55 protein-coding genes and 6 tRNA genes (2 of these 61 running past the window's edge) are annotated in these 56,538 nt (G+C 66.4%); 30 read left to right on the plus strand and 31 right to left on the minus strand.

Annotated elements, in window-relative coordinates; genetic code table 11:
• Together VG561_RS09255 and VG561_RS09260 are read right to left on the minus strand one after the other, a co-directional pair.
• Window positions 1-61 carry the beginning of a hypothetical protein gene (locus tag VG561_RS09255; protein WP_032961798.1) on the minus strand. It extends 272 nt beyond the left edge of the window, so only the first 61 of its 333 coding nucleotides appear in the window; the start codon lies at window positions 59-61; the stop codon falls past the left edge of the window.
• A 215-nt stretch (window positions 62-276) separates the two neighbouring features.
• Window positions 277-606, minus strand: a complete 330-nt coding sequence (locus VG561_RS09260; protein ID WP_032961796.1) for a hypothetical protein — start codon at window positions 604-606, stop codon at window positions 277-279.
• 1,075 nt (window positions 607-1,681) lie between these two features.
• Between VG561_RS09260 and VG561_RS09265 the strand changes: the two genes are divergently transcribed.
• From VG561_RS09265 to VG561_RS09315, 11 genes are all read left to right on the plus strand, one after another.
• Window positions 1,682-1,843 (plus strand): hypothetical protein, encoded by a 162-nt coding sequence (locus tag VG561_RS09265; protein WP_154267699.1) that lies wholly within the window; start codon window positions 1,682-1,684, stop codon window positions 1,841-1,843.
• 68 nt (window positions 1,844-1,911) lie between these two features.
• Entirely contained in the window at window positions 1,912-2,082 is a 171-nt protein-coding gene (locus VG561_RS09270) for a hypothetical protein (RefSeq protein ID WP_004154558.1), read from the plus strand.
• Between the two features lie 64 nt (window positions 2,083-2,146).
• Window positions 2,147-2,746, plus strand: coding sequence for a hypothetical protein (locus VG561_RS09275; RefSeq protein ID WP_076739530.1), 600 nt, complete (start codon window positions 2,147-2,149; stop codon window positions 2,744-2,746).
• 52 nt (window positions 2,747-2,798) lie between these two features.
• Complete coding sequence (locus VG561_RS09280) at window positions 2,799-3,122, plus strand: hypothetical protein (protein WP_005412384.1); 324 nt, start codon at window positions 2,799-2,801, stop codon at window positions 3,120-3,122.
• Complete coding sequence (locus tag VG561_RS09285; protein WP_005412383.1) at window positions 3,122-3,562, plus strand: hypothetical protein; 441 nt, start codon at window positions 3,122-3,124, stop codon at window positions 3,560-3,562. Before VG561_RS09280 ends, VG561_RS09285 begins: the two co-directional genes overlap by 1 nt.
• On the plus strand, window positions 3,559-3,741 hold the full coding sequence (locus tag VG561_RS09290; RefSeq protein WP_032961794.1) for a hypothetical protein: 183 nt from the start codon (window positions 3,559-3,561) through the stop codon (window positions 3,739-3,741). The genes VG561_RS09285 and VG561_RS09290 overlap by 4 nt, the downstream gene beginning before the upstream one ends.
• Complete coding sequence (locus VG561_RS09295) at window positions 3,738-3,998, plus strand: hypothetical protein (RefSeq protein ID WP_032961791.1); 261 nt, start codon at window positions 3,738-3,740, stop codon at window positions 3,996-3,998. The genes VG561_RS09290 and VG561_RS09295 overlap by 4 nt, the downstream gene beginning before the upstream one ends.
• 63 nt (window positions 3,999-4,061) lie before the next feature.
• On the plus strand, window positions 4,062-4,682 hold the full coding sequence (locus VG561_RS09300) for an antirestriction protein ArdA (RefSeq protein ID WP_032961789.1): 621 nt from the start codon (window positions 4,062-4,064) through the stop codon (window positions 4,680-4,682).
• Window positions 4,683-4,923: 241 nt separating this feature from the next.
• Window positions 4,924-5,064 carry a hypothetical protein gene (locus VG561_RS09305; RefSeq protein ID WP_005412379.1) on the plus strand — a complete coding sequence of 47 codons (141 nt, stop codon included), beginning with the start codon at window positions 4,924-4,926 and terminating at the stop codon, window positions 5,062-5,064.
• A 739-nt stretch (window positions 5,065-5,803) separates the two neighbouring features.
• Window positions 5,804-6,178 (plus strand): hypothetical protein, encoded by a 375-nt coding sequence (locus VG561_RS09310; RefSeq protein ID WP_005412378.1) that lies wholly within the window; start codon window positions 5,804-5,806, stop codon window positions 6,176-6,178.
• 66 nt (window positions 6,179-6,244) lie between these two features.
• Window positions 6,245-7,489, plus strand: a complete 1,245-nt coding sequence (locus tag VG561_RS09315; RefSeq protein ID WP_049417433.1) for a tyrosine-type recombinase/integrase — start codon at window positions 6,245-6,247, stop codon at window positions 7,487-7,489.
• Between the two features lie 59 nt (window positions 7,490-7,548).
• On the opposite strand, the gene VG561_RS09320 is transcribed toward VG561_RS09315, so the two are convergent.
• The 7 genes from VG561_RS09320 to VG561_RS09350 all read right to left on the minus strand — a co-directional run bounded on the left by VG561_RS09320 (window position 7,549) and on the right by VG561_RS09350 (window position 9,234).
• Window positions 7,549-7,635, minus strand: a tRNA-Leu gene (locus VG561_RS09320).
• A 139-nt stretch (window positions 7,636-7,774) separates the two neighbouring features.
• Window positions 7,775-8,143: a hypothetical protein gene (locus VG561_RS09325; RefSeq protein WP_126411772.1), complete on the minus strand. Its 369-nt coding sequence runs from the start codon at window positions 8,141-8,143 to the stop codon at window positions 7,775-7,777.
• Window positions 8,144-8,363: 220 nt separating this feature from the next.
• Window positions 8,364-8,439: transfer RNA gene (locus VG561_RS09330), tRNA-Lys, on the minus strand.
• A gap of 196 nt (window positions 8,440-8,635) precedes the next feature.
• A tRNA-Lys gene (locus VG561_RS09335) sits at window positions 8,636-8,711 on the minus strand.
• A gap of 79 nt (window positions 8,712-8,790) precedes the next feature.
• Window positions 8,791-8,867: transfer RNA gene (locus VG561_RS09340), tRNA-His, on the minus strand.
• 174 nt (window positions 8,868-9,041) lie between these two features.
• Window positions 9,042-9,118 (minus strand) — tRNA-Arg (locus VG561_RS09345).
• Window positions 9,119-9,157: 39 nt separating this feature from the next.
• Window positions 9,158-9,234 (minus strand) — tRNA-Pro (locus VG561_RS09350).
• A 180-nt stretch (window positions 9,235-9,414) separates the two neighbouring features.
• Between VG561_RS09350 and VG561_RS09355 the strand changes: the two genes are divergently transcribed.
• Window positions 9,415-10,173, plus strand: a complete 759-nt coding sequence (locus VG561_RS09355) for a Bax inhibitor-1/YccA family protein (RefSeq protein WP_014646095.1) — start codon at window positions 9,415-9,417, stop codon at window positions 10,171-10,173.
• Between the two features lie 89 nt (window positions 10,174-10,262).
• On the plus strand, window positions 10,263-10,883 hold the full coding sequence (locus VG561_RS09360) for a flavin reductase family protein (protein ID WP_014646094.1): 621 nt from the start codon (window positions 10,263-10,265) through the stop codon (window positions 10,881-10,883).
• Window positions 10,884-10,894: 11 nt separating this feature from the next.
• Here the strand turns inward: VG561_RS09360 and VG561_RS09365 are convergent, their stop codons facing one another.
• The 6 genes from VG561_RS09365 to grxC form a co-directional block, all read right to left on the minus strand.
• On the minus strand, window positions 10,895-11,647 hold the full coding sequence (locus VG561_RS09365; RefSeq protein WP_423179536.1) for a sulfite exporter TauE/SafE family protein: 753 nt from the start codon (window positions 11,645-11,647) through the stop codon (window positions 10,895-10,897).
• Window positions 11,648-11,672: 25 nt separating this feature from the next.
• A complete protein-coding gene (locus tag VG561_RS09370) occupies window positions 11,673-12,581 on the minus strand; it encodes a LysR family transcriptional regulator (protein WP_032961780.1) in 909 nt (302 codons plus the stop codon).
• Between the two features lie 53 nt (window positions 12,582-12,634).
• Entirely contained in the window at window positions 12,635-13,378 is a 744-nt protein-coding gene (locus VG561_RS09375; protein ID WP_134808549.1) for a cysteine hydrolase family protein, read from the minus strand.
• Between the two features lie 248 nt (window positions 13,379-13,626).
• Complete coding sequence (locus VG561_RS09380) at window positions 13,627-14,631, minus strand: isocitrate dehydrogenase (RefSeq protein WP_014036138.1); 1,005 nt, start codon at window positions 14,629-14,631, stop codon at window positions 13,627-13,629.
• 322 nt (window positions 14,632-14,953) lie between these two features.
• Window positions 14,954-15,346, minus strand: a complete 393-nt coding sequence (locus VG561_RS09385) for a carboxymuconolactone decarboxylase family protein (protein ID WP_004154542.1) — start codon at window positions 15,344-15,346, stop codon at window positions 14,954-14,956.
• Entirely contained in the window at window positions 15,343-15,633 is a 291-nt protein-coding gene (grxC, locus tag VG561_RS09390) for a glutaredoxin 3 (protein ID WP_004154541.1), read from the minus strand. The genes VG561_RS09385 and grxC overlap by 4 nt, the downstream gene beginning before the upstream one ends.
• Window positions 15,634-15,721: 88 nt before the next feature.
• Between grxC and VG561_RS09395 the strand changes: the two genes are divergently transcribed.
• The 9 genes from VG561_RS09395 (at window position 15,722) to lpxH (ending at window position 29,377) form a co-directional block, all read left to right on the plus strand.
• On the plus strand, window positions 15,722-17,422 hold the full coding sequence (locus VG561_RS09395) for a M48 family metalloprotease (RefSeq protein WP_169410554.1): 1,701 nt from the start codon (window positions 15,722-15,724) through the stop codon (window positions 17,420-17,422).
• A gap of 116 nt (window positions 17,423-17,538) precedes the next feature.
• Window positions 17,539-18,228, plus strand: coding sequence for a phosphate regulon transcriptional regulator PhoB (gene phoB / locus VG561_RS09400; RefSeq protein ID WP_005408258.1), 690 nt, complete (start codon window positions 17,539-17,541; stop codon window positions 18,226-18,228).
• Window positions 18,229-18,334: 106 nt separating this feature from the next.
• Complete coding sequence (phoR, locus tag VG561_RS09405; RefSeq protein WP_423179535.1) at window positions 18,335-19,666, plus strand: phosphate regulon sensor histidine kinase PhoR; 1,332 nt, start codon at window positions 18,335-18,337, stop codon at window positions 19,664-19,666.
• 4 nt (window positions 19,667-19,670) lie between these two features.
• Entirely contained in the window at window positions 19,671-21,758 is a 2,088-nt protein-coding gene (ppk1, locus tag VG561_RS09410; protein ID WP_046429123.1) for a polyphosphate kinase 1, read from the plus strand.
• Window positions 21,759-21,933: 175 nt separating this feature from the next.
• A complete protein-coding gene (ppx, locus tag VG561_RS09415) occupies window positions 21,934-23,460 on the plus strand; it encodes an exopolyphosphatase (RefSeq protein WP_032955928.1) in 1,527 nt (508 codons plus the stop codon).
• A gap of 317 nt (window positions 23,461-23,777) precedes the next feature.
• Entirely contained in the window at window positions 23,778-26,702 is a 2,925-nt protein-coding gene (locus VG561_RS09420; protein WP_032955931.1) for a TonB-dependent receptor domain-containing protein, read from the plus strand.
• A 169-nt stretch (window positions 26,703-26,871) separates the two neighbouring features.
• The gene (locus tag VG561_RS09425; RefSeq protein WP_049407510.1) at window positions 26,872-28,017 is read left to right on the plus strand and encodes a glycosyltransferase family 4 protein; all 1,146 of its coding nucleotides are present in this window, start codon (window positions 26,872-26,874) and stop codon (window positions 28,015-28,017) included.
• Window positions 27,998-28,537 (plus strand): phosphatase PAP2 family protein, encoded by a 540-nt coding sequence (locus VG561_RS09430; RefSeq protein WP_032955935.1) that lies wholly within the window; start codon window positions 27,998-28,000, stop codon window positions 28,535-28,537. The genes VG561_RS09425 and VG561_RS09430 overlap by 20 nt, the downstream gene beginning before the upstream one ends.
• A 93-nt stretch (window positions 28,538-28,630) precedes the next feature.
• On the plus strand, window positions 28,631-29,377 hold the full coding sequence (gene lpxH / locus VG561_RS09435) for a UDP-2,3-diacylglucosamine diphosphatase (protein WP_032955937.1): 747 nt from the start codon (window positions 28,631-28,633) through the stop codon (window positions 29,375-29,377).
• A gap of 91 nt (window positions 29,378-29,468) precedes the next feature.
• Here lpxH and VG561_RS09440 read toward each other — a convergent pair whose 3' ends face one another.
• The gene (locus VG561_RS09440) at window positions 29,469-30,722 is read right to left on the minus strand and encodes a M12 family metallo-peptidase (RefSeq protein ID WP_014646083.1); all 1,254 of its coding nucleotides are present in this window, start codon (window positions 30,720-30,722) and stop codon (window positions 29,469-29,471) included.
• 225 nt (window positions 30,723-30,947) lie between these two features.
• Here VG561_RS09440 and VG561_RS09445 point away from each other — a divergent pair, with 225 nt between their 5' ends.
• Complete coding sequence (locus VG561_RS09445; RefSeq protein ID WP_197621745.1) at window positions 30,948-32,405, plus strand: DUF2235 domain-containing protein; 1,458 nt, start codon at window positions 30,948-30,950, stop codon at window positions 32,403-32,405.
• Between the two features lie 67 nt (window positions 32,406-32,472).
• Here the strand turns inward: VG561_RS09445 and VG561_RS09450 are convergent, their stop codons facing one another.
• The 7 genes from VG561_RS09450 to VG561_RS09480 form a co-directional block, all read right to left on the minus strand.
• Complete coding sequence (locus VG561_RS09450) at window positions 32,473-33,297, minus strand: ferritin-like domain-containing protein (protein ID WP_262093777.1); 825 nt, start codon at window positions 33,295-33,297, stop codon at window positions 32,473-32,475.
• A 9-nt stretch (window positions 33,298-33,306) separates the two neighbouring features.
• Entirely contained in the window at window positions 33,307-34,773 is a 1,467-nt protein-coding gene (purF, locus tag VG561_RS09455; protein ID WP_005408246.1) for an amidophosphoribosyltransferase, read from the minus strand.
• Window positions 34,774-34,803: 30 nt separating this feature from the next.
• Window positions 34,804-35,583 (minus strand): CvpA family protein, encoded by a 780-nt coding sequence (locus VG561_RS09460; protein WP_014036126.1) that lies wholly within the window; start codon window positions 35,581-35,583, stop codon window positions 34,804-34,806.
• Between the two features lie 46 nt (window positions 35,584-35,629).
• Complete coding sequence (locus tag VG561_RS09465; RefSeq protein WP_075076711.1) at window positions 35,630-36,658, minus strand: SPOR domain-containing protein; 1,029 nt, start codon at window positions 36,656-36,658, stop codon at window positions 35,630-35,632.
• Between the two features lie 80 nt (window positions 36,659-36,738).
• Window positions 36,739-38,010 carry a bifunctional tetrahydrofolate synthase/dihydrofolate synthase gene (folC, locus tag VG561_RS09470; protein WP_262093778.1) on the minus strand — a complete coding sequence of 424 codons (1,272 nt, stop codon included), beginning with the start codon at window positions 38,008-38,010 and terminating at the stop codon, window positions 36,739-36,741.
• Window positions 38,011-38,051: 41 nt separating this feature from the next.
• Window positions 38,052-38,696, minus strand: a complete 645-nt coding sequence (locus VG561_RS09475) for a histidine phosphatase family protein (protein WP_014646078.1) — start codon at window positions 38,694-38,696, stop codon at window positions 38,052-38,054.
• A gap of 199 nt (window positions 38,697-38,895) precedes the next feature.
• On the minus strand, window positions 38,896-41,061 hold the full coding sequence (locus VG561_RS09480; RefSeq protein ID WP_262093780.1) for a S46 family peptidase: 2,166 nt from the start codon (window positions 41,059-41,061) through the stop codon (window positions 38,896-38,898).
• A 478-nt stretch (window positions 41,062-41,539) separates the two neighbouring features.
• On the opposite strand from VG561_RS09480, the gene tdh reads away from it, so the two are divergent.
• Window positions 41,540-42,562 carry an L-threonine 3-dehydrogenase gene (gene tdh / locus VG561_RS09485; RefSeq protein ID WP_032955954.1) on the plus strand — a complete coding sequence of 341 codons (1,023 nt, stop codon included), beginning with the start codon at window positions 41,540-41,542 and terminating at the stop codon, window positions 42,560-42,562.
• Window positions 42,563-42,747: 185 nt separating this feature from the next.
• On the opposite strand, the gene VG561_RS09490 is transcribed toward tdh, so the two are convergent.
• Entirely contained in the window at window positions 42,748-43,443 is a 696-nt protein-coding gene (locus VG561_RS09490) for a TorF family putative porin (RefSeq protein ID WP_014646076.1), read from the minus strand.
• 201 nt (window positions 43,444-43,644) lie between these two features.
• Between VG561_RS09490 and kbl the strand changes: the two genes are divergently transcribed.
• Complete coding sequence (kbl, locus tag VG561_RS09495; RefSeq protein ID WP_041863091.1) at window positions 43,645-44,853, plus strand: glycine C-acetyltransferase; 1,209 nt, start codon at window positions 43,645-43,647, stop codon at window positions 44,851-44,853.
• 161 nt (window positions 44,854-45,014) lie between these two features.
• On the opposite strand, the gene VG561_RS09500 is transcribed toward kbl, so the two are convergent.
• The 4 genes from VG561_RS09500 to VG561_RS09515 all read right to left on the minus strand — a co-directional run bounded on the left by VG561_RS09500 (window position 45,015) and on the right by VG561_RS09515 (window position 48,079).
• Window positions 45,015-45,350 (minus strand): hypothetical protein, encoded by a 336-nt coding sequence (locus VG561_RS09500; protein WP_005415439.1) that lies wholly within the window; start codon window positions 45,348-45,350, stop codon window positions 45,015-45,017.
• 85 nt (window positions 45,351-45,435) lie between these two features.
• Complete coding sequence (locus tag VG561_RS09505; RefSeq protein ID WP_219633258.1) at window positions 45,436-46,242, minus strand: pseudouridine synthase; 807 nt, start codon at window positions 46,240-46,242, stop codon at window positions 45,436-45,438.
• A 20-nt stretch (window positions 46,243-46,262) separates the two neighbouring features.
• Window positions 46,263-46,769: a hypothetical protein gene (locus VG561_RS09510; RefSeq protein ID WP_014646073.1), complete on the minus strand. Its 507-nt coding sequence runs from the start codon at window positions 46,767-46,769 to the stop codon at window positions 46,263-46,265.
• Window positions 46,770-46,987: 218 nt separating this feature from the next.
• Window positions 46,988-48,079 carry an OmpA family protein gene (locus tag VG561_RS09515; protein ID WP_014646072.1) on the minus strand — a complete coding sequence of 364 codons (1,092 nt, stop codon included), beginning with the start codon at window positions 48,077-48,079 and terminating at the stop codon, window positions 46,988-46,990.
• Window positions 48,080-48,436: 357 nt separating this feature from the next.
• On the opposite strand from VG561_RS09515, the gene VG561_RS09520 reads away from it, so the two are divergent.
• The 5 genes from VG561_RS09520 (at window position 48,437) to VG561_RS09540 (ending at window position 54,037) form a co-directional block, all read left to right on the plus strand.
• A complete protein-coding gene (locus VG561_RS09520) occupies window positions 48,437-49,456 on the plus strand; it encodes a zinc-binding alcohol dehydrogenase family protein (protein ID WP_049408097.1) in 1,020 nt (339 codons plus the stop codon).
• 195 nt (window positions 49,457-49,651) lie between these two features.
• Window positions 49,652-50,281 carry a YczE/YyaS/YitT family protein gene (locus VG561_RS09525; protein ID WP_014646070.1) on the plus strand — a complete coding sequence of 210 codons (630 nt, stop codon included), beginning with the start codon at window positions 49,652-49,654 and terminating at the stop codon, window positions 50,279-50,281.
• Between the two features lie 273 nt (window positions 50,282-50,554).
• On the plus strand, window positions 50,555-52,585 hold the full coding sequence (locus tag VG561_RS09530; RefSeq protein ID WP_032955884.1) for an NADPH-dependent 2,4-dienoyl-CoA reductase: 2,031 nt from the start codon (window positions 50,555-50,557) through the stop codon (window positions 52,583-52,585).
• Between the two features lie 297 nt (window positions 52,586-52,882).
• The gene (locus VG561_RS09535) at window positions 52,883-53,341 is read left to right on the plus strand and encodes a cell wall hydrolase (RefSeq protein ID WP_004154513.1); all 459 of its coding nucleotides are present in this window, start codon (window positions 52,883-52,885) and stop codon (window positions 53,339-53,341) included.
• 84 nt (window positions 53,342-53,425) lie between these two features.
• Window positions 53,426-54,037, plus strand: a complete 612-nt coding sequence (locus VG561_RS09540) for a glutathione S-transferase N-terminal domain-containing protein (protein ID WP_014646068.1) — start codon at window positions 53,426-53,428, stop codon at window positions 54,035-54,037.
• Window positions 54,038-54,156: 119 nt separating this feature from the next.
• On the opposite strand, the gene VG561_RS09545 is transcribed toward VG561_RS09540, so the two are convergent.
• The 3 genes from VG561_RS09545 to prpE form a co-directional block, all read right to left on the minus strand.
• Entirely contained in the window at window positions 54,157-55,212 is a 1,056-nt protein-coding gene (locus VG561_RS09545) for a suppressor of fused domain protein (protein WP_049406569.1), read from the minus strand.
• Window positions 55,213-55,258: 46 nt separating this feature from the next.
• The gene (locus VG561_RS09550; protein ID WP_046429081.1) at window positions 55,259-55,762 is read right to left on the minus strand and encodes a hypothetical protein; all 504 of its coding nucleotides are present in this window, start codon (window positions 55,760-55,762) and stop codon (window positions 55,259-55,261) included.
• A 216-nt stretch (window positions 55,763-55,978) separates the two neighbouring features.
• Window positions 55,979-56,538, minus strand: the end of a protein-coding gene (gene prpE / locus VG561_RS09555) for a propionate--CoA ligase (protein WP_014646065.1). The gene runs 1,321 nt beyond the window's last position; 560 of the gene's 1,881 nt are visible here — the last part of the coding sequence; its start codon lies beyond the right edge, outside the window — the gene reads right to left on this strand; it ends in the stop codon at window positions 55,979-55,981.

Raw genomic sequence — 56,538 nt, forward strand, 5'->3', positions numbered from 1 at the left:
CCAGCGAGAGGACAGTGACCAGCGCCGCCAAGCGAATGAGGAGGGTATTGAGCGATGCCATAGATGCTCGTTGTAATGTCTATGCCAACCGCTAAGTTTATTCGACCACGGAGCACTGGGAGGGCTTGACAAGGGTGCTATCATAGTAAGACCTAAGTATTACTCTAGCAGGACTATAGAGTTCTATTCATTGGTATTCACCATCAAGTAGAGCTACAGTTCTCCTATGCACTCCTGGGGTGTTCCTCTGTCCTCCTTGGGTGCCACTGCGGCGGACTAGACCTCCGTCCCATCCTTGATGACCCATAGCACCACGCCCGCACCAATCCAAGCGAGCGCCGGGATGCCCAAAGCGAGCTGGAGAAACAGGTTGCGGGAATTGCGGTTGCTGATGAGGTCATTCGTCGCGGCGTCAAACGTCCGCACCGCCTCATCAACCAACACCTGCGGCGAGGCGTCGTTCTCGATGATCTGCTCGTTCCAGGAACGCAACTCCTCAGCGCTCCTTACGCCGGTCTGAAAGTACGCGGCAGGGAGTCCTGCGAGCACTAAGGCCAGGACGGTGATCGCGGTAGCGGTTCTTATCGTGTATCGGCGGGCGTACATAACGTCTCCTCGAAGTGACAGAGGTGGTCGAAAGGTTTGCGGCAAATTTCCGAAGGAGTATCCAACTACTTGGAACGGCGCGATCACCCCCCGTAGGGGGTCGCCCCCTGTAGCGTAAGGCACGATGCGCCCCCTTCGCGTCACCTGCGGCGTCACCACCTCGGCTAACCTACTGATTCCAAAGGTGAACCACCGGATTAGGTATCCAGTGCCTAGGCAATCCCATGCGATACCTGGGCAACCTGCGGACATCCGCGCTCAAACGTTCGCGCCCCTGTCTGTCCCTATCTGTCTTTTTGCCCTGACCGCCACGCGCCCACCTCGGCACCACCTCGGCACACCTGCCGACCACCTCGGCACACCCTGCCCGGCCTATGCCCACCTGCCGCCCACCACGGCCAGCCAATGCGCCACCACGGCCCACGCAAGGCCCGCCACGGGCACCCCTACCGCCCCGCCTATAGAAGCTCCCCACGCGCGCGCTAGGCGCTCCCTGCGACCATCCAAAATCGTTGCCATCGGGGTATTGACAGCCATGCGGGGATTGATCTAATCTATACCCGTCGCCAGCAACACGGCGGCAGCGGAAAAGGCGGCGACAGACGTGCGACCGATGGATCGACAGCACCTAGAGCTTATCCCGCCAGCACTGAGGACTAGCCCCAAAGGCCCCTAAGCGCACCGCAGGTAACGTCCGGCTCAACCATCCCCCTACCGGGAGTGATTGACAAACCGGGAGCAAAAGGGCATAATGCCCACCATCGAACAACGGCCGCAGGGTGCGGTCGGGACAGTAGGAAAGGGGCAGGCAGGAGCGCCGCCCACGGCAGAACGCGGGGAGCTGGGAACACTAGCCGCGCCGGGAAGTGTAAGGGCCGATGAAGGCCGCCACGGATACCGGGTCACCGCCAGAAAGAGCGGGGCCATCTGTACGGGATTCCTAGGCGAGCTGGAGGCGCTCCCGGAAGCTGGCGACGGTCAGATTCCATGCCTTACGAGCATGAGTCTGACCGCCAAAGCGCCCCTACCGTTGTGATGGGGCGTTTTGGTGGTCCGATTCACTGGAGAGCAACCCATGACGATGATCCCGTTTGATATGACCGCCCGCGACTACTACGTGGCCGGTTGCATCCGCCGCGGCATCCGCGAGCACCGCGCCCGACTCAACGAGCGGGAGCGCCAGGCACACAAGAACCGCACCCAAGTTGCGCCTTGTCCATCCCCCGTTGTCATCTGATCCCCTTTCGTCAACCCGGTTTTCCACACCCCGCCGACGTGTGACGGCGGGTCTTTTTTGGAGCTACCATGAGCACCAATGGACCACTGGAGGACTTGCAAGTGCGCAAGCTCACCGCTGAGATTCGCAAGATCAACCGCGAGAGCGACAAGCTGATGATGGAGACCCGGTGGTATCCGCTGGTGGTCGCCACGGCCTTTGTGGCTGGCATCGTCACGCTGACCAAGCTGTTCCTCTAACAGCGCCCTACCCCAATCCCCCGAAGCCGCCGCAAGGCGGCTTTTTTGTTGCCCGGAGAAAGCTATGAACAAAATTCCTTCCGCCCTGATCGCCGCCGCTCTGCATGTGGCCCCCAAGAATGACGTTCGCTTCTACTTGAATGGCGTGCTGATTGAGTCGCACGCCGATGGTGCGATCATCGTTGCTACAGACGGCCACCGCATGCTTGTGGTGCGTACCAGCCTGCCGTGGGACATTGGCAAGATCATCGTGCCGCGCAATGCGTGCGAGCTGGTCGCCAAGATGAAGGGCGATGTCTATTTCAGCGCCGTGGACGATGCCAGCCGGTTCAAGGCGGAGCGCGGAGGCCAGGCCATTGAGTTTGCTGCCGTTGATGGAACCTACCCGGACTGGCGTGCTGCGGTGTCCAAGCCGAACGAACTCAAGCTGTCCGGATTCGCGCCTGCCGTCCTCGAAGGCGTAGTGAAGGCGGCCGGTGTAATTTGCAAGGCATTCGGCGGCAAGGCCACTTCACTGATTCCGGTGACTGGCGGCGACGTGGCGGCCATGTTCGGTATTGGCGGCATCACCGATCCGAGCATCAGGTGCGCGTCTTTGATCGTCATGCCAATGCGCGACTCGTCATACCCGGAAGCCCTGTGCAGCGACGCGCTCCGCGCTTAACCCGAACCCATCAGCCGCCGCAAGGCGGCTTTTTTGTTGCCCGGAGAAAGCCATGAACCTCGACAACTACGCCCCCGAGAGCGCGAAGCGCATAGCCGTGGCGCTGGTGGATGCCGCCCTCGCCGCTGGTTACTCGCTCGGCGTCTACGACGGCGAAGAAACCACGGTGCGGCACAGCCGCGACCGGCAAGAAGTGTTGGAGGCCCTCGCCTCTACCGACCACGATCACCTGCGGTTCTACCGCCCGGACGCAACAAAGGCGGGGTTTGTGCTCCTGATTTGGGAGAACGGGGACGACGCCGCGAGCGACTGGAGCGACAACGACGAGACCAACGCGCTGGTGATGCCGGTGCTGCGCGGGCTGGGGGTGCTGTGATGGAACTGCGCACCTACGGAACCCGCAACGTGTTCCTGGCACAGCCGGGGCGCTATCACGAACAACTGGCGGCGACCGCGATGACGCCGCAGCAAGCCGAGGAGTTCGCCACCGTGGTCAACCGCGCAATCAGGGATACCGACTTCGACCCCATCGACCTCGCGCAGCTGGCGAGCGGGTGGACGTGGCCCGAGCCGATGAGCACCGCGCCGCTGGGCATTGAGGACTCCGAATTTCTTGTCGAGGTGGCGCGCATGCTGCACCGCCTCTGGCAGGAGGTCGGCGAGCAGTGGAGCGGCGTTTGGGCCTACGACATCGCCGACCCGCTGGGCGGGTGGCTGTCGAGGAACGGCATCAACCACGAGACCGCCGATGGCGTGGCCCGCGCCGAGCAGCAGGCCCGCGCATGGATCGCCGAGGGCATGGGAGCCGCGCGATGAGCTACCGCGAGGAGGACATCTTGTTCGAGACCGAAAAGGCATGGGTGCTGCGCAAGGGGCCGAACCATTTTGAGGTCTACAAAATCGGCCTCACCCACTCGACACGCCACGGCATTTTTCACAACATCCCCGGCGCACTGGATCGCGCCATCGAACACGCAAAGGGCCTGTCGCAATGAGCAATGACAACGAGCTGGCTGTACCTGCCGGTGACAAGCTGGTCACCCTGGGCGACCGATCGGTCTCCTACGGTCCCCGCCAAGAGTTCGACGGGAGCGTCGAGCCTTGCGCACCGATGGCCGCGCAGTTTTGGGGCGTCTACCGCTGGGCCGGTAAGGACCGCTGGTGGTGGATTGCCGACGTGGCCGACGAGGACACCGCCCGCGCAGTGGCCGCCGCCTACCTGCTGAACGTCAAGCCCGATTGGGCGCACTGACCGATAACCACCCCTGATCCCGAGGCCCGCCTAGTGCGGGCCTTCGCATTTCTGGAGCACACCATGCAAATCTACGTTGCCTGCCTTGCCTCATATAACGCTGGCGTCCTGCACGGCGAGTGGATCGACTTGGAGGGACGCGACGCCGACGACGTGCGCGATGAGATTGCCCGCATCCTGCGCGAGTCGCCGCACCCGAACGTGACCGTTGATTGCCCGGATTGCGGCGGTACTGGAACCACATACGTCCCCCGAGTATTCGGCGGGGCGGAATGCACGGCGTGTGGCGGAAGCGGCAAGGTCGCCAGCGCCGAGGAGTGGGCCGTCCACGACTACGACGACGTGTTCGGGGATACCTGGGGCGAGCACCCCGACCTGGACAAGCTGTGCGCATTGCAAGAGCGGCTGGACGAGTTGCACAACGACACCGAACGCGCTGCCTACACGGCCTTCTGCGACCACGAGGGCCTCGACGATGTGACCGTGGAGCAGTTCCACGAAGCCTACGTGGGCCAGTTCGATAGCTGGGCCGACTTTGCCGAGAACTATGTGGACGAATCGGGGCTTCTCCACGGCGTGCCCGACGCCCTCTCCCGCTACTTCGACTACGAGAGCTATGGCCGCGACATTCGGCTCAACGGTGACGCGTTTGAGGTGAGCGGCTTCTACTTCTGGAGCCGCTAACGCCGCTTCCGCAAGACCCTGCGCCAATACAGGTATGTGCGATGCGCCGGCACCGAGCTAGTCCACACCCATACGACTAGGTGAAGGGCCGTAATGGCGACTTCTACGCGGGGGTCAATCATCGAACGGTCCTTGGGGTCGGGAGTGGCGATCACGCCCTTCAGCCCTAATCATAAGGCCAATCTCGATATTTGGCACTCATTGTTCCATTTGTAGCACTTGCATAACAGGAGACTTACATATGCGTAACGCAGATTTCACCGCAAACTCGACCCTGGTGATCGTCAACGTGGCCCTCCGCGTCCACCAGTTCGGCCCGTTCTTGGTATTCGAGCGGGAGGTTTTGGTCCTGCATGAACGGACCTACGAGGTGCCCGAATGATTCGGACCATCAATTTCGACCATAACGAGAAGCGCGGCGCTCTCCGCGCGATGCTCGGCCTACTCAACGAGCGCGTCCAGTTCTCGGTCGTCCCCGAGGACTGTGGCTGGCGGGTGTCGTATCCGGTCCCACCCGCGGCCCCAACGGAGACCCCGCGGCCATGACTTCACTGCACCAGTCGGGATCAATCTCTCCCGTGGTACTTGATTCCTACGGACGCGCCATCATTGTGGCCTGTAGTCTGCCCGACGGCAGCGTCATGCTGTCGGGCTGCGCATCCGCAGACGACCAGGGGGGCGTTCTCAGTCTATGAGTACGGTGAGACGGACAATAGCCAGCGCGGTAGTCCGCGTAGGGCAAGGACTGTTTTTTGCATCCGTGGTCGGGGCCATTGTGACCCTGGCGGCGATGCTGGCACTACCGTTCTTAAAACACTGAAACGTAAGACCTTTTTGTGGAGCGCAGCCGGGGGTGGCGGCGCATTACAACGCCGTGAGCAGGGGACAGGACGGCCCCTTCGCAGGGCAGAAGTACCTGGACCTGTTCGTGAAAGCCTTTGGATATGAGATCGGAATCGACCCCTCCCCCACGCCTTGGCAGCGTGGTTTCTGGATGGACAAAATTGGCAAGAATGCCATCAACATTGGCTTGGGCCTTGTAATCCTTACATTGCGGCTCCAAGATAGACCCTGATGGTTTCCCAAGGGGGAACCATCCCCTTACGGAAAATGAGCGCACCATGAATCTCTCGCAGAAAGAACTGACGGCCATTCTCACAACCGCACTGTCAGCCTTCCGGGAAGAGATCGACGAGGACATCACCGCCACCCGCATCCTCACCCTACTCGCCGTTGTGGACGAGCCGGGCATTCAGCAGGTGGACCTTGAGCGCGTCCTCGGCGGACTCTCTCCCTCCGCAGTGAGCCGCAATGTGCTCGACCTGTCGTCTATCAAGCGTAACCGCGAGCCGGGGCCTGACTTCCTAGAGCAGCGCCCTGATCCCGCCTACCGCAAGCGCAACCTGATCTTCCCGACGACCAAGGCGCTGCACTGGCTGGCTTCGCTCGCAGAACGTGTCAACCGCAAGGTGACGGCGCGCGTCGCAGCCGCCTAACCCCCAACACCCCGTTGTGCCCCGAGGCCCGCCTAGTGCGGGCCTTTTTCATTTCTGGAGATACACATGGCCCTTCGCCTCAAAGGGACCGCGCCCAAGCCGGGTGCGCCCGATAAGCGCTACTACATGCTCGACGTGCAGGAGGGATACCGGCGCGTGCGCTTGTCCACCGGCACCCGCGACCGCGTGGCAGCCGAGCGCAAGGAGCAGGCGGTCCTCGACGCCCTGCGCGACGACCCCGAGATTGCAGAGGACGCGCTGCGGGAGCTGATTCGGGGCAAGTCCCGGTCGGTGCAGATGGCCGTGGCGAAGGCCAAGGTCCGCCAGCGCACCCTCAAGGACGCGATGGACGACGCGCTGGACGACCGCAACTTTTGGGGCAAGCTCCGGTCCATCGACACCGTGCGTACCAACTGCAAGGTGGTCCAGAGCTACCTGGGCGAGGAAACGCCCATCAACGACATCACGCAGGCCGCGGTCAACGACATGGCGCAGCGCATGCTCGCCGACAAGGCGGCTCCCGCCACCGTGAACCGCAAGATGCAGTGCCTCCTTGCCCTACTGAAACGCGAGAGGAAGGCCGGCCGGTTCTTGGGAGAGCTGCCCGAGTACAGCTTGGCCGACGAGAGGGACAACGCACGCACGTTCGTCCTGAACGTTGAGGACGAGGAATTGATCCTGGCGCGGCTGCTGGAGTGGGACACGCTCCCGAACGGCCCTGCCGGAGGGCACCCACGGGTGCGCGACGGGGCGGACTACCGCGACCTGTTCGTGTGCCTCGCCGACCTGGGCTGCCGCATGAGCCAGGCCATCGGCATCCGGTGGTCCGAAGTAGTCGATCAGGGCGGAAGGCTCCACGTCCGCTTCTGGCGGCACGCTACGCTCAAGAAGGGGCGTCCCCGCACCCTACCCTGCACCGCCCGTGTCGCCGAGGTTCTACAGCGGCGCAAGGACGCCCTGGCGGCCACATCGGACGGCCCCTTCACGATGCTCAATCGCACGCGCGCCGACCGGCTGTGGCAATGGGCCATCAAGGGGACACATCTCGCTTCCGAGAAGGAGTGCGTACCGCATGCGCTCCGCCATACGTGCGCCACTCGGCTGCTGCTGGCGACCGGCAACATCAAGCTCGTGCAGGAGTGGCTCGGACACCGCGACATCCAGACCACCTCAGCGGTCTACGCGAAGGTACTGGCCGAGCAATCGCTCCAAGGCATGTCTGCACTGGAGCAGTTCCGCCTCCCAGCCGCCTCGAACGGAACAGGTGACGTTCCGAGACAGGGATCAATTGCCAAAGCGGGAATCCAATAGGACAACTGACCGTCGCCAGCTTATTTTTCAATCACTTAGGCAATCTGTGCTCGGCCAGATGGTGCGAAAGGCGGGACTCGAACCCGCACGAGGTCACCCTCACTGGAACCTAAATCCAGGGCGTCTACCAATTCCGCCACTTTCGCGTGGCCGGCACAGGTGTTCATTGTCGCAGGCGGCGACTGGAATCGGAAGGCCTGCACAAAGCTGAATCCACTACGCTCCGCGCCATCGCTGCATCGCGGCCAGCCTGGCGGGTGCGCGACCCGCCGGGCTGGCCGCAGCCTACTGCTGCGGTACCGTGCGGGCCGGCGCCGCGCCTGAGCCCGGGTCGACGGCCGCGTCCACCTTCCGGACCTCCACGCCCCCATCGTCGGTGCGACGCAGGGACACCGACGCCGGCGCAGCCCTGCGCACATCCACCGAACCGTCCGCATTGCGCTGTACGTCCACCGCGCCGGGCAGGACCTCCCCCTCCGCGGGCCGGGCCGGCCGCAACTGCATGGCGTCGTCGATCTGGCGCGCCGGAATGCGCTCTGCGCCCGCATCACGCTCGACAGCCTGCGCAGGATCATTGCCCGGCGTGCAGGCCGCCAGTGCCATCAACGCGAAGGGAATCCACACCGTGCCGTGCAATCGAGTGATCTCAGCCATCAACATCTTCCTTCCTGCATGCGCCATCGGCGCGGAAGATCTATTGGGTGCGATGCAGGACGCCATGCGGTGAGAAGCAGTGCACAGCATTGAAAGCACTGATGACGCGTATGCCCCTGATTTCAGCACTGCTTCAGTGGATCCACGCCATGCGTGGATGAAGCGCAACCCGGCGTGCGGGCAAGAAAAAAGCCACCTGGATGACCAAGTGGCTTTCGTCTGGTGGGCTGTCAAGGATTCGAACCTTGGACCTATTGATTAAGAGTCAACTGCTCTACCAACTGAGCTAACAGCCCGAAATCGGGGTGCGAATTATGACCCGATCCGCTCGGTGGGTGCAAGCACTTTCTTCAACATCGTTGAAACCAGCACTGCGATCCCTATGCGTTGCAGATCCACGCCAGGCGGGGCCCTGCAACGTGTGGCCCATTGAAACGAAAGGGTCACACCTATAAGAAAAAAGCCACCTGGCGTACCAGGTGGCTTCCGTCTTGGTGGGCCGTCAAGGATTCGAACCTTGGACCTATTGATTAAGAGTCAACTGCTCTACCAACTGAGCTAACGGCCCGTGAAACTCAGACGCACATTGTAGCGTGCTTTCTGTTTATTGCAATACCGTTTCGGCTGCGCCGATGCGGTTGAATCAGTGGGGTGGCTGAGGGGATTCGAACCCCCGACCACCGGAATCACAATCCGGTACTCTAACCAACTGAGCTACAGCCACCACTGAAACTTTCGCTCCACCGCCGATACCGCCAGCACTGGAACCTTGAAACCTTGCCTGGAGACTGTCACCGAAGTTCCGGTCCGCCGAAGCGAGTCCGATATTCTGGTGGAGTCTTTACGCTTTTGCAAGCACTTCTTCACATCCGCCGATGCGATCCCGCTGTCCCGCCAATGGCGCGCCCGACAGGAATCGAACCTGTAACCGCCGGCTTAGAAGGCCGGTGCTCTATCCAGTTGAGCTACGGGCGCCCGAACCGGAACGGTGTCCAATCCGACGTGACGTGGGATTGGTCGGGGTAGAGGGATTCGAACCCCCGACATCCTGCTCCCAAAGCAGGCGCGCTACCAGACTGCGCTATACCCCGGTCTTGCAATCCCCTCGGGTCAGGCCCGGGGAGTTGGTCATTGTCGCCAAGCGCGTTGGGAACTGTCAACGAAGGATGCGCAGTTCCGCGGCCTGCCACAACGCCGAAAGCAGTCATCGGCTATGCTCACGCCCATCGGCCGGATGGCCGTCCTGACCCTCATTCGCACGGAGAACACGCATGCGCAGCGGCAACCCGGCTCTTTCCGAGTCGACCTTCCTCGACCTCGCCAGCGGTTCGGTGGTGACCAGCCCCGACCAGGCAATGACCCTCAACGGCACCGTCAACAAGACCGGTTTCCTGCTGCTGTTGACCGTGCTGACGGCCGCTTTCGCCTGGAACCAGACCATCGACGACTACGGCCAGGTCATGGCCGGAGCCAGGTTGTATGCCATGGGCGGCGCCATCGGCGGCCTGGTGCTGGCGCTGATCACCATCTTCAAGAAGGAATGGTCGCCGGTCACCGCGCCGATGTATGCGCTGGTGGAAGGCGTGTTCCTCGGCGCCATCTCGGCCCTGTTCAACGCCAAGTTCCCGGGCATCGTGTTCCAGGCCGTGCTGCTGACCTTCGGCACCCTGTTTGCGCTGCTGTTCGCGTACCGCAGCGGCGTGATCAAGGCCACCGAGAACTTCAAGTTGGGCGTGGTCGCCGCCACCGGCGGCATCGCCCTGCTCTACCTGGCCTCGTTCGTGCTGGGCTTCTTCAACATCAACGTGCCGGTGATCCACGACTCCAGCTGGCTGGGCATCGCCTTCAGCCTGTTCGTGGTGGTCGTGGCGGCGCTGAACCTGGTGCTGGATTTCGACTTCATCGAAACCGGCGTGGCCCAGCGCGCGCCGAAGTACATGGAGTGGTATGGCGCATTCGGCCTGATGGTGACCCTGGTCTGGCTGTATGTGGAGTTCCTGCGCCTGCTGTCGAAGATCCAGCAGCGCTGAGTCCAGCCACGCCGAGAGAGACAAGCCGCGATCCGCAAGGGTCGCGGCTTTTTTGTAGAGTCGAGCAAGCCCACACGTCCCCTGCCCCCATGCCCGACACCTTCCACAGCTACCGCCCGGCAGAGGGCCACCGTCTGCCGCATGACCCGTTCAACGCCATCATCGGCCCGCGCCCGATCGGCTGGATTTCCAGCCGCGACGCACAGGGCACGTTGAACCTGGCGCCCTACAGCTTCTTCAACGCCTTCAACTACACCCCGCCGATCATCGGCTTCTCCAGCCAGGGCCGCAAAGACTCGCTGCGCAACATTGAAGCCACCGGTGAATTCGTGTGGAACCTGGCCACCTTCGACCTGGCCGAGGCGATGAACGAAAGCTGCCGTGCGGTCGCGCCGGATGTCGACGAGTTCGTCCTTGCCGGCCTGACGCCACTGGCCTCAACGCAGGTCACACCGCCCCGCGTGGCACAGAGCCCGGTAAGCATGGAATGCCGCTGCACGCAGATCGTCCGCCTGCGCGATGCCGCCGGCCAGGACACCAACGGCTGGCTGGTGCTGGGCGAAGTCGTGACGGTGCATATCGATGAACGGCTGCTGGTCGATGGCATCTACGACACCGCTGCGGCGGCCCCGATCCTGCGCGGCGGCGGGCCTGCCGACTACTTCCGCATCGGTGCCGGACAGCGCTTCCGCATGTTCCGCCCGACCTGACGTTCAACCGGTTACGACCGCGCCAGCAGCGCCGGCATCGACGACGCCAGCAATGCGATGCCCGACGCGGTCAACAGGCTCAGTACGATCTGCCGGAAGCGCGCCTCGCTGATGCCGATGTAGACGCGCGCACCCAGCAGGGTCGGCACCAGCATCGCCGGCGCCACGATGGCGAAGTACGGCAGCATCTGCCGGCTCACCAGGCCGCTGCCGACATAGGTGGCCATGGTCACTGCCAGCATCGCCAGGTTGAAGTTCTGGATGACCGCGCGCTGCTCGTCCCTGCCGAAGCCACGCAGCGTGCTCCACAGCGTCGGCACCGGTCCGGCGAAACCGCCGATGCCGCTGAGCACCCCACCTGCCATGCCGGCGATCGCGTCACCGATACGACCACCCACGCGGATCGGCGGCAATGATCGCGCCATCAGCATCACCGGGCACCACAGCGCAAGGAAGCCGCCCAGCAGCGCCTTGAACCAGTCCATGTCCAGGTGTGGCAGTACCATCACGCCGAGCGGAATGCCCGCCAGGCCGCCCAGCACGAACGGCAGCAGCAGGCGCAGGTTGAAGCCACGCCGCACGGTGAACACGGCCACCAGCTGACCGACCAGCGCGCCGAACACCGACAGCGCAGCGGCCAGTCGCGGCTCCAGCCCCCATGCCCAGAACAACATCGCTACCATCCCGAAGGCGAAACCGGACAGGCCCTGTACGAATCCGGCGACGATCGCGCCAAGCGCGACCAGCAGATACACCGACTCCATCATCACCCCGGCTGCAACCGCGCGACTACCCTGCCGCGCTCACCTGTGCAGCGTAGTGCGCCGCGAGATGCTCGACCAGCGCACGCACCTTGGGCGCCAGTGCACGTGCATGCGGGTACAGCGCGAAGTAGCGTCGCTGGCCCGCATGCCAGGCCGGCAGCACGCGGATCAAACGACCGGCGCGCAGATCCTCCTGCACGGTGAAGGCGGTGAACAGGCTGATGCCCATGCCGGCCAGCGCGGCGGCGTACAGTGCGGGCGTGGCATCCACGCGCAGGCGCTGCCCGGCTTCGATGCTCGCGGTTGCGCCGCGCGGCCCCTGCAACTGCCAGGGCGGCATTGCTGGCGTGGGACTGAAACCCAGCAGCGTGTGATGAGCCAGGTCCGCTGCCTGCCGCGGCAGTCCGTGGTGTGCCAGGTAGGCCGGTGCGGCGACCAGGATGCGCGGGCAGCTGGCCAGCTCGCGCGCGACCAGCTGGCTGTCCGGCAGTGAAGCCGCGATGCGCAGGGCCAGGTCGAAACCACCACCGACCACATCGACCAGCTGGTCATCGGCCGACAGGTCCAGCGTGACCTGGGGGTAACGCTGCAGGAATGACGGCAGCCAGTGCGGCAGCTCCTGGCTGGCCACCACCTGCGGCACGCTGATCCTCACGCTTCCACTGGGCTGCGCCTGCCCGGCACGGGCACGGTCGTCGGCTTCCTGCAGGCGGTCCAGCAGCGTTGCCGCCTCACGGTAGTAGTCGCGCCCGGCCTCGGTCAACGACAGCCGGCGGCTGTTGCGATCGAGCAGGCGCACCTGCAGGTGTTCTTCCAGCTGCCGCAGTTGCCGCGACATCGCCGAGTGGGTGGTACCGAGGCGCTCGGCTGCCGCGGTGAAGCTGCCCGCATCGACGATGGCGCGCAGTGCACGCAGGGCAGCGAAGTGATCCATCGGCGGGCAGCTCCACGTGGCGGAGCCCGCGGCATGCGGGCCCCGCCAGCTTATCAAGCGCCGTCGCCGGCCTTGCGCACCGGCAGTGCCAGGATCGCGTCAGTCGTCATGACATCGCCGAAGGCGTCCTCGATCTGGGCCAGAGCGGCTTCATGCAGCGTGCGATGGCCGATGCGCCGGCCGCCAGCCAGGTCCAGGTCACGGCTGGCGCTGGCATCGGACGAGACGATCACCCGGTAACCACGGGGCGCGGCCGCCGCGTCGCGCGCGGCACCAGCCACGCAGGCATGGGTCTGCAGGCCGGTGACGATCAGGGTGTCGATGCCGGCGTTCTTCAGCAGCGGGTCGAGCACGGTGGAGGACGCGCCGGCGAACACGCTGACATTGTCCTTCTGCACCACGGTCTCGCCCTGGCGCGGCTGCAGGTCGCGATGGAAGGCAGCATTGACGCTGCCCTGTGCGAACAGCGGCGCACCCGCCGGCAGCACGTGCTGCACATGGATCACGCGGATGCCATGAGCATCGGCGAATTCGACCACCCGCTTCGCCTGCCGCAGCGCGGCCACGCCATCGGGAATGACCATGCGGCCACCGGCAAGGCCCGGTGCGGCCGTGGCATCGAAGTACTCATTCTGGAAGTCGATGACCAGCACGGCGGTCTTTGCCGCATCCAGCGAGGTCGCGACCGGCGCGCCAGCCATGTGGCGGATGGTGGGATGGGCCGGCTCGGCGGCGGCGACCGGGGCGGTGGTGGCCATGCCGATCAGGCTGGCCAGGCCGAAGGCGGTGAGGTTCATGTTCGAGCTCCAGTGCGTTGGGAAGTGGGCACAGGATGCGGAGCGCATGACGCACGAACCAGCCGCGTAGCGGCACATGATCTGTGCAATGTACGCACAGACAATTTCCATGTAGAGCCACCCCATGGGTGGCTGCGGACCAAGGCCCCGTCATTCCACGCACGGCGTGGATCTACCGGGCCGGCCCACAACGCAACGGGGCGCCCGAAGGCGCCCCGCTGTGGATCCAACCGAGGTCGGCCGGCCGCTTACAGGCGGCTGGCGATGGCCTGGGCAAAGCTCATGGTGGTGCCGGTGCCGCCCAGGTCGCCGGTCAGCGAATCCTTGGCTTCCATGGTCGCCACGATGGCCTTGCGCAGGCGCTCGGCGTTTTCCGGCTGGCCGACATGGTCCAGCATCTGCGCGGCTGCCAGCAGCAGCGCGCACGGATTGGCCTTGCCCTGGCCGGCGATGTCCGGCGCGGTGCCGTGCACGGCTTCGAAGATCGCCGCGTCCTTGCCGATGTTGGCACCCGGGGCCAGGCCCAGGCCGCCGACGAGACCGGCGCACAGGTCGGAGATGATGTCGCCGAACAGGTTGGTGGTGACGATCACATCGAACTGTTCCGGACGCATCACCAGCTGCATGCAGCAGTTGTCGACGATCATTTCCTGGAACTCGATCTCCGGGTACTGTGCGGCGACTTCACGGGCGACGTTCAGGAACAGGCCCGAGGTCGACTTGATGATGTTGGCCTTGTGCACGGCAGTGACCTTCTTGCGGCCAGTGCTCTTGGCCAGCTCGAAGGCGTAGCGCACGATGCGCTCGGAGCCCTTGCGGGTGATGCGGGTGCCGGAGAAGGCGGTTTCGCCGTCGGCCGACACTTCCTGGCCTTCGGCCAGGTAGGCACCTTCGGTGTTCTCACGGACGGTGATCAGGTCGACGTTGTCGAAACGCGACTTGGTGTTCGGGAAGGTGTGGGCCGGACGCACGTTGGCGTACAGGTCGAAGTGGCGGCGCAGGCTGACGTTGATCGAGGTGAAGCCACCACCGACCGGGGTGGTCAGCGGGCTCTTCAGCGCGACCTTGTTGCGCGCGATCGATTCCAGGGTCACTGCCGGCATCAGGTCGCCATGCTTTTCCAGGGCCACCAGGCCGGCGTCGGCGTCTTCGTACTCCAGGCCAGTCTTGAGCTGGTCGAGCACGAACAGGGTGGCGTCCATGATTTCCGGGCCAATGCCGTCGCCGCGGATGACCGTAATTTTCTGCGTCATTGATCGATGTTCCGAACAGGGGGAAAAACGCCGTCCGGACGTGCCCGGAAACGCCGGCGCAAAGGAAGTTTCACCGGCAATTATGCCTGAGCCGGGGCCGAGGTCCCAAATAGACCATGGTCCCAGTGCCCGGCCCAGGCAGAATTGCCCGCGCATTCCGCCTTATCCCCGCGCCTGTCGGCGCGCCCCCTTGAACAACAAGGGGGCTCCTGGGCTGTTGGATCGTGGGAAGGCCCCTCGCGGGTGCGGTAGTGCCGGCCGCTGGCCGGCAACCCCGGCCATGCCGGATTCAGGGAATACCGGCCAGCGGCCGGCACGCCCCTCAGTGCTCGTGCGCTGCCGGGGCGGCGGCGCCACCTTCAAGCTGGTCGAGGAAGTCGACCGCGCGGCGCAGGTGCGGGATCACGATCGATCCGCCCACCACCAGGCCGACCGAGAAGGTCTCGAAGAACTCCTCGCGGGTCACGCCGGCGTCCTTGCACTGGGCCACGTGATAGCTGATGCAGTCGTCGCAGCGCAGCACCATCGAGGCCACCAGGCCCAGCAGCTCCTTGGTCTTCACGTCCAGCGCGCCGGCCTGGTAGGTCTGCGTGTCCAGCGCGAAGAAGCGGCGCACCACCTGGTTCGGCTCACCCAGGATCCGCTCGTTCATGCGCTTGCGGAACTCGGTGAACTCGGCGATGCGGTCCTTGCTGCCGTCGTCGGCCGCGCTCATGCCTGGCCCTGCCCGGCCAGCAGCGGCTCGAGCTTGCCTTCACGGTGCAGGGCCATCATGTCGTCGTAGCCGCCGACATGGACGTCGCCGACGAAGATCTGCGGCACGCTGGTGCGGCGGGTCAGCGCCATCATCTTCTCGCGCTCGGCCGGGTCCAGGTCGATGCGGACCTCGGTCCACTGCTGGCCCTTGCTCTTCAGGAAGTTCTTGGCGGCCACGCAGTACGGGCAGACGGCGGTGGAATAGATGGTGATGGCGGGGGCACCGCCGGCGGTCTGGGCTGTCACGGGAAACTCCACGATGGATCGACGGTCTACATATGGTACCGGTGCGCTGGAATTTCCACGCCACGGCCGCAACACTGTGGATTAACGAATGGTTGCCCCCCGCCCTGCCACGCTTGGCGCGCCCCGCCCGAGGAACTCCTGCTTGCGAGCCCTGCTGCTGACTACCGCCGTCACCCTGGCCCTGGCCATGCCGCTGGCCCAGGCCCAGGAGAAGCTGCCCGACATCGGCTCCTCGGCCGGCGAGCTGCTGACCCCGGCCCGCCAGGCCGAGTACGGCGCGATGATGCTGCGCGAGCTGCGCAACTACGGCTACCTGCTGGAAGATCCGCTGGTCAACGACTGGCTGCAGACCATGGGCACCCGTCTCGGCTCCAACAGTGACCAGCCACGGCAGCCGTACACCTTCTTCGTGATGAACGACCGCCAGATCAACGCGTTCGCCACGCTGGGCGGCTACATCGGGGTCAATGCCGGCCTGGTGCTGACCGCCGAGCGCGAGGACGAGGTCGCTGCGGTGCTGTCCCACGAAATCGCCCACGTCACCCAGCAGCATGTGCTGCGCGGCGTCGAGCGCGCCCAGCGTGACCAGATCCCGATCCTGCTGGGCATGCTGGCGGCGGTGGTGGCCGCCCAGGCCAGCAACAGCACGTCGTCCGGCAACGCGACGATGGCCGCGATCAGCTCGGGCATGGGCCTGATGCAGCAACGGCAGATCAACTACACCCGCTCCAACGAGTCCGAGGCCGACCGCCTGGGCATCCGCACCCTGTCGCGCAGCGGCTACGACGTGGATGCCATGGCCGGCTTCTTCGAACGGATGTCGGCGGCCATGCGTGGCAACGAAGGGGGCTACAGCGTGCCCGAGTTCCTGCGCACCCACCCGGTCAACATCACCCGCATCAGCGAAGCCAAGGCCCGCGCCGAGCAGATGAAGAAGGATACGGTGCTGCTGACCACCAGCACCCCCACCGGCGAGCGCAAGGAGCGGGTGGACCCGGCCGATCCCAGCCTGGGCGAGCCGCTGCTGCGCGGCAACAACCCGCTGCTGCCCAGCAGTGTGCTGCGCCTCCCGATCGGCCAGCTCAACCGTGGCGCCAGCGGCGACTTCGACTGGGCACGTGAGCGCCTGCGCGTGCTCAGCGCGGATTCCACCCCCGAGCTGGAACGCGAGTATGCCGACCTGGCCAAGCGGCAGAAGGACGGTCTCAACGATGCGCAGCGCTATGGCCAGGCGCTGGCGGTCATGCGCGGTGGCCGTGCCGGCGCCGGCCAGGCCCGGCAGACCCTGGCCGGCCTGCTCCAGACCCATCCCGGCAACCTGTGGCTGGCGCTGGGCCTGGGCGAAGCGGAATCGCGGGCAGGCCAGGCGGCCCAAGCCAACAGCCGCTTCGAGCAGCTGCTGCGCGAACACCCCAACAGCCGCCCGGTGGCACTGACCTATGCCGAGATCCTGAACGAACAGGGCAACCGCGAGGCCGGCCAGCGCGCGCAGGCGATGCTGCGCCCCCTGTTGTCGCAAAGCGGTAACGATCCGGTCTTCCAGCAGCGCTTTGCCCGCGCCAGCGAGCTGGCCGGCGACAGCGTGCGTGCCAGCGAGGCCTATGCCGAGGCCGCCTTCCTCAGCGGTCGGCCGGAACAGGCGCTGCTGCAGCTGCAGGCGCTCAAGCGCAACCCGGCGCTGGATTACATTGGCCGCGCGCGGGTCGATGCCCGCATCGAAGCGATCACCCCGACCGTGCTGGAGCTGCGCCGCCAGGGCGTGCAGGACCCGGACCTGGACCGGCGCTGAGCGCTGCATGACCGGCCGATGGCAATCCAGGCCGGTTCCGGCCGGGCAGTCACAAACATGTCATCAAACCGTAGTCTACTGGCACCACTCCAGTAACCGAGCCCTACGGTGTCCTCGTGCAGAAACGCATCCTGATCGTCGATGACGAGCCCGCGATCCGTGAAATGGTCGCCTTCGCCCTTCGCAAGGGCGATTACGAACCGGTCCACGCCGGCGATGCCCGGGAGGCCCAGACCGCGATCGCCGACCGCGTTCCGGACCTGATCCTGCTGGACTGGATGCTGCCCGGCACCAGCGGCCTGGACCTGGCCCGTCGCTGGCGCAAGGAAACGCTGACCCGCGAAGTGCCGATCATCATGCTGACCGCCCGCGGCGAAGAGAACGACCGCGTCGGTGGCCTGGAAGCCGGCGTCGACGACTACGTGGTCAAGCCGTTCTCGGCGCGCGAACTGCTGGCGCGCATCCGTGCGGTGATGCGCCGTGCCCGCGAGGACGACGAGGACGGCAGCGTGGCAGTCGGCCCGATCCGCATCGACGGCGCCGCCCATCGCGTGTTCGCCAACGACCAGCCGGTGCCGATCGGCCCGACCGAATACCGCCTGCTGCACTTCTTCATGACCCATCCGGAGCGCGTCTACACCCGCGCGCAGCTGCTGGACCATGTATGGGGTGGCAGCGTGTACGTGGAGGAGCGCACCATCGACGTGCATATCCGCCGCCTGCGCAAGACGCTGGAACCGTTCAACGCCGAGAACATGGTGCAGACCGTGCGCGGCGCCGGCTACCGGTTCTCCACTGCCACCTGAGTCTCGTCGTGCCGGCACCGCGCACCTGCGGGTGCCGGTGCCGGCAACTCTGCTATAACCCTTGGTTCACTCCAGTGAACCGCCGCACCTCAACGACGAGACCGCAATGCCCCGCCACATCCGCTCTGCCTGGTTGAAGACCCTGGCCACCGTTGCCGCGGTACTGCTGTTCGCCGGACTGGTGGGGTGGCTCACGGGCCATCTGTGGTTGTGCATCGCACTGGGCGCGCTGGCTACCCTGGCCTGGCATTACTGGCGCCTGCGCAGCGTGCTGCGGCGGCTGACCGCGCGCCAGCGCTGGGACACCGCCGAAGAAGGCACCGGCGTCTGGAACGAACTGGACCGCCTGCTGTATCGCAATCAGGTGGAAATGCGCGTGCGCAAGCGCCGCCTGCTGGACATGCTGCGCAGCTACCGCGCCGCCGCCGCCGCATTGCCCGACGCGGTGGTGGTGCTGGACCGCAACAGCCAGCGCGTGCAGTGGTTCAACGAAGCGGCCACCGCCCTGCTCGGCCTGCACCATCCCGGCGACCTTGGCGAGGCCCTGGTCGAACGCCTGCAGCCGATGCCGCTGGCCCACTGGCTGGCCGGTGGCCGCAATGCCGAACCGATCCTGGACGTGCCCTCGCCGGTCGATCCGGCGATCCGCCTGAACCTGCGCCTGATTCCCTATTCGTCGGATTACTGGCTGCTGATCGCCCGCGACGTCAGCAAGCTGCTGCGCCTGGAACAGGTGCGCCGCGACTTCGTGGCCAATGTTTCACACGAGCTGCGCACGCCGCTCACCGTGGTCCACGGCTACCTGGACATGATGGATCCGGAGGACTTCCCCGGCACCGGCCCGATGCTGGAAGAAATGCGCAAGCAGAGCCAGCGCATGGCCCAGCTGGTGGAAGACCTGCTGACCCTGTCGCGGCTGGAATCGCAGGAGCACAGCGAGGAAGAGACCGTGGCCATGCAGCCGATGCTGGCGACCCTGCGCCGCGAGGCCGAGGCGCACAGCCAGGGCCGCCACCAGATCAGCATCGATGATCTGGCCGGTGTCGACCTGCAGGGTTCGACCAAGGAACTGCACAGTGCCTTCTCCAACCTGGTCACCAACGCGGTGCGCTATACCCCGGCCGGGGGCCGCATTGCGGTGGAGTTCCGCCGCGAAGGCGACGGCGCCGTGCTGGCGGTGCGCGATTCCGGCTACGGCATTCCCGCCACCCACCTGCCGCGCCTGACCGAACGTTTCTACCGTGTGTCCAGCAGCCGCTCGCGCGAGAGCGGCGGCACCGGGCTGGGCCTGTCCATCGTCAAGCACATCCTCGGCCTGCACCACGCACGGCTGGAGATTGAAAGCGAAGTCGGCAAGGGCTCGGTGTTCTCCTGCCATTTCGATGCCGACCACGTGCGCCCGCGCGAGTCCGCCCCCCTGACCTCCATCGAAGAATGACGCCATGAGCAGCCTCGGATCCCTCCCCCTCCCCGTGAGCCCGGACAACGATCCGTTGCGCGACCCGTCGCTGTACATCAACCGCGAGCTGTCGCAGCTGGATTTCAACTTCCGCGTGCTGGCGCAGGCCATGGACCCGCAGGTGCCGCTGCTGGAGCGCCTGCGCTTCATGTGCATCTCCTGCACCAACCTCGACGAGTTCTTCGAGATCCGTGCCGCCGCCGTGCGCCACGCGCAGGAATTCGGCCTGCCGCCGGCGCCGGACGGCATGAGCCCGCAGGCCATCCTCAACGCCATCCATGACCGCGCTGCGGAGCTGGTGGACCAGCAGTACCGCTGCTGGAACGAGACGCTGCGCCCGGCGCTGATGGAGGCCGGCATCGGCGTGCTCGGTCGCCATTCCTGGACCGACCGCCAGAGGCGCTGGCTGCGCGCCTACTTCCGCAACGAGATCATGCCGGTGCTGTCGCCGCTGGGCCTGGACCCGGTGCACCCGTTCCCGAAGATCCTCAACAAGTCGCTGAACATCGTGGTGGTGCTGAAGGGCACCGATGCGTTCGGCCGCGCCGGCCACCTGGCGATCGTGCGTGCGCCGCGCTCGCTGCCGCGCATCATCCAGCTGCCGGAGAAGCTCGGCGGATCGCAGAACTTCGTGTTCCTGTCCTCGGTGCTGTCGACCTTCGTCGATGAGCTGTTCCCGGGCATGGAAGTCCAGGGTGCCTACCAGTTCCGTGTCACCCGCAACTCCGAGCTGGTGGTGGACGAGGAGGAAGTGGAGAACCTGGCGCTGGCGCTGCGCGACGAACTGGTCGACCGCGGCTACCGGCCGGCGGTGCGCCTGGAGATCGCCCACGACATGCCGCGCGAGATCGTGCGCACGCTGCTGCAGAATTTCGGCCTGACCGAGAACGCGGTGTACCGCATCGACGGCCCGGTCAACCTCAACCGCATCATCCAGCTGTACGACCTGATCGCGCAGCCAGACCTGAAGTACCCGCCGATGACCCCGCGCACGCTGCGCGACAGCGACGGCATCTTCGAGACCACGGCGCGCCAGGACCTGCTGCTGCACCACCCGTTCGATGCCTTCACCGCGGTGCTGGACCTGATCCGGCAGGCGGCGATCGATCCCAACGTGCTGGCGATCAAGCAGACGCTGTACCGCACCGGCAAGGATTCGCTGATCGTCGACGCACTGATCCAGGCCGCGCGCAACGGCAAGGATGTGACTGTAGTGGTCGAACTGCGTGCGCGCTTCGACGAAGAGGCCAACCTGGGCCTGGCCGATCGCCTGCAGGAGGCCGGGGTGCAGGTGGTGTACGGCGTGGTCGGCTACAAGACCCACGCCAAGATGCTGCTGATCGTGCGCCGCGAAGGCCGCAAGCTGCGCCGCTACGTGCACCTGGGCACCGGCAACTACCACAGCGGCACTGCCCGCGCGTACACCGACATCAGCCTGATCACCGCCGATCCGGACATCGGCAATGACGTGCACCTGTTGTTCCAGCAGCTGTCCGGGCTGGCCTCGAAGATGAAGCTCAAGCGCCTGCTGCAGTCGCCCTTCACCCTGCACACCGGCATCCTCGGCCGTATCGAGCGCGAGACGCGCATCGCCGCCGCCGGCCGCCCAGCGCGGATCATCGCCAAGATGAACGCGTTGAACGAACCGCAGGTGGTGCGCGCGCTGTACGCCGCGTCGCAGGCCGGCGTGCAGATCGACCTGATCATCCGTGGCGCCTGCACCCTGCGTCCGGGCGTTCCGGGTGTCTCGGACAACATCCGCGTGCGCTCGATCGTCGGCCGCTTCCTGGAGCACAGCCGCGTCTACTGGTTCGGCAACGACGGCGCGCCGGAGATGTACTGCGCCAGCGCCGACTGGCTGGAACGCAACCTGCTGCGCCGGGTCGAGACCTGCTTCCCGATCCTCGATCCGGAACTGGCCAAGCGGGTGTACCGCGAGGTCCTGCAGAACTACCTGGACGACAACCTCAACGCCTGGGAACTGGACGCCGACGGCCTCTACCACAAGCGTGCGCCGGCGCACGACGAAGCCCCGCATTCTGCGCAGATGGCATTGATGCAGGGGCTGTAGTCCTGCCCCGGTGGACCCCGACCGCAGGTCGGGATTCGATCAGCGGTCGCCCGGGGTCAGATCCCTTTCCTGCGGGAAAGGGATCTGACCCCTTGCAATCCTGCTGCACGCCTCCTTCCAAAATGTGAAGGCCGCGCGGTGACGAGCACACCGCCGCTTCGGCTAACATTCGCCCATGCCGCATACCTCCACGACTCCGCCCGCATTGCAGGATGGCGACCTGCTGGCCGCCATCGACCTTGGCTCCAACAGTTTCCACATGGTCATCGCGCGCTACACGCTCGGCCAGCTGCGGGTGATCGACCGCCTGCGCGAGACGGTGCGCATGGCCGACGGGCTGGATGGCAAAGGCGGACTGTCTTCCGCCGCACGGCAGCGCGCGCTGGAATGCCTGGCCCGTTTCGGCCAGCGCATCCGCAATGTGCCGCCGCATCGGGTGCGCGCGCTGGCCACCAACACGGTGCGCCAGCTGCGTTCTCCCCAGTCGTTCCTGGTCCCGGCCGAAACTGCACTGGGACACGCCATCGAAGTGGTCAGCGGCCGCGAAGAAGCCCGCCTGATCTACCTGGGCGTGGCCCACGCGCAACCCCCCAAGCCCGGCCAGCGCCGGCTGGTGATCGACATCGGTGGCGGCTCCACTGAATTCATCATCGGCATGGGCATGCAGACCCTGGAGCGCGAAAGCCTGCAGGCCGGTTGCATCGCCAGCACCCGGCGCTTCTTCCCCGGCGGCAAGCTCAGCAAGAAGCGCTGGAAGGACGCGCTGGCCGAGATCGGCCGCGAGTTCCAGCCCTTCGCCAGCAAGTATCGCGCGCTGGGCTGGCAGGAAGCGCTGGGCTCTTCGGGCACGCACAAGGCGATCAGCGAGATCTGCGCGACGATGAAGCTGAGCAAGGGCGCGATCACCGCCGAGGCCCTGCCGCAACTGCGCGATGAGCTGCTGAAGGCCAAGAAGATCGACGACATCCAGTTGCCGGGCCTGTCCAGCGACCGCCGCCCGATCATCGCCGGCGGCATCCTGGTGCTGGAAGCGGCGTTCCAGGCACTTGGCCTGCAGAAGCTGCTGGTCAGCAAGGCCGCGATGCGCGAGGGCATCCTCTACGACATCGTCGGCCGTGCCGGCGAGAACGACCTGCGTGATGAATCGGTAGCTGCGCTCAGCCAGCGCTACGGTATCGATACGGTACAGGCCGACCGCGTGCAGGACACTGCTCTGTCACTGCTGGAGCAGGTGCAGGAACGCTGGAAGCTCGATGCCGATGATGCGCGCATGCTCGGCTGGGCCGCACGCCTGCACGAACTGGGCCTGATGATTGCCCACAGCGGCTACCACGTGCATGGCAGCTACGTGCTGGAGCACTCGGACATCGCCGGCTTCTCCCGCCAGGAACAGCAGATGCTGGCCGCGCTGGTGCGCAGCCATCGCCGCAGCGTGACCAAGACCGCCTTCGACGCCCTGCCCGAGCGACTGCTGCTGACCGCGCGCCGGTTGGCGGCCCTGCTGCGGCTGGCGGTGCTGCTCAACCGCGCGCATGAGGACGACCCGCTGCCGGCGCTGGAACTGACCGCCGACGACAACCGGCTGTCGCTGATCGTGCCGCAGGCGTTCATCGATGCCCGTCCGCTGCTGCGCGCCGACCTGATCGGCGAGACCGACGGGATCGCCGGGCTGGGCATCCAGTTCCGTCCGTTCGTAGCCTGAATACGCCGTCGCCTGTTGTCCACAGGACAGCAGGAGTGACGCACTTCGCACCCCCACTTTGCGCAGTCTGGCGGTTTTTTGTGCTGCTTCGCATCACGACGGCACCGTATCGCGTATCGCACCTCTCACGTAAGCGCCTGCTTTTGTTCACGTTTTGTGAAGGATGGGGGTGTCCCGTGACATAAATCGATACGAACTCTTTACAGAGCATTAACTAACGAGACTACTATCGGGTCACCGGCTCGGTCATCAACCCAGCTGGCTCCTTCGACGCCCACTTTGGCGTCTTGTGCACGACCTGAGAGAGAGAGCTCGCCATGACTTCACGCACCACCGCACTGGGGCAGGCCATCCGCTATGCCCTGGCTACCACCGCAACGTTGGCCGCCCTGCCCGCGTTTGCCCAGGACGGCAGCAACGCAACGCCCACCAACCTCGACCGCATCGAGATCACCGGCTCGCGCATCCGCCAGGTGGACGTGGAAACCGCCCAGCCGGTGTTCGCGATCAGCCGCAACGACATCGAAAAGCAGGGCTTCAGCTCGGTTGCCGACATCCTGCAGAACGTCACCGCGATGGGCAGCCCGACCATCAGCCGCGCCAATGCGCTGACCGCGGGTGAGAACGCTGGTGGCACCTACATCGACATGCGCAACCTGGGCACCCAGCGCACGCTGGTGCTGGTCAACGGCAAGCGCATGGGCATCAGCACGTCCGGCTACCAGGACATCTCCACGCTGCCGGTGTCCGCCGTGGAGCGCATCGAGGTGCTGAAGGACGGCGCCTCTGCGATCTATGGCTCCGACGCCATGGCCGGCGTGGTGAACATCATCACCCGCTCCAATGTCACCGGTGTGACCGCCAACGTCTATCACGGCCAGTACAGCCAGGGCGACGGCGCACGTGACCGCTTCGACGTGGTCGCCGGCTGGAGCAACGATCGCGTGTCGTTGACCTTGTCCGCCGAGCATGCCGAAGAGAAGGGCGTGTGGGCGCGCGATCGCGGCTTCAGCAAGTACGGCATGACCGATCGCCATCCGTACGACAGCAGCAACTGGACCACGATCAGCCAGTACGGCCAGTTCACCGGTCTGCGCGGCCCGGGCTGTACCGCCACTGCGGGCTGCGGCTATTCCCTCAACCGCGGCGCGGATCCCACCAACCCGGCCAATTACCACCTCACCGATAGCACGCCGTTCACCGGTGACGTGAGCAACGCCAACGACCAGATGCACGTGATGTATCCGGTCAAGCGCGACTCGGTCTATTTCGACGGCCGCTTCAAGATCACCGACAACGTCAACTTCCGCACCGAGCTGGGCTACAACCAGCGTGAGTCCACCCGCCAGATCGCGGGCTATCCGCTGCAGTCGAGCACCGCCGGTGTCGGCTCGATGTCGATCAACAGCTACTTCAATCCGTTCGGTCGCCAGCACGGGTATGCCACCCCGACCGCCGTGGCATGGAACCGCCGCACCTGGGAAGTGCCGCGCGTGACCACCAGCGAGCTGAAGACCTACCGCGCGGTGGCGTCGTTCGACGGTTCGTTCGAGATCGGCAGCCGCTACTTCGACTGGGAAGTGGGTTACCAGTACAACCGCAATGAACTGGAATCGGTGGCGACCGGCAACCTGCACAAGGGTCGCGTCGCCGGCGGCGTCGGCCCGTCGTTCTACAACGCCGCCACCGGCAAGGTGCAGTGCGGCACCGCCGCTGCACCGATCTCCTATGACGTGTGCAAGCCGTGGAACCCGCTGGTGCCGTACGGCACGACGGCTGCCGATGGCCTGTACGGCAACGAAGAACTGCAGGCGTGGCTGTTCCCGGAAGAGATCACCAAGGGCCGTACCACCTCCAAGAACTTCTTTGCCAACATCGCTGGCAGCATCGTGACCCTGCCGGCTGGCGACCTGGGCTTCGCGTTCGGCGTGGAAAGCCGCAAGGAAGAAGGCAAGTACACCCCGGATGCCCTGGCCCAGACGGGCGCGACCACCAACCTGGCCGCGGGCCCGACCGGCGGTGACTACACCGTCAACGAGGCCTACCTGGAAGTGAACGTTCCGGTGCTGGCCGACCTGCCGGGCGCGAAGGAACTGACCTTTAATGGCGCAACCCGCTTCTCGGACTACAACACCTTCGGCAACACGCTCAACAGCAAGTTCGGCTTCAAGTGGAAGCCGATCGACTCGCTGATGGTGCGTGGCACCTGGGCCGAGGGCTTCCGTGCACCGACCATCAGCGACCTGTTCGGTGGTGGTTCGGAGACCTTCGCGCAGTTCAGCGATCCGTGCGACACCCGCTTCGGTTCCTCGGCCTCCAGCGCGGAAGTCCGTGCACGTTGCGCACGCGACATCGCCAATGCGAATACCTTCCGCCAGCTGCGCCAGGGTGGCACCCCGGTGAACACGTCGACGGACGCGACCCCGGTGCCGTTCACCTCCGGGTCGAACCCGCTGCTGACGCCGGAAACCTCGACCAGCAAGACGCTGGGCCTGGTCTGGAGCCCGAGCTTCATCCAGGGCTTCAACGCCTCGCTGGACTGGTGGAAGATCCGCATCGACAACACGATCATCGCCGACACGCCGACCCAGATCCTGCAGGACTGCTACGAATCGGGTATCGACGCGCGCTGCTCGCGCTTCCAGCGTGACCCGGTGACCGGCATCGTGACCAACCTGAAGTTCGGCAACCGCAACGCGGGCTTCATGGAAACCGAAGGCTACGATCTGGACGTGAGCTACCGTCTGGACACCCGGTTCGGCAAGTTCAACGTGAACTCGGCCACCACCTACGTGTCCAGTGCGACCTACCGCACCTCCAACGACAGCTCGATCGTCCCGATCGTCACCAACGGCATCGGCAGCGCTTTCCGCGTCCGTTCCAACCTGGTGCTGGGCTACGAGCGGGGCAACTTCGGCGCGAGCTGGACCGCGCGTTACTATTCGGGCGTGAAGGAAACCTGCTCGAACATCGCGCTGTACCCGGACGAGTGCTCGGATCCGGGTGTGTACGCACCGTGGTACAAGGGCGCACGCAACTACAACGAGCGCGGCGCGGTCACCTTCCACGACGTGCAGGTGCGTTACTCGCTGCCGTGGGACGCCACCGTGTCGGTCGGTGCCAACAACGTGTTCGAGAAGACCGGCCCGGTCATGTACAGCAAGCCGAACTCGGCCTTCTCGTACTACGGTGGTTACGATATCGGCCGCTTCATCTACATGAAGTACCAGCAGCGCTTCTGATCCATCGCGCTGTGACGGAAGCATGACGACCACGGCCCTTCGGGGCCGTGGTTTTTTATTGGCCGCCGCGCCCAGGCGCTGGCCGGCGCCACCGTCATCTGATGGTCGCAAAGCGGTCATGTCGGCTACATCGCCAGGCCCGAGCATGCCGGAAACCCGGAGGCCCGCCATGCGCTATGCCATCGTCACCGAGACCTATCCACCGGAAGTGAACGGCGTCGCCCTCACCGTGCAGGGGCTGGAACAAGGTCTGCGCGCAGCCGGGCACGAGATCGACCTGGTCCGCCCCCGCCAGTCCAGCGAAGCGCTGGATTCGGCACCCGGCACCTTGCTGGTTCCCGGCGCCGCCCTGCCCCGCTACCCCGGCCTGCGTTTCGGACTGCCGGCGCCGATCCGGCTGGGCCGCCATTGGCAGAAACAACGCCCGGATGCGGTCTACATCGCCACCGAAGGTCCGCTCGGCTGGTCGGCACTGCGCACTGCGCGCCGCCTCGGCATTCCGGTCGCCAGCGGCTTCCACACCCGCTTCGACGAGTACCTGCCCGACTACGGCGTGGCGTGGCTGCAGGCCGCAGCCATGCGCTGGATGCGCCGTTTCCACAACCAGGCCGATGCCACCCTGGTGCCGACCCGCGAGCTGCAGCAGTTCCTCGGCGAACAGGGCTTCGAGCGCGTGCGCCTGCTGGCCCGCGCGGTGGACAGCCAGCAGTTCGATCCGGGACGGCGCGATCCCGCGCTGCGCGAGGAATGGGGCGTGGATGGCAACGGCCTGGTGGCGATCTATGTCGGCCGCATCGCTGCCGAAAAGAACCTCGGCCTGGCAGTGAAGGCATTCCGCCGGCTGCAGCAGATCCGGCCCAAGGCACGCTTCGTGTGGGTCGGTGATGGCCCGGCCCGCGAGAAGCTGGCACATGAAAACCCCGACTTCATCTTCTGTGGCATCCAGCGCGGCGATGCGCTGGCCCGGCACTTCGCCAGCGGCGATCTGTTCCTGTTCCCAAGCCGCAGCGAGACGTTCGGCAACGTGACCCTGGAAAGCATGGCCAGCGGTGTGGCCACCGTGGCCTTCGACTACGGCGCCGCGCGCGAGTACCTGCGCAATGGCGAGAACGGCGCAGCCGTGGACAGCGACGATCAGTTCATCGAGGCCGCCGTGCGACTGGCCGCCGATGACGCGCAGCGCCGCGAACTGGGCGGCAATGCCGCACGCGCGATGAAGCGCCTGCATCCACAACAGGTGGTGGCCGAGTTCGATGCCCTGCTGGCCGAACTGGCACAGTCGCGGAGGAACGGCCATGCGCACTACGCCGCTTGAGCTGCTGGCCGGGCGCGAAGCACGCTGGTGCCGGCGCGCAAACCACTACTGCCGGCGGCGCCGCGTGCGTCGCCTGTTCGCGGTCATCAGCCGGCTCGGCGATGGCGTGTTCTGGTACGTACTGATGGCCGCGCTGGTGGTGCTGGACGGCTTCGACGGCCTGCGCGCCTCGGTGCACATGGCCGCCACGGGCCTGGCCGCGCTGCTGCTGTACAAGGTCCTCAAGCGCTGGACCCGGCGCCCGCGGCCCTACGCGGCCGACCTGCGCATCCGCGCTTGGGTGGCGCCGCTGGACGAGTTCAGTTTCCCCTCCGGACACACCCTGCATGCGGTGTCGTTCACCATCGTGGCACTGGCCTACTACCCGTGGCTGGCGCCGCTGCTGGTGCCGTTCACCTGTGGCGTTGCACTGTCGCGGGTGGTCCTGGGCCTGCACTATCCTTCCGATGTGCTGGCAGCCACCGCCATCGCCATCGTGCTGGCTTCGGCCAGCCTGACCTGGCTGCCGCTGCCGGTGTAACCCCGGGGTCAGATCCTTTTCCTTCGGAAAAGAGATCTGACCCCCACAATACCGGCGGCGCCACCATCATCATTGATGGCCTAGAATGCGGGCATGACCACGCTGTTCATTTCCGACCTGCACCTGGACCCCAGCCGTCCGGAGATCACCGACCTGTTCCTGCGCTTCCTGCGCGAGCAGGCGCCCGGCGCCGATGCGCTGTACATCCTCGGCGACCTGTTCGAGGCCTGGATCGGCGACGACACGCCCTCGCCCGCCGCCGACACTGTGGCCGATGCGTTGAAGGTGCTGTCCGACAGCGGCGTGCCGGTGTACTTCATCCGCGGCAACCGCGACTTCCTGCTCGGTGAGGACTACGCGCGCCGTGCCGGCCTGCGCATCCTGCCCGACCCGTGCATGATCGAACTGTACGGCCGCGCGGTGCTGCTGCAGCACGGTGACCTGCTGTGCACCGATGACATTCCCTACCAGCAGTTCCGTGCACAGACGCGCGACCCGGTATTCCAGGCGCAGTTCCTGTCGCAGCCGCTGGCCGCACGCATCGCGTTCGCGCAGAAGGCGCGCGAAGCCAGCCAGGCGCGCCAGTCCGAGATGAAGCAGGACGATCGTGCGCAGTTCGAGTCGGTGACCGACGTGGCCCCTGCCGAAGTCGATGCCACCTTCGTGCGCCATGGCGTGGACACCATGATCCATGGCCATACCCATCGGCCGGCGATCCACACGCTGCAGGCCGGTGGTCGCGAGCGCACCCGCATCGTGCTGGGTGACTGGTACGAACAGGGTTCGGTTCTGCGCGTGGATGCCAGCGGCTGGACGCTGGATACGCTCGCGCGCGAATAACGGATCGCAAGGTGCCAACCAAGGTTGGCATCTACCAGAGCAGGTGCATGCGCCCGGGTAGACGCCGGCCTTGGTCGGCGCCTGGACAGTGTCAGCGGAAGGCCGCGATGGTGGCCTTGGTGTTGACCAGCACGCGCTGGTTGTCGGCGGTGCTGGCGTTGCCCATCGGGATGCCGTTGTAGCTGATGTTGGGGTTGGACCAGTAGTTCAGGCGCGGGCAGCTGCGGGTGCAGTTGTAGGCCATGATCGTGCGCCAGCCGGTGCCGGTGGCCGGCTCGTAGCGATAGCCGTGGCCATAGGCATAGGGCGAGGTGCTCGAGTCGGTGGCGATGTCATGCCGCGCACTCTGCAGATGGCCGATCTCGTGCGCGAACGAGTAATAGCCGGTCGCGCAATCCCAGTACACGGCCGCGAACGCGGTCGACGCCGTCGAGCCGATGCCCGAGGCCAGGCCGCAGTAGGCGGTGTTGTTGATCAGCAGCACGCCCACATCAGCCGTGTAGGTATTCCGGCTGGTGTGGATGCTGTCCATGTAGCCATCGCTGGTGCCACGGAAACGCGCCAGGTCGGTATCGAAGCTGCCCGATTCGGTGTAACTGGTGGTTTCGTAGCGGGCCAGTTCCATGGTGATGCCGACGTTGCTGTTGACATAGCCCTGGTTCGATTCGGCCACGGCCAGCTGCACCAGTGACTGCATGTTGCCGCCATAGGCGGCGACGGCGGCATTGGTCGCCACCACCAGCACGCGGATGGTGGCCGGCGTGCCGGACGACGCCTGCGCGATGCCGAGGCGATCGTTGTTGCCCATCGGGATCTTCGGCAGCTGGTTGTAATCGGCCGGATGGTCGGCCGGCATCCGCGACTCGTCCACTTCCACAAGCACGTGGCGGTTGCCCAGCGGGCGCAGGCGGTACAGCTTTCCATCCTTGCGGATCGAGCCGGTGATGGTATCGCCCGAGCGCACCAGGATCAGCGAATTGCCGGGGTCGTCCTGGCCGTTGGAGGTGGCCGCGGTCAGCTTGTCCGAGGGCGAACGGAACTGGCCATACCAGATGCTGCCGCCATCGGGCAGCGCTTCAACCTTGCTGCGCACGGCCTGCACGCGCTGGCCGAGCAGTTCGAATTCCAGCTGCGGCTGTGCAGTCGCGGCTGCATCAACGCGCACTTCCTGTACCGTCGCGGTGGACGGGGTGGCCAGCAGCTTGCCCAGCGCGGGCTCACTGTTTGCCGATGCGCGGCTGATGACCGTCACCGGCTCGAACAACGGTGCCGCATGCGCGGCCGCCGCCACCGACAAACCCAACACCAGGCCACCTGCCGCTTTGCCAATCGATCTGGACAACATTGCGTCGCTCCTTGAATGATGTGAACAGCGTGGATGCAGCACGACCCGGTTTGCCGGGTTTGGCCATATGGCCTGCGCGGCTCGTGTGAATTCAATAGGCGAGTGGAATGAAAGTCAGGATTTGTGATCGACCGCATCTGCGTTCAGTCAGGTCAAAAGCGTCACTACACTTCGCCAACACACCACTTTCGCGCTACCGTGACGCAGCCACGACGGGGAATGCACATGGCACCATCGCAGGACACGGACGAAGATGTCGGCTTGCTGCGGATCGGCCTGTTCTTCGATGGCACCCGCAACAACGCGCACAACCTCGCGCGTGGTCGACCACAGCAGCCGCGACCGCGCCCGGCGCAGCTGCGTGCGGATGATGATTCGACCTACCAGAGCCGGCTGACCAGCAGCTACGACAACGGCCTGACCAATATCGCACGCCTGCAGCAGCTGTACCCGGACAGCCGCCGCGATGCGATGGCCACGCCTTCGCTGTCGATCTACGTGGAAGGTGTCGGTACCCGCGATGACGCCGACGACGACCTGATCGGACTGGCGTTCGGTATCGGCGCCAGCGGCGTCCGCGCAAAGGTGCAGCGCGCGCTGCAGGTGGTGCTGCCGGCTGCGCTTGCAGAACTGTCCACGCGTTGGCGGCAACCGCTGCGTCGCGTGCAGCTGGATCTGTTCGGGTTCTCTCGAGGCGCTGCCGCCGCACGTGATATCGCCAACCAGCTGCAGGGCTGGGATACCACGCGCTGGCGGCAACTGCTGCAGTCGTCCGGCCTGGTCTGTACGCCGGACTTCGCCCCTGCCCTTCCGGTGCTGCGATTCATCGGCCTGTTCGATACCGTGGCTGCGGTCAGTGGTGGCCGCGCCGACGAACAACCGCAGCTTGCCCTGTCCAGTGGCATCGCTGCACGCGTGGTGCAGTTGACCGCGCGCGACGAGCATCGCCAGCACTATCCGCTGACCACGGTGGCACCGCCGTTCACCGAGATCGCTTTGCCCGGCGTGCACGCCAACATCGGCGGAGGCTACAACCAGCTGGAGGAAGGCCCCAAGCTGCTCAGCCGCCCACGTCGCCAGCAGCTGCGCCGCCCCGCCGTTGCCGACTACCAGATTCCCCCGCTGGCGATGCTGCAGGCCACCACGGCTTACGCTGAAACGCAGGCCGATGCCGAACGCTGGCGGCAGCAGCTGGGCGTGGACGAAAAGGAAGTGTGGGTGGATGTCTGGCACCAGTGGCAGCAGCAGCGCCGCGCCGGCAGCCGCAGCGTGCTGCTGTCCCCGGTGCTGTACGTGACTGCCGCCGTGGTACTGCGGCGGCGCATCGACTGGCGCTACCAGTTGATCGCGCTGCAGGTGATGCAGCAGCATGCCATCGATGCCGGCGTCACCTGGCGCGCCAGCGCTGCCGAGGTTCCCGGCTGGGAACTGCCGTCGGCCCTGCAACCGATCGCACGGCGGCTGGTGGCAGGGCAGGCGTTGACCCAGACCCAGGAGGCGCTGCTGCGCCGCCGCTACCTGATGCAGTCGGCGCACTGGAATTTCGACGCGCTGGGCGACACCGCCCTGACCTATGCCGCCGATGCCGGCGTCAGCGAACTGCCCTACCGGCCCGGTCCCGGCCTGTTCTACATCAACCGGCCCACCGTTGATGGCAAGCGCGTGGTGCTGCCCAACGCATGAAAAAGGGGACGGAGGGGATTAAGTCGTTTGTGCCACAAACGACTTAATCCCCTCCGTCCCCTTTTGTTCAACCGGCCTGTTCGACCAGGTTGCCGAGCTCGTCGGCGTCGAAGCCGGCCAGCAGGCGCGCTTCGATGTTGAACGGCCCGTGCAGGTAGCCGCCGGCGTATTCCACCAGCAGCGCCTTGAAGCGCGCACGCGGCTCGACGCGGGCGCGATCGCAGTACCAGCGGTACCAGCGCGAACCGGCGGCAACGTGCGCCACTTCCTCGCGCAGGATCACTTCCAGTACGTCGGCGGTTTCACCATCACCGACATTGCGCAGCTTCTCGATCATGCCCGGTGTCACGTCCAGGCCGCGCGCTTCCAGCACGCGCGGTACCAGGGCCATGCGCGCCAGGCCGTCATGCGCGGTCTTTTCGCACATTTCCCACAGGCCGTTGTGCGCGGGGAAATCGGCGTAGTCGTGGCCATGCGCCTGCAGGCGCTCGCGCAGCAGCATGAAGTGCCGCGATTCGTCGTCGGCACAACTGACCCAGTCGGCATGGAACGCTGGCGGCAGGCCGCGGAAGCGGTACACCGCATCCCAGGCCAGGTCGATCGCGTTGAGTTCGATGTGGGCGATGGCGTGGATGAAGGCGGCGCGTCCTTCCACGCCGCCCAGCCCGCGCCGGGGCACTTCGCGCGGATGCACCAGCACCAGCCGTGCCGGCCGGCCAGGCATGCGGATCGGTTCCGGCGGCGGCGCATCGGCAGCCACCTTCAGGCGGCCGGCACGGAACGCGGCGGCATACGCCTGGGTCAACGCGACCTTGCGCAGCGGGTCGGCTTCGGCCAGGCACTGCTGCGCTGCGCGCAGCAGGTCGCCACCAACGTCGGGTACATCGACCACGCCTGGACCTCAGGCGCGGCGCTTGTGCTTGGCGTCGTCCGAACGCAGCTGCTGGATGCGCTCGAAGTAGCCCGGCTCGATACCCGTCGGGTAGTGGCCGTTGAAGCAGGACGAATCGAAGTTGCGCAGCGCCGGGTTGCCCTCGCTCACCGCCGCTTCCATGTCCTCCAGATCCTGGTAGATCAGCCAGTCGCAGCCCAGGTGGGCCTCGATCTCTTCCACGGTGCGGTTGTGCGCGACCAGCTCTTCGGCCGCCGGCATGTCGATGCCGTAGATGTTCGGGTAGCGCACCGGCGGTGCCGCGCTGGCAAGGTAGACCTTGCGCGCGCCCGCATCACGGGCCATCTGCACGATCTGCTGGCTGGTGGTGCCACGCACGATCGAGTCGTCCACCAGCAGCACCACGCGATTGCGGAACTCCAGGTGGATCGGGTTGAGCTTGCGGCGCACCGACTTCACGCGTTCGCCCTGGCCCGGCATGATGAAGGTGCGGCCGATGTAGCGGTTCTTGATGAAGCCTTCGCGATACTTCACCCCGAGCACGTTGGAGATCTCCAGCGCGGCATCACGCGAGGTATCCGGGATCGGGATGATGGTGTCGATATCGTGGTCCGGGCGCAGGCGCAGGATCTTCTCGCCCAGCTTGATGCCCATGCGCATGCGCGCCTTGTGCACCGAGACGTTGTCGATCATCGAGTCCGGACGCGCGAAGTACACGTACTCGAAGATGCACGGGGTGTGCTCAGCCGGCTCGGCGCAGATTTCCGAGAACAGCTCGCCGCGGGCGGTGATCACCAGGGCTTCGCCCGGCTGCACATCGCGCACGCGCTGGAAGCCCAGCACGTCCAGCGCGGCCGACTCGGAGGCCACGATGTACTCGTCGCCCTCGGCATGGCTGCGCTTGCCCAGCACCAGCGGACGGATGCCGTGCGGGTCGCGGAAGGCCACCAGGCCCAGGCCCAGCACCACGCTGACCACCGCGTAGCCGCCCTTGCAGCGGCGGTGCACGCCAGCCACCGCGCGGATCGCGGCTTCCGGGCTCAGCTGGCGCTGCTGCTCCAGCTCATAGGCGAACACGTTCAACAGCACTTCGCTGTCCGAATCGGTGTTGACGTTGCGGCGGTCCTGCTCGAACACCTGCTGGCGCAGCGCCTCGGTGTTGATCAGGTTGCCGTTGTGGGCCAGCGCGATGCCGTACGGCGAGTTGACGTAGAACGGCTGCGCCTCGTCCATGCCTTCCGAGCCGGCCGTCGGGTAGCGCACATGGGCGATGCCGACGCTGCCTTCCAGGGTGGACATGGTGCGTGCATCGAACACATCGCGGACCAGGCCGGTGGCCTTCTGCACCCGCAGGCGGCTGCCATTGGCCGTGGCGATGCCCGCGGCATCCTGGCCGCGATGCTGGAGAACGGTCAAGCCGTCATACAACTGCCCGGCGACGTTCTGGTTGCCGACGATTCCGACGATGCCACACATGGTGCGAAGTCTCCGCTGGGCTGTGCCCAGTTACAAGGAAGGTGGCCGTACCTGGCCGCGGTGGTCGCCGCGCCTGCGGTCGACATTGGCCGGATCGCCCGGCTCGATACTGTCTGGCAGTGCTGGGGCGTCCGGGCGCACTTCGGCCGGATCGTATGCGTCGCCCTGTTCCGCTTTCGCGGGCCGCAGCCATCCGCTGCCCGCCACTACCTGGTTGAGGATGCCATTATCGCCTGCCGCGCCCGGCTTTCCCAGATCGGCGCCTGCGCTCTTCCCCAGCTCCATCAATGCAGATGGGGACAGCATGTCGGTCGGCAAGGTCTTGGGCAGCAGATCGGCGCCGGGCACCTGCCAGTGCGGCAGCTTCCCGTTCATCCAGGCCACGGCCGGGTTCAGCACCGGGCGGACCGCCGAGCGCTTCCAGGACGGTTCGGCGGTCAGCGGGGTGAAGCCGGCCAGCAGCACCAGGATCGCCGCGATCAGGCCGCCACGCACGGCGCCCAGCACGCCGCCCAGCAACCGGTCCAGGCTGGTCAGCATGCTGCGATGGATCATCGCCTTGATGACCATGCCGATCACCGCGACCACGATCATCACGCCAATGCCCACGCCCAGGTAGCCGCCAACGAAATGCTCGCCGCCGGGTGCGGCCGGGGCCGCCCACCAGCGTGCCGCATCGTTGCCGAAGGCGAAGGCCGCCCACGCGGCCAGCAGCCACGACAGCGTGCCGATGACGATTCCAACAAAGCCACGCAGCATCCCGAGCAGGGTCGAGGCGGCGATCACGATCAGCAGCACCACGTCGATCATGGCGCCCCGCTCCTTCGGCGGCGCTGGCAACGGGCCTGCGCGTGGATCATGGGTGCGGTCGGACCATGCCGGCCACGCCGACCTTGGCGGCGACCTGCGCCTTCAGCTGCTCGGCGTCAGCGCGGTTGGCCACCGGTCCGACGCGGACGCGATGCAGCGTGCCCTTTTCAGTGCGTACCTGCTCGACGAAAGCACTGAAGCCGGCGGCGCGGACCTTGTCGCGCAGCGCGTTGGCATCGTTGGCCTGGCCGAACGCGCCCAACTGCACGGCGAAGCCGACGCCACTGGCCGCCGGTGCTGTCGGCGTGGCAGGCGCCGGCTTGCTGGCGGCGGCCTCCGGCTTCGGCTCGGGCTTGGCGTCCGGCTTCGGAGCCTCGGGCTTCGGTGCCGGCTTGGGCGGCTCTGGTTTGGTGGTCGCCGTCGGCGTGCTTGGCGGCAGGCTTTCGCTGCGCACCGGGTTGCTGGTGGCCGACGGCGTGGTGGCCGCGGCCGGGGTGCTGGTGGTCGGCGCCGGCGTGGCGGCAACCGTCGCACTGCTGCCTGCCGCCGCATCCAGGGTGATGACTTCTGCCTTCACATCGGCGCGGATCTTGACCGCCTGCAGGCGCGCGGCTTCGGCCTGGGCACGGTCGGCATACGGCCCGACACGCACACGCCACGCCTGGCGCCCGCTGATGGTGGTGGTTTCGGCGAAGCCTGGCAGCTGCGAGCGCTGCAGGTAGGCGATCACCGCATCGGCGTCGGCCTTGCTGCCGTAGGCGCCAAACGTGACGGCGAAGTTGCCGGCGGCAACCGCCGGAGACGTGTCCACGGTCGGCGGCGTAGCCGGCGCGGCCGTCTCCTGCAGCGGCTTGGCCTGCCCGGTCTGCAGGCCGGTGGCTCCACCGGCCGGAGCAACCAGCGGCAGCTCACGGGTTTCGAACTGGCCATCGGCCGGTGCGTCCGGCGCGGCGATCGGCACCGAGGCCACACCGCTGTCCGGCGCCGGTCCCTTGACCAGCATCGGCAGGAAAATCACGGCCAGCGCCACCAGCACGATGGCACCAATCAGACGCTGTTTCAGAGGCGTATCCACGTGAGGCGGCAACTGTCCGGAGGTTGCGGTCGATTATACGGGTGCCGGACCGGACGGCGTCGGCATTGGCTGAACGCGGATCAGGCGGCGCCCTGCAACCATTGCAGCGCGGCAGCGGCGGTATGGAAGGAGCCGAACACCAGTACGCGGTCACCGCGCCCGGCCTGGGCCAGTACCTGTGCCAGCGCCTGCTCGACAGTATCAGCGCGCTGGGCCTTGGCCGCCGCCGTACCGGCCAGGCGGGCCTGCAACTGGGCAGCACTCTGCCCGCGCGGGCCGTCCAGTCCGGCCAGGGTCCACTCGCCGACCACGTCCTGCAGCGCCTGCACAACGCCCACCGCGTCCTTGTCCTGCAGCGCGGCGTACACCGCCAGGGTGCGCCCGGCCGACGCTTCGGCCTTCAGCGCGCGCGCCAGCTGGCCCGCCGCCTGCGGGTTGTGCCCGACATCGACACGGACCTGCACGCCGTCACGCTCGAACGCCTGCAGGCGGCCAGAGATGCGCGCCGCCGCGACACCAGCAGCCCATGCCGCACGCGGCACCGGCTTGTCCAGCGCGCGCAGCGCAGCGATGGCGGCACCCGCGTTGGCCAGCTGGATCGGGCCGGCCAGCGCCGGGGTCGGCAGTTCCATGCGCAGGCCGACATCGCGCCAGCGCCAGCGCTGGGCATCGATTGGTTCGTAGAAATAATCGCTGCCGCCGCGGATCGCGTTGGCGCCGACCAGGTAGGCACGTGCGAGCACGCTCGACGGCGGGTCGGTCTCGCCCAGGATCACCGGCTTCCAGCCACGGATGATGCCGGCCTTCTCGGTGCCGATCGCTTCGCGGTCCCCGCCCAGCCATTCGGCATGGTCGATGTCCACGGTGGTGATCACCGCCACGTCAGCGTCGACGATGTTGACCGCATCCAGGCGACCGCCCAGGCCCACTTCCAGCACCGCCAGGTCCAGCCCGGCGTCGGCGAACAGCTGCAGCGCGGCCAGCGTGCCGTACTCGAAATAGGTCAGCGTGATATCGCCACGCGCGGCCTCGATGGTGTTGAAGGCGGCGACCAGCGCCGCATCCTCCACATCGTGGCCGTCGATGCGCACGCGCTCGTTGTAGCGCAGCAGGTGCGGCGAGGTGTACGCGCCGACCTTCCAGCCGGCAGCACGCGCGATGGCTTCGATGAAGGCCACGGTGGAGCCCTTGCCGTTGGTGCCACCGACCACGATGGTGCGCTGGGCCGGCGCCCCCAGGCCCATCGACGTAGCCACGGCGCGCACGCGCTCCAGGCCCATGTCGATGGTCGCCGGGTGCTGGCGTTCAATGTAGTCCAGCCAGTCGGCCAGGGTGGTCGGGGTGTTCGTCACGGCAGCGGTTCCAGCAGAAGCAGTTGATGCGAGGGGATGGATCAGAGTGCGCGGTGCTTGGCTTCGCCGAAGAACGGCGTGTGGTGGGCACAGTCGTTCAGGCGCACCACTTCCAGGCTGTCCAGGTCGGCGCCTTCGAGCAGGTTGAGCGTGGTCGGCGCCTGGCGGAAGGTCCACAGGCGGGAGATCGGCAGGCCCAGCACCTTGCACAGGATCACGCGGTTGACCGCATCATGGGCGACCACCAGCAGGGTGTCGTGCTCGCCGAGGCCTTCGGTGGCGCGGGCCAGGCCGCGCCAACTGCGCTCCAGCACCAGGCGCAGCGATTCACCGCCGGGCATCAGCACGGTGTCCGGCTCCTCGCGCCACGCCTTCAGGCGCGACGGGTCCTTTTCGTTGATTTCGCTGGCCAGCAGGCCTTCCCACTCGCCGTGGGCGATTTCCTGCAGCTCCGGCTCGGTCAGCAACATGTCGGCACGGGCGGCACCGAGTGCCAGCTGCGCGGTGCGCTGCGCGCGTGACAGCGGCGAGGCGACGGCACGGGTGATGTCCACCGAGGCCAAGCGGGCGCCCAAGGCCTGGGCCTGGGCTTCACCGATCGGCGAAAGCGGGATGTCGATCTGGCCCTGGTAGCGGCCTTCGGCGTTCCACGGCGTTTCGCCGTGGCGGGCAAGCAGGATGCGCATGCGTGCAAGGGGTCCTGGGGGGAGGAGGTTCCGCGTTTCGTTCACATCCTGTGAAGTGCGCGGAACAGGGATGATACCCGTTCGGCGCACCGGGCCGTGCCGGGCATGAAAAAACCCCGCGACGTGGATCGCGGGGTTTTGGAAACTCCGGCTATCTGGTCGGGGTTGCCGGCCAGCGGCCGGCACTACCGCAACGGGTTTATTTCGCCAGGTTCAGTTCCTTCAGCAGCGCCGGCGCCGGCGCCACTTCCTGCATGATCCACTGCATGTAGCGGCTGTCGACCGCGATCATGCGGGTCATCACCGGGTCGAACACCCAGTTGGAGCTGACCGATTCCCAGTTGCCGTCGAAGGCCAGGCCGACCAGCTTGCCGTTGGCGTCCAGCACCGGTGAACCCGAGTTGCCACCGGTGATGTCCAGGTTGGACAGGAAGTTCACCGGCACCGAGCCCACGCGCTTGTCTTCCAGGCCGCCGTAGCGCTTGGCCTTGACCGCGTCGAGCAGGGCCTTGGGCGCATCGAACGGATCGACGCCGGTGTCCTTGGCGACGATGCCCTCCAGCGTGGTGAACGGGGTGTAGGCCACGCCGTCCCTGGGCTCATAGCCCATCACGTTGCCGAAGGTGATGCGCAGCGACAGGTTGGCATCCGGGTACACGAACTCGCCCTGGCTCTTCTTGTAGTCAGCCAGTGCCTGCAGGTACAGCGGACGTGCGGTCAGCGACTCGCCTTCGCGGATCTTCTTCTGCTCTTCCTGCTTCAGCAGCGACGGCATGATCGCCACCGCGTACTGGATGGCCGGATCGGTGCTGGCTTCGAACGCGGCGCGGTCGGCCTTGAACCACTTCAGGCGTGCATCCAGGCTGCCCAGCTCAGTGCCCGACAGCTTGCTCACCAGTGCCTTGACCGCGCTGGCATCGCTGCCGCCCAGCCAGGTGTTCAGCACGTCGTTGTTGCGCTGCGCGGCCGGCAGGGCGACGTACTGGTCCAGCCAGTAGGTCTGCAGCTGCTGGTCCATCTTCGCCACATAGCGGCGATCCATCTGCTTCAGGCCGCCTTCCAGGGTCGGCAGGTCGCGCTGCTGGTAGCCGACCTCGCGCTCGGCGTCCGGCTTGGTGCGCTCGATCGACAGGCGGTACAGGCCGATGGCGGCGTTGACCGCCGAGGTGTTGTTGAACTGGCCGACGAACAGATCGCGCTCGCGGGTCGCCTTGCTGGTATCCAGGTGCTTGACCAGCTGCGCGTGCGCTGCCAGGGCCGGCTTGCCGGCGGCGCCCCGCTTCTTCAGCCAGGCCAGCACGGCGGCTTCTTCAGCCTGCTTCTGGCCAGCAGCGTCGATGCGCTTGAAGCCTTCCAGCTGGCCGGCGTAGTTCTTGGCCACGTTGTTCATGCTGGCCGCGGTGGCGGCGTACTTCACCTTGACGTCGGCGTCGGCCTTGCCCGCCTCATCGATCATCTTCAACACTGCGTTGTAGTGCCTGGCGATGGTCGGGTAGGTCCAGCTGGCGGTTTCGTTGAACTCACCGGCCAGCGCGTAGCGGTTGGTGCGGCCCGGATAGCCCGCCACCATCACGAAGTCACCGGCGCCCAGCGGCTGGTCGGTGAACTTCAGGAAGTGCTTGGGCTGGTACGGCACGTTGTCGGCCGAGAATGAGGCCGGCTTGCCGTCCTTGCCGACGTAGGCGCGGTAGAACGAGAAGTCGCCGGTGTGGCGCGGCCACATCCAGTTGTCGACGTCGCCGCCGTACTTGCCGACGCTGCCCGGGGGCGCGTAGACCAGGCGCACGTCCTTGATTTCCATGTTGCGGAACAGTCGGTAGGTGTTGCCGCCGGAGAAGGTGTACAGGCGGCAGCGGAAGCCGTCCTCGGCTTCACACGCGGCGACCTGGGCCTTGTCGAAGGCGTCCAGCGCACGGCTGCGGGCCAGCGGGTCGTTGCCGGCGGCGGCAATGGCGGCCTTGGCCTGGGCGGTGACGTCGGTGATCTGGTCGAGCACGTAGACGCGGGCGTTCGGGCCGGCGCTCAGTTCATCGCTGTGCTTCGGCGCGTTGAAGCCGTCCTTGATCAGGTTCTTCTCGGCGGTCGAATTCAGCTGGATCGCACCGTAGGCGCAGTGGTGGTTGGTGACCACCAGGCCCTGCGGCGACACGAAGCTGGCGGTGCAGCCGCCGAGGGCGACGACCGCGCCCATCGGGTCGCCGGTAAGGTTGGACAGCTGCTCCGGGGACAGCTTCAGGCCGGCCTTCTGCAACGGACCGGCGATTTCCGGCAGCTGCTGCGGCACCCACATGCCTTCAGCGGCATGGGCGACCTGGGCCAGCCCAAGGCTGGCGACGATGGAGAATGCAAGCAGGTTCGAGCGCATGGAGCAGCCCCTGGTAGTGGAACCCTCGATTGTAGCCCGCCGCCCTGCCCCGGCCCGAACCCCGGAAGTCATGGGCCTACTTCTTGCTCTGCCATGCGCACATCGGCCGCGCACATGGAATCGTCCAGAGCGGGCGTGGTCACCCTGGCCGGGACCGTTGGCGCCATGGGCCGGGCGCATGCGACTGGCGGGTTGGGCAGGACGCCCAACCCCGGTCTTGCCGTGTGCGCAGGATAGCGCGCACGAGCAAGGCGCCATCGAGCACCATGGATGGGCTTTTGCGTGTCCCGGCCAGGGTGACCGCGCGCCCTCCCCAGGAATCAAGGAGGCGCTGCTGTTTGCAGCACGTTCGAAACGCCCGTCGGCGCACGCCTTTCGTTCCGCCATTGCACCCGCAGCGCAACATGGGAAATCCGCGCGGCACCCTATAATCCGCGCTTTCCCCCTGATGAGTTCCACCCCGATGGCGCAGCAAACGATGAAGGCCCTGGTCAAGCGCGAAGCGGCCAAGGGCATCTGGCTGGAAGAAGTTCCGGTTCCGACCCCGGGCCCGAACGAGGTCCTGATCAAGCTGGAAAAGACCGCGATCTGCGGCACCGACCTGCACATCTACCTGTGGGACGAGTGGAGCCAGCGCACCATCAAGCCGGGCCTGACCATCGGCCATGAGTTCGTCGGCCGCATTGCCGCGCTCGGTTCGGCGGTGACCGGCTATGAGATCGGCCAGCGCGTCTCGGCCGAAGGTCACATCGTCTGCGGCCATTGCCGCAACTGCCGTGGCGGCCGCCCGCACCTGTGCCCGAACACCGTCGGCATCGGCGTCAACGTCAACGGCGCCTTCGCCGAATACATGGTGATGCCGGCCAGCAACCTGTGGCCGATTCCGGACCAGATCCCGTCGGAACTGGCCGCGTTCTTCGACCCGTACGGCAATGCCGCACACTGCGCGCTGGAATTCGACGTGATCGGCGAAGACGTGCTGATCACCGGCGCCGGTCCGATCGGCATCATCGCCGCCGGCATCTGCAAGCACATCGGTGCGCGCAACGTGGTGGTGACCGACGTCAACGACTTCCGCCTGAAGCTGGCCGCCGACATGGGCGCCACCCGCGTGGTCAACGTCGCCAACCAGTCGCTGAAGGACGTGATGAAGGAGCTGCACATGGAGGGCTTCGACGTGGGCCTGGAAATGAGCGGCAACCCGCGCGCGTTCAACGACATGCTCGACTGCATGTACCACGGCGGCAAGATCGCCATGCTCGGCATCATGCCCAAGGGCGCCGGCTGCGACTGGGACAAGATCATCTTCAAGGGCCTGACCGTGCAGGGCATCTACGGCCGCAAGATGTACGAGACCTGGTACAAGATGACCCAGCTGGTGCTGTCCGGCTTCCCGCTCGGCAAGGTGATGACCCACCAGCTGCCGATCGACGAGTTCCAGAAGGGCTTCGACCTGATGGAAGAAGGCAAGGCCGGCAAGGTCGTGCTCAGCTGGAACTGACCCGAAGGGTCAATTCCCCCGCATGTTTCCTTATCCCCGCGCCTTTGGCGCGCCCCCTTGAACAACAAGGGGGCTCTTCCCCAGATGGGATCAAGAACACCGCGGAACTGAAAAAGGCGCCCGATGGGCGCCTTTTTCGCAATGCGTGCCAGGCAAGCTTGGCACCTACCGTAACGCCTGCGGCGTTACTTGCCCACGGCCACGGTCAGCAGCACCCGGCTGTGGGCCAGCTTGCCCGAGTTCTCGCGTCCATTGCCGTCGGTGCCGTAGTAGCCCAGGCCGACGTTGAACAGGCCGAACTGGCGGCTGACGCCGACGTTCCAGTCGGTATAGTCCTTGGCGATGCCGTCCTCGAAGGTGCTGCGACCGACGTTGGCATTCAGCGTGAAGTCCTTCGGCAGGCCCCAGCTGCCGCCCAAGCCGTAGTACCAGCCATCGGTGCCGCTGTTCCACTGGTCGTTGGTGTAGGCCACGGTCAGCTTGTAGGTGTCGTCAAGCGTGGTGGTGGTCACCAGCTCGTTGTAGTTCTGGTGGCTGGCACCGAGGTAGGTGTAGCGGTTCAGCAGCACGTCGAAGTTGACGCGCGAAGTGACGTCCACGCCGTAGCCGATCTGGTAGTCGATCTCGGTGTTCGGATCGCCCGGACCGAAGTCCACGCCCGAACCCCAGACACCGGCATACAGGCCCACCGGCGAGGTGTAGGTGAAGCCCGCCTGCAGGGTCGGCTTCTCGTCGGTCTGCGACACGCCACGGAACAGGTAGTCGGAAACGGCGGTGACATTCCAGCTGTACGGCGATTCGTTCTCCTGCGCGCTGGCGGCGAACGGGGCGGCCAGGGTCAGGGCAGCGGCAATGGCGAGGCAGGCACGGGCGTGCTTCATGAGCGTCTCCGGTGGGGGCGGTGGCGTGGCGTGGAAGGCGGGAGCGGCCGGAGCGCGACAGCTCCGGTTCACGAATTCTTAACCACTTTGCTATTGCGATGCAACATGCACTGCCCATGGCGATGCCCCATCCAGCCCGGTTGATGACCGGCGATGCCCGGTAGAATCAGCGGTTTCCCCGTTCAGAGCCGTGCCCACGCCATGACCGACGTCTCCTCCGCCCTGACCCGCCACTACGCCGAGGAACTGGACGCCATCCGCGCCCAGGGCCTGTTCAAGTCCGAGCGGATCATCACCAGCCCGCAATCGGCCGAGATCACCCTCGACGACGGCCGCAAGGTGCTGAACTTCTGTGCCAACAACTACCTGGGCCTGGCCGACCATCCGGACCTGATCCAGGCCGCCAAGGACGCACTGGATACCCACGGCTTCGGCATGGCCTCGGTGCGCTTCATCTGCGGCACCCAGGACCTGCACAAGCAGCTGGAGAAGCAGATCGCCGATTTCTTCGGCAAGCAGGACACCATCCTGTACGCGGCCTGCTTCGATGCCAACGGTGGCCTGTTCGAGCCGCTGCTCGGCGAGAACGACGCGATCATTTCCGACGCGCTGAACCATGCTTCGATCATCGACGGCGTGCGCCTGTGCAAGGCCAAGCGCTTCCGCTACGCCAACTGCGACATGGCCGATCTGGAAGCGCAGCTGCAGGCCGCCGATGCCGCAGGCTGCAAGACCAAGCTGATCACCACCGATGGCGTATTCTCGATGGACGGCTTCATCGCGCCGCTGGACGAGATCACCGCGCTGGCGAAGAAGTACAACGCGCTGGTACACATCGACGAATGCCACGCCACCGGCTTCCTTGGCGCTACCGGCCGTGGTTCGGCCGAGGTCAAGGGCGTGCTGGAGAAGATCGACATCATCACCGGCACTCTGGGCAAGGCCATGGGCGGCGCGCTGGGCGGCTTCACCTGCGCCAGCGCCGAGGTGATCGAACTGCTGCGCCAGCGCTCGCGCCCGTACCTGTTCTCCAACTCGCTGCCGCCGCATGTGGTGGCCGCCGGCATCAAGGCGTTCGAAATGCTGGCTGCCGCTGACGACCTTCGCAGCACGCTGGCCGAGAACACCGCCTACTTCCGCGAGAAGATGACCGCCGCCGGTTTCGACGTGAAGCCGGGCGTGCATCCGATCAGCCCGGTAATGCTGTATGACGCACCGTTGGCGCAGAAATTCGCCGAGCGCCTGCTGGAAGAAGGCATCTACGCGATCGGCTTCTTCTTCCCGGTGGTGCCCAAGGGCCAGGCCCGCATCCGGACCCAGATCAGCGCCGCGCACAGCCGCGAGCACCTGGATCGCGCGATCGATGCGTTCACCCGCATTGGTGTCGAACTGGGCGTGGTCAAGGGCTGATCATGCCGGGGTCGGATCCCTTTCCTGCGGAAAAGGCCCTGACCCCGCTGGTCAAAGCGTGCCGACCAAGGTCGGCACCTACCGGGCTGGATGGCTGCCGACCACGGTCGGCACCCGCCGTGGCCTGAGGGCGTGCCGGCCAGGGTCGGCACCGCCAGGCGTCACTTCTTTTTCTTCTTGCCCTTCGGCTCTTCCTTGCTGGCCACCACTACCGGCTTGGCGGCGGCGTCCTGGCCGTTGCCCTTGGCAACGCGGATGCCGTTGGCCTTCATCCAGGCATCGAACTCATCGGCGGTCATCTTCTTGTCGCCGTTGCTCATCAGGAAGCGGTAACTGCCGCGACCATCCAGCTCCGGGGTCTTCACTTCCACCACCGGGGTCTCGGCAGGCGTTTCCGCCTTGGCCACCTTCTTGTGGCCGCCACAGGCGGCCAGCAGCACCATCGGCAGCAGCAGGCCTGCGCAGCGCAGGGTTTGGTTGAGGGTCGGGTGGTACATGGGCAGGCTCCGTTCGGGAAATTCAGCAACCAGGCGCCCCCTACGCCTGGAACGGTGGCCGGCAACTGCCGGCCGCGGGCGATGATCAGCCCGGTGCAGCGGCCCCCAGCCGCTGCTGGTCGCTGACCTCCAGCACCCGCCATTGCCCCTTGCCGAGATCGCCGAGCAGCAGCCCACCGATCGCGACCCGGACCAGGCGCAGTACCTGCAGGTCGAAGGCCGCCAACAGGCGGCGGATATGGCGGTTGCGTCCCTCGTCGAGGACCACCTCCAGCCATGCGGTCTTGTCGCCACTGCGCAGTACGCGCACGGCCTGGGCGACGAGGAACTCGCCCTCATCCTCGACACCGGCGCGCAGCGCGGCCAGGGTGTCCTCATCGGGAAGACGATCCACCTGCACGTGATAGGTCTTCTGCGGGCCGGTCTCCGGATCGGTCAGGCGCGCCGCCCACTGCGGATCGTTGCTGAACAACAACAGCCCTTCGCTGGCCTTGTCCAGGCGCCCGACCGGCGCGATCCACGGCAGGCCGGCACCATCGAAGCAGCGATACACCGTGTCGCGACCACGCTCGTCCTGCGCCGTGGTCACCACGCCGCGCGGCTTGTTGAGCACCAGGTACAGCCGCTGCGGCGCATCCATCGGCCGGCCATCGACTTCGATCGGCGGGTGCGGACTGGCAATCGGGAACTCGGGATCACGGATGATGCGGCCGGACACGCGCACGCGGCCCTCGGCAATCCAGCGCGCGGCCTCGCTGCGTGAGCACACGCCGGCCTTGGACAGCACGCGCGCCAAGCCATGGCGCACGCCATTGGAGACATCCGGAACCGCACGCCCACGCGGTGCGTGGGAGCGGGCAGCGGGGGCAGCAGGTGGGCGGCGCGTGCGCAAGCCTCTGCTCCCCGCCGCGCTTACTTCTTGTCGACCGGCTTGGTCTCAGCCGGTGCTTCGGCCGCAGCCGGAGTGGCGGCCGGAGCCGGACGCGCCTTGACCACACGCACGCCACGCGCCTTCATCCAGGCGTCGAACTCTTCGGCGGTCATGCGCTTGCCGTTCTGGCTCATGTCGAAGCGCCAGGGCGTGTTGTCGAATTCGGTCTGCGGCTTGTAGGCCGCCGGATCGTTCGGCTTCACCGCCGGTGCGCTCGGAATGGCCTTGGCGATGTTCTGGCACCCATCGATGCGCAGGCGCTGCAGCACCTGGTCCAGCGACTGCGACGGATCGTAGTTGCTGCTCAGCACGCCGGCCGGCATGCCCAGCTGGTTGCCACGGATGTAGAGCTCGTCGGCCACCGGCGCGATGGTCGTGGCCGGCAACGGCAGCGGCGAGGCGCTGGTGTTGACCGAGCAATCGACCGCAGCGTGGGCGGCGGGAACCAGGGCCAGCGCCAGGAAGGCGGCCGATGCAGAGCGCAGCATGAAGGGCATCCAGGAAAGGAAGTGACGCGGCGAGTTTAGCAATGCCGCGACAGCTTTCAAGCGCCACTTTCAATGAATACGGCAACTCATTGGTTTTATGGGCAAAATCCCGACGAACGGTTACTCCCGCGCCTGAAACGCCGGGTTCCGGACCGCAGAAACAACAAGACCCGGCCGAAGCCGGGTCCTGCTGTGTCCTACTGGCAGAGCGTCAGAACTTAGTTCTGGACGTTCAGCTCGGTACGACGGTTCTTGGCGCGACCTTCCGGGTTGTCCGAACCATCCGGGTTGGTGTTCGGAGCAATCGGACGGCTCTCGCCGTAGCCGATCGGGCCGACCAGGCGACCGGCGTCGACGCCGTTCTTGGTCAGGTAGTTGTACACGGCGGTGGCGCGACGCTCCGACAGCTTCTGGTTGTAAGCGTCGGTACCCTTCGAGTCGGTGTGACCGGCAACTTCAACGCGCAGATCCGGGTAACGCTTCAGGATCTCGGTGGCTTCGCTCAGGATCGCCACGGCGTCCGGACGCAGGTTCGACTTGTCGAAGTCGAAGTTGACGCCCTTCAGGTCGATGGAGACCGGAACCGGGCAACCGTCCGGACCGATGGTCTGACCCGGCTGCGAGTTCGGGCACTTGTCGTCGCAGTTGTTGACGCCGTCACCGTCGTCATCCAGGTCGGCGCAGCTCGGGGCAACCGGAGCCGGAGCCGGAGCAGCCGCGACCGGAGCCGGGCCCAGCGGGATCACGACGCCGACCGAAGCCAGCACGTCGCCGAACCAGCTCTCGTCCTTGGCGGCGATGCTCTGGTCGTCGAAGTCAGCGCGGTAGGCCACTTCGGCGCGGACAGCAACACGCTTCTCGAAGGTGGTCTGCAGGCCGACGCCCAGCTTGGCGGCAACGTTGCCGTCCTTACGCTGGCGCGGACCGTTGTTGTCGATTGCAGCGTACTCTTCTTCCGACTTCTGGTAGCCCAGGCCACCGACGATGTACGGGTTCCAGCCGCGGCCTTCCTTGATGAAGTGGCGACGCAGGTCCAGCGAGACGCCGTACTGCGACCAGTTCAGGTCCTGGTTGCTGTCGAAGTTCGGGTTCTGGTAGTTCAGTTCACCGTCCAGCGACCAGTTCGGGCTGATGAACTTACCCAGGCCCAGGGTCACGAACGGAGCGTCATTGGTCAGACGGTCGCTGTCCTGGAAGTTGAAGCCGGCCGAACCGGTCAGGTACCAGCGGTCATCGAACTCCTGCGCCGAAGCTGCCTGGGCGAAAGCCAGGCCGCCCAGCAGCGCGGCAGTAAGGATCTTCTTGTTCATTGAGTACAGCTCCTATTTCGGGGGTATGAAACCGGTAGAGGCATGGGCCAGCACTAGTGCGTCGATGTACGACAGCCGATTCAGCACGCCACCGCCGCGAACATTATGCTCAGGCGGGTGAAGGCCATGTTAACAGTCCCGTAACATGTGAAGTGTTGCGCCCGACCGTCGACCGGTCCGACGTTGAAACCCTATACAGGATGATGAAAATCCGCAAGACCCACACGCTGCAAGGGTTTGACGGGGTTTAAGCGCGAAAACCGACATACTGCGCAGCACATTGCATCGCACGGTTCAGCAGGTTTGCGGAAACGTGAGGAACCTTATGATGGGATCACGAACCCAGCCGGAGCCGTGATGAAAGCCGTCGCCCTGAGTCGTGAATACGCACCTGCCCTGCGTGATGTCCTGCTGCCGCCGCCGCTGCCTCCTCGCGGCCGCGATCTGCTGGTGCGGATCGAAGCGGTATCGGTCAACCCCGTCGATGGCAAGCAGCGGGCCGCTACCGATCCGGCCACCCTTGAGGTTCCCCGGGTGCTCGGCTGGGACGCCGCCGGTGTGGTCGAAGCCATCGGTGACGAGGCCAGCCTGTTCGCCTCTGGTGACGAGGTCTACTTCGCCGGTGACGTTACCCGGCCGGGCTGCAACGCCCAGTACCAGTGGGTGGACGAGCGCCTGGTCGCCCGCAAGCCGACCACGCTCGATTTCGCCGAAGCCGCCGCACTACCCCTGACCACGCTGACCGCCTGGGAGCTGTTGTTCCAGCGCATGCCGCTGCATCTGGATGATCGCCGCCATGGCGGCCAGCACCTGCTGGTGATCGGCGGTGCGGGAGGCGTGGGCTCGATGGCGATCCAGCTGGCCCGCCATGCCGGCTTCGAGGTGATCGCCACCGCCTCGCGCGAGGCCTCGATCGACTGGTGCCGGCAGATGGGGGCTACGCATGTGATCGACCATCGGCAGCCGCTGCAGCCCCAGCTGCAGGCACTGGGCATCGACGCAGTGCAGGTGGCGCTCAACCTGGCCGACACCGATCACTACTGGGACGAACTGGGCCAGCTGCTGGCACCACAGGGCCATGTCGGCCTGATCGTGGAGCCGCGTGGCGCACTGCGCATCGGCGATCCGTACAAGGCCAAATGCATCGGCATCCATTGGGAGTTCATGTTCGCGCGCTCGCGCTTCGCCACCGCCGACTGCATCGAACAGCATCGCATCCTCAGCCGCGCCGCCAGCATGATCGATGCCGGCCAGCTGCGTGGCACGCTCAGTGAAACGCTGGGCACGATCAATGCGGCCAACCTGGACATCGCGCATCAGCGCCTGGCCAGCGGGCACACGGTGGGCAAGCTGGCGCTGGTGGGCTGGGACAACTGACGCCGTGATGTAGGCCGAGCCCACGCCAGGCTGCTACGCCTGCCGCCACCAGCAGAGCACGGGCGCGGCCCTGCTCAACCGCCCGCCTGCAGGATCGGCGCTGCCTGTACCAGCGGATTGGCTGGGATCTGTATCTATGGGCTCAAGGAAATCAGGGATACGGTGGAAACAGATCTCCCCTCCCCCGAGCCCACCATGCCTACCGCCCTGCCCCTGCGCCTGCTGCAACTGATCACCGGCCTGTTCCTGTATGGCTTCGGTGCCTCGCTGATGATCCGTGCCGCCATCGGCGTGGCGCCCTGGGACGTGCTGTCGCAGGGCATCGCCGCACAGACGCCGCTGTCCTTCGGGCTGGCGACCAATGTCATCGGCGCACTGGTGCTGTTGCTGTGGTGGCCACTGCGCCAGAAGCCGGGCGTCGGCACGGTGCTCAACGTGATGCTGATCGGTCCCTCCGCACAGTTCGGGTTGTGGCTGCTGCCACCGGCCATCGGCGTGGGCTGGCAGCTGGCGATGTTCTGTGCAGGCATGCTGCTGGTCGCGCTGGCCACCGGCCTGTACATCGGCGCCCGCCTCGGCCCGGGACCGCGCGATGGCTTGATGACTGGCCTGCATGCCCGCACCGGTTGGCCGATCTGGAAGGTGCGCAGCCTGATCGAAGGCAGCGTATTGCTGCTGGGCTGGTGGCTGGGCGGCAATGTCGGCCTCGGCACCCTCGCCTTCGCCCTGCTGATCGGCCCGCTGTGCGGCGTCACGCTGGGCTGGTTCGGGATCGGCCGCCCCCCGGTCGTACCCGCCGCTGCCCGGCAGCCGCAATCACCCTGAGCTGCCCCGAATGCCGGCCAGCGGCCGGCACTACCGCCCCCGGAGTTCGGGGGCAGCGCCGCAGGCGCGGGGGGGGTGGAGGCCGGTAAGTGGGGCCCGCGATTCGCGCAGCGAAACGCGGGAGCGACAGCACGCATGTGCCGAGCGTACCCGGCCAGCGGCCCGCACTATCGCCCCCGGAGTTCGGGGGCAGCGCCGGCGCCATCCAGCGGCCCTTGCCCCGGCCGCCGTTTCGCGGCACGCTTCGCGCTTCCGTACGCAAGCGTATCGATCATGTCGCCAGCCAACGAAAGCGCCTATCCCCATCTGTTCGCCCCGCTGGACCTGGGCTTCACCCAACTGCGCAACCGCGTATTGATGGGCTCGATGCACACCGGCCTGGAGGATCGCGCCCGCGACTTCCCGCGGCTGGCGGCCTACTTCGCCGAGCGCGCCGAGGGCGGCGTCGGCCTGATCGTCACCGGCGGCTTCGCACCGAATGTGGTCGGCTGGCTGAAGCCGTTCGGCGGCAAGCTGTCCTGGCCCTGGGAAGTGCGGCCGCACCGCCAGCTCACCGCCGCCGCGCACCAGCACGGCGCGAAGATCTGCCTGCAGCTGCTGCATGCAGGCCGTTACGCCTATCACCCGTTGTCGGTGGCACCGTCGAAGCTGAAGGCACCGATCAACCCGTTCACCCCGCGCGCGTTGTCGGCCAGCGGCGTCGACCGGCATATCGCCGATTACGCACGCAGCGCCAAGCTGGCCCGCGAGGCCGGCTACGACGGCGTGGAAGTGATGGGTTCGGAGGGCTACCTCATCAACGAATTCATCGCCCCGCGCACCAACAAGCGCACCGATGCCTGGGGCGGCGACGCGCGCCAACGCATGCGCTTCGCGGTCGAGATCGTACGCCGCATCCGCGAGGCCTGCGGCCCGGACTTCATCATCATCTATCGCCTGTCGCTGGTGGATCTGGTCGACGACGGCAGCAGCTGGGAAGAAATCGTGCAGCAGGCGCAGGCCATCGAGGCGGCCGGCGCAACGATCATCAATTCCGGCATCGGCTGGCACGAAGCGCGCATTCCGACCATCGCCACCTCGGTGCCGCGTGCCGCCTTCGCCGGGGTCACCGCCAAGCTCAAGCCGCATGTGAAGGTGCCGCTGGTGGCGACCAACCGCATCAACATGCCCGACGTCGCCGAGCGCATCCTCGCCAATGGCGGCGCCGACATGGTGTCGCTGGCACGCCCGCTGCTGGCCGACCCGCAGTGGCCGAACAAGGCCCGTGCCGGCCGCGCCGAGGCGATCAACACCTGCATCGCCTGCAACCAGGCCTGCCTGGACCACGTGTTCGAGAACAAGCTGGCCAGCTGCCTGGTCAATCCGCGCGCCGCGCACGAGACCGAGCTGGTCTATCGCCCCACCGCTGCGCCGAAGAAGGTTGCGGTGGTCGGTGCCGGCCCCGCCGGCCTGGCCTGTGCCACCGTCGCTGCCCAGCGTGGCCACCAGGTCACCCTGTTCGACGCCAATGATGAGATCGGCGGCCAGTTCAACGTGGCCAAGCGCATCCCCGGCAAGGAAGAGTTCCACGAGACCCTGCGCTACTTCCGCCACAAACTGGCCGAAACCGGTGTGCAGCTGCGCCTCGGCACCCGCGCCGATGCCGCCCAGCTGACCGGCTTCGACGAGGTGGTGCTGGCCACCGGCATCACCCCGCGCAAGGTCGATTTCCCCGGTGCCGATCACGCCAAGGTGGTCAGCTACCTGGACGTGCTGCTGGGCCGGGTCGAAGTGGGCGCCAGTGCGGCGATCATCGGCGCCGGCGGCATCGGCTTCGATGTCGGCGAATTCCTCAGTCACGCCGGCGAGTCCCCCTCCCTCGACCCGCAGCGCTGGATGGCCGAATGGGGCGTGGACAGCACCTTCGAGGCCCGCGGCTCACTGGCCAGGCCGGAGGTTGAAACCTCGCCGCGCCGGCTGTGGCTGCTGCAGCGCAGCCCGGGCAAGCCCGGCGCGCGCCTGGGCAAGACCACCGGCTGGATCCATCGCGCCACGCTGAAGGCCAAGGGCGTGCGCATGCTCGGTGGCGTCGAGTACCTCGGCGTGGACGACGCGGGCCTGCGCATCCGCGTGGACGGCAGCGAACAGCTGCTGCCGGTCGACCATGTGGTGATCTGCGCCGGGCAGGAACCCAACCGCGCGCTGCAGGCCGAACTGCAGGCGGCCGGCATCAACGCGCAGCTGATCGGCGGTGCCGACGTGGCCGCAGAACTCGACGCCAAGCGCGCCATCGACCAGGGCAGCCGGGTTGCCGCCGGGCTCTGATGAGCGCCTGAATGGGGGGCGGAATGTGATTTCCGTCACCCTCATTGAACCTGAATGTCAAGCCGAGCGGTTCACGATGCGTTCGGCTACGCCCCCCTACCTTGCGCCATCTTTCCGCTCACCAGCCAGTTTCCGGTGAGCCGGCGCAGCCCCACGATCGGTACTGGTCGTTTCTTTTGGGGCTGCCCAACGGGGCGGCCCCGATGGCCGCCTCCCCATGACGCCAAGTCGTACCCCGCCTCCTGTCGCCCTGCGCACGGAACCGGAGGGTGCGGCCCATACGGAGCAAGGAGTTATATGAAACTGGCCTGGATTCTCTGGCTGTCGCAGTTGTTGCCGCAGCCGGCCGCTGATTCACTGTGTTTGAGCACCACCGTTTACCTGGAAGCCCGCGACCAGACCCTGCGCGGCCAGCAGGCCGTCGCCGAGGTCGCACTGCGCCGTCTCGACAGTGGCCTGTGGGGCGACTCGATGTGCCAGGTGGTCACCGCGCGCAAGCAGTTCGCACCGACCATCGTCTCCCCCGGCACCCAGTTGGGCAACGACGCGGCCTGGAGCGAGGCAATGAACGTGGCCTTCGACGCCGAGCGCAACTGGGCGCTGCCGGCCGGCGAGCGCCGCGAGATCGTGCCCGGTGCCAGCCACTTCGCCGCGCTGTCCATTGCCAGCCCGAACTGGCGCAATGCCTACCAGGTGGCCACCATCGGCGATCACACCTTCTATAAGGTGCAGAACCTCAAGCCGCGGCAGTCGTAACGATCCGTGCCGGCGGCAGCGTTGCCGCCTGCCGGCAGGCTCTGGGATAGTGGGCGTTTCCCGCCCGCATCGCCTGGAGTTCCCATGAAGCTGTACAGCAAGCCCGGTGCCTGTTCCACCGCCGACCACATCGCCCTGCAGTGGACCGGCCAGCCGTTCGAGGTTGAACTGCTGAACAAGGACACCCTGAAGGGTCCGGAATTCCTCAAGATCAATCCGGCCGGTGCGGTGCCCGCGCTGGTCGACGGCGACTTCGTGCTGCTGCAGAACGCCGCGATCATGGGCTATATCGCCGACAGCTTCCCGCAGGCCGGCCTCGGCGGTGACGGCAGCCCGCGCCAGCGCGCCGAAGCCACCCGCTGGCTGGCGTTCGTCAATTCCGACGTGCACCCGGCCTTCTCGCCGCTGTTCGCGCCGGGCAAGTTCATTGCCGACGAAGGCCAGTACGACGCGATCCGCGCCGCCGCGCACAAGCGCCTGCGTGGCCTGTTCGAGACCGCTGACAGGCAGCTGGCCGACAAGCCCTGGCTGGCCGGCTTCCGCAGCTTCGCCGACCCGTACTTCTACATCACCCTGCGCTGGGCCGCCGGCACCAAGGTCGACCTGTCGGGCCTGGACAATCTGGCCGCCTACAAGGCACGCATGGATGCCGATGCCGGCGTGCAGGCCGCGCTGAAGGCCGAAGGCCTGGCCTGACCTTGGTCAGGGGTCAGAGCCGTTCGCGTGGCGGACGGATCTGACCCCACCGGCCACCAGACGGGGTCGGATCCGCCTGCGCAGCAGGCGGCTCCGACCCCTCGATATCATTCGCGCGATCAGCCGATCTGGCGGATCACTTCCCCCTTGGCATCGCGCAGGTAGGTCGGCACCACTTCGATGCGCAGCGCCCCCGCCACCGGGTAAACCCCGCGCTCGGCGCGCACCCCTGCCAGGGCCTGCAGGCCCGCCTCGTCCAGTGACCAGCGCGCGCTGTCGGCGGATACGTCCGCCGCTTCACCGCCCCCATGCGCGATGAACTCCCACTGCCGCTCGCGGCTGGCCAGTTCCAGCGATTTGCCGTGGCGCAGGCGCAGCGGCAACAGTTCGCACACGCTGGCGACCTGACCGGCGCCGAGCACCAGCGTGGTGACGCCCGCCTCCTGCCGCCAGTCCAGGGTCTCGATGAACAGCATGCCGGTGCTGGAACCCTCGCGTTCGCTGCCGGCCTGCACCCGCTGTGCCAGCGCAGGGTCCTCCAGCAGGTTGTCGCGATGCAGATCGCTGATCCACAGCGGCATCGCCGGCAGCAGCGCCTGCAGCACGCCACGCGTCGACCAGCGCTTGACTGCCTCCATCTCCTCATCGGTCAATCCGACCAGCTGCAGGAACTGCAGATGGCCGTTGGCCGTGTCCCGCGCCGGCAACTGCGGGTCCGCAATGAAGGCCAGATGGCACAGCCGCGTGCCGGTCTCCAGCGCGATCGGACCGTTAGCGTTGAGGTGATGGCCATCCTCGAACACGTTGCCACTGCCGAACACGTAACGCGCCAGGTTCTGCAGCAGGTTCATCGGCCACACCGGCGGGGTGCTGCCGGCGTTCTCACCGGCCTCGGCAGCCAGACGGAAGGTCAGCTCGAAGCCATAACCGCTGGCATCTGCATCACTGCTCTCCTTGGCGTACAGCTCGGAGAAGCCGTAGGTGATGTAATGCCAGTGCGGTACCGGCGCATCCGCCCAGTACACGCTGATGCCATCCAGTGGATCCTGGCCACCGAGCGTGTACGGAAGCGCGGTGCCGAAGTGACGCGGCTCCTGGCCGGCATACAGCGGCGCCAGCGCCGCATTGATCGCGTCCCAGCCTGGGGTGTCGGTGTCGTCGTGGTCGTCCTGCACGCGGGACTCCTTGTAGGGAAGTGAACCGATCACTTTACGCGGTGGCTCAGGCCTGCACGACCTCACTGCCAGCGTTCAGCACCGCCGACTGGGTTTCCTGCCACCAGCGCTGCGCCAATGCCGGGCTGCGCGCCTTGCCCACCGCCGCCAGCAACTCCGGGCACAAGCGCTCCAGCGCCAGCGCATCGGTGCAGCGTTCGATCTTCAACTGCATGAAGTAGCCCTTCAGGCCCAGGTGGCGGCGCACCGCCTCGCTCATCGCGTCGTACAACTGCTGGTACAGCGCCGGGTCCTGTTCGCGCCCGGTGCTGATGCCGCGCGCCGGCGCCACCTCTGCGCTTCCGCCGATCACTTCGATCAGGCCCTGTGCTGACAATTGCTCCAGTGCGTCCGGTGGTGCCCGCAGGCCTTCGAACAGGCCACGCAGTTCGGTGTCGTTGCGATGGCCATCGACCATCAGCAGGATCGAACGCAGTGCCGCCGGCAGGCGCCGGCTACGGTCTTCGATTTCCTGACGGCCAGCAGCCGTCTTGGCGTGCAGCAATGCCATTGCCTCCCCCTCGCTCGATGCGCAATGCCGGCGCGCCCTCGCGGGCACGCCCCCCTGTGTTGCCATCTCCGGACGGCACGCGCGTTCCCCGGCGCGAGCCGCGTATTGCAGGTCGATGACAGGCCGAGCTTAGCGCAAGTACTGCGGGTAGTGCCGGCCGCTGGCCGGCAACCTCGGGGTGGATGGGGGTGCCGGCCAGTGGGCGGCACGTCCGGATCAACGGCCCAGCGCCCGGCGGATCTCCTCCAGCGCGCCGGGGTCGTCCAGCGTCGACAGGTCACCCGGGTCGCGCTGCTCGGCCAGCGCCTGCAACGAGCGCCGCAGCAGCTTGCCCGAACGGGTCTTGGGCAGCGCATTGACCACGTGCACGTGCGCCGGGCGGGCCACTGCGCCGAGCGAGGTGGTCACCGTGGCCATCATCTCGGCCACCACTTGCGCCGGATCCTCGCCATCCAGGCCCTGCTTGAGGGTGACGAACACCAGCGGCACCTGCCCCTTCAATTCGTCCTTGACCCCGATCACGGCAGCCTCGGCCACGCGCGGGTGGCTCGAAATGGCCTCTTCGATCTCGCGCGTGCCCAGCCGGTGCCCGGCCACGTTGATCACATCATCGGTACGGCCGAGGATGAAGGTGTAGCCATCGTCGTCGCGGATTGCCCAGTCCAGCGAGCTGTACAGCAGTTCCTTGAAGTGGCTGAAGTAGCTCTGCAGGAAACGGTTGTCGTCGTTCCACACCGTGCTCATGCAGCCCGGCGGCAACGGTGGCGACACCACCA

The organism is Stenotrophomonas sp. CASM110, assembly GCF_049384345.1.
Taxonomy (GTDB): Bacteria; Pseudomonadota; Gammaproteobacteria; order Xanthomonadales; family Xanthomonadaceae; genus Stenotrophomonas; species Stenotrophomonas muris.

Coding starts and splice junctions, on each gene's coding strand:
- VG561_RS09375 (WP_134808549.1), bottom strand. CDS start 13,378: ATGAACCTCACCGCCTTCGGCCTGGCCAGCCTGATCGGCATGGCCACC.
- VG561_RS09385 (WP_004154542.1), bottom strand. CDS start 15,346: ATGAGCGCGGCCGACGACGGCAGCAAGGACCGCATCGCCGAGTTCACC.
- ppk1 (WP_046429123.1), top strand. CDS start 19,671: ATGAGCAGCCTCGGATCCCTCCCCCTCCCCGTGAGCCCGGACAACGAT.
- lpxH (WP_032955937.1), top strand. CDS start 28,631: ATGACCACGCTGTTCATTTCCGACCTGCACCTGGACCCCAGCCGTCCG.
- VG561_RS09530 (WP_032955884.1), top strand. CDS start 50,555: ATGTCGCCAGCCAACGAAAGCGCCTATCCCCATCTGTTCGCCCCGCTG.
- tdh (WP_032955954.1), top strand. CDS start 41,540: ATGAAGGCCCTGGTCAAGCGCGAAGCGGCCAAGGGCATCTGGCTGGAA.
- VG561_RS09440 (WP_014646083.1), bottom strand. CDS start 30,722: ATGTTGTCCAGATCGATTGGCAAAGCGGCAGGTGGCCTGGTGTTGGGT.
- VG561_RS09480 (WP_262093780.1), bottom strand. CDS start 41,061: ATGCGCTCGAACCTGCTTGCATTCTCCATCGTCGCCAGCCTTGGGCTG.
- VG561_RS09510 (WP_014646073.1), bottom strand. CDS start 46,769: ATGCTGCGCTCTGCATCGGCCGCCTTCCTGGCGCTGGCCCTGGTTCCC.
- VG561_RS09490 (WP_014646076.1), bottom strand. CDS start 43,443: ATGAAGCACGCCCGTGCCTGCCTCGCCATTGCCGCTGCCCTGACCCTG.
- VG561_RS09515 (WP_014646072.1), bottom strand. CDS start 48,079: ATGAACAAGAAGATCCTTACTGCCGCGCTGCTGGGCGGCCTGGCTTTC.
- kbl (WP_041863091.1), top strand. CDS start 43,645: ATGACCGACGTCTCCTCCGCCCTGACCCGCCACTACGCCGAGGAACTG.
- ppx (WP_032955928.1), top strand. CDS start 21,934: ATGCCGCATACCTCCACGACTCCGCCCGCATTGCAGGATGGCGACCTG.
- VG561_RS09365 (WP_423179536.1), bottom strand. CDS start 11,647: ATGGAGTCGGTGTATCTGCTGGTCGCGCTTGGCGCGATCGTCGCCGGA.
- VG561_RS09355 (WP_014646095.1), top strand. CDS start 9,415: ATGCGCAGCGGCAACCCGGCTCTTTCCGAGTCGACCTTCCTCGACCTC.
- VG561_RS09265 (WP_154267699.1), top strand. CDS start 1,682: ATGACGATGATCCCGTTTGATATGACCGCCCGCGACTACTACGTGGCC.
- VG561_RS09395 (WP_169410554.1), top strand. CDS start 15,722: ATGGTTGCCCCCCGCCCTGCCACGCTTGGCGCGCCCCGCCCGAGGAAC.
- VG561_RS09360 (WP_014646094.1), top strand. CDS start 10,263: ATGCCCGACACCTTCCACAGCTACCGCCCGGCAGAGGGCCACCGTCTG.
- VG561_RS09315 (WP_049417433.1), top strand. CDS start 6,245: ATGGCCCTTCGCCTCAAAGGGACCGCGCCCAAGCCGGGTGCGCCCGAT.
- VG561_RS09550 (WP_046429081.1), bottom strand. CDS start 55,762: ATGGCATTGCTGCACGCCAAGACGGCTGCTGGCCGTCAGGAAATCGAA.
- VG561_RS09275 (WP_076739530.1), top strand. CDS start 2,147: ATGAACAAAATTCCTTCCGCCCTGATCGCCGCCGCTCTGCATGTGGCC.
- VG561_RS09305 (WP_005412379.1), top strand. CDS start 4,924: ATGCGTAACGCAGATTTCACCGCAAACTCGACCCTGGTGATCGTCAAC.
- phoR (WP_423179535.1), top strand. CDS start 18,335: ATGCCCCGCCACATCCGCTCTGCCTGGTTGAAGACCCTGGCCACCGTT.
- purF (WP_005408246.1), bottom strand. CDS start 34,773: ATGTGTGGCATCGTCGGAATCGTCGGCAACCAGAACGTCGCCGGGCAG.
- VG561_RS09445 (WP_197621745.1), top strand. CDS start 30,948: ATGGCACCATCGCAGGACACGGACGAAGATGTCGGCTTGCTGCGGATC.
- VG561_RS09295 (WP_032961791.1), top strand. CDS start 3,738: ATGAGCAATGACAACGAGCTGGCTGTACCTGCCGGTGACAAGCTGGTC.
- VG561_RS09370 (WP_032961780.1), bottom strand. CDS start 12,581: ATGGATCACTTCGCTGCCCTGCGTGCACTGCGCGCCATCGTCGATGCG.
- VG561_RS09520 (WP_049408097.1), top strand. CDS start 48,437: ATGAAAGCCGTCGCCCTGAGTCGTGAATACGCACCTGCCCTGCGTGAT.
- VG561_RS09460 (WP_014036126.1), bottom strand. CDS start 35,583: ATGATCGACGTGGTGCTGCTGATCGTGATCGCCGCCTCGACCCTGCTC.
- VG561_RS09525 (WP_014646070.1), top strand. CDS start 49,652: ATGCCTACCGCCCTGCCCCTGCGCCTGCTGCAACTGATCACCGGCCTG.
- VG561_RS09290 (WP_032961794.1), top strand. CDS start 3,559: ATGAGCTACCGCGAGGAGGACATCTTGTTCGAGACCGAAAAGGCATGG.
- VG561_RS09475 (WP_014646078.1), bottom strand. CDS start 38,696: ATGCGCATCCTGCTTGCCCGCCACGGCGAAACGCCGTGGAACGCCGAA.
- VG561_RS09540 (WP_014646068.1), top strand. CDS start 53,426: ATGAAGCTGTACAGCAAGCCCGGTGCCTGTTCCACCGCCGACCACATC.
- VG561_RS09325 (WP_126411772.1), bottom strand. CDS start 8,143: ATGGCTGAGATCACTCGATTGCACGGCACGGTGTGGATTCCCTTCGCG.
- VG561_RS09300 (WP_032961789.1), top strand. CDS start 4,062: ATGCAAATCTACGTTGCCTGCCTTGCCTCATATAACGCTGGCGTCCTG.
- VG561_RS09285 (WP_005412383.1), top strand. CDS start 3,122: ATGGAACTGCGCACCTACGGAACCCGCAACGTGTTCCTGGCACAGCCG.
- VG561_RS09535 (WP_004154513.1), top strand. CDS start 52,883: ATGAAACTGGCCTGGATTCTCTGGCTGTCGCAGTTGTTGCCGCAGCCG.
- VG561_RS09380 (WP_014036138.1), bottom strand. CDS start 14,631: ATGACGCAGAAAATTACGGTCATCCGCGGCGACGGCATTGGCCCGGAA.
- VG561_RS09310 (WP_005412378.1), top strand. CDS start 5,804: ATGAATCTCTCGCAGAAAGAACTGACGGCCATTCTCACAACCGCACTG.
- VG561_RS09260 (WP_032961796.1), bottom strand. CDS start 606: ATGTACGCCCGCCGATACACGATAAGAACCGCTACCGCGATCACCGTC.
- VG561_RS09425 (WP_049407510.1), top strand. CDS start 26,872: ATGCGCTATGCCATCGTCACCGAGACCTATCCACCGGAAGTGAACGGC.
- VG561_RS09280 (WP_005412384.1), top strand. CDS start 2,799: ATGAACCTCGACAACTACGCCCCCGAGAGCGCGAAGCGCATAGCCGTG.
- VG561_RS09500 (WP_005415439.1), bottom strand. CDS start 45,350: ATGTACCACCCGACCCTCAACCAAACCCTGCGCTGCGCAGGCCTGCTG.
- VG561_RS09430 (WP_032955935.1), top strand. CDS start 27,998: ATGCGCACTACGCCGCTTGAGCTGCTGGCCGGGCGCGAAGCACGCTGG.
- VG561_RS09420 (WP_032955931.1), top strand. CDS start 23,778: ATGACTTCACGCACCACCGCACTGGGGCAGGCCATCCGCTATGCCCTG.
- VG561_RS09270 (WP_004154558.1), top strand. CDS start 1,912: ATGAGCACCAATGGACCACTGGAGGACTTGCAAGTGCGCAAGCTCACC.